Source organism: Pseudomonas sp. LP_7_YM, assembly GCF_004364435.1.
GTDB lineage: Bacteria > Pseudomonadota > Gammaproteobacteria > Pseudomonadales > Pseudomonadaceae > Aquipseudomonas.
Genome location: NZ_SOCT01000013.1, coordinates 57,672 through 113,633, shown reverse-complemented (window position 1 = coordinate 113,633; position 55,962 = coordinate 57,672). Strand labels below are relative to the sequence as shown.

The 55,962-nt window shown below is 59.3% G+C and carries 60 protein-coding genes and 1 pseudogene (2 of these 61 running past the window's edge); 42 read left to right on the top strand and 19 right to left on the bottom strand.

The window, feature by feature from the left end; translation table 11 throughout:
* Positions 1-599, bottom strand: partial view of a hypothetical protein gene (locus EC915_RS21915; RefSeq protein WP_133752598.1) — the 5' portion only. It extends 106 nt beyond the left edge of the window; the window shows 599 of its 705 coding nt (coding positions 1-599); the start codon lies at positions 597-599; its stop codon lies off the left edge, out of view.
* A gap of 106 nt (positions 600-705) precedes the next feature.
* Here EC915_RS21915 and EC915_RS21910 point away from each other — a divergent pair, with 106 nt between their 5' ends.
* A complete protein-coding gene (locus tag EC915_RS21910; RefSeq protein WP_133752597.1) occupies positions 706-903 on the top strand; it encodes a hypothetical protein in 198 nt (65 codons plus the stop codon).
* A gap of 75 nt (positions 904-978) precedes the next feature.
* Here EC915_RS21910 and EC915_RS21905 read toward each other — a convergent pair whose 3' ends face one another.
* The 5 genes from EC915_RS21905 to EC915_RS21885 form a co-directional block, all read right to left on the bottom strand.
* The gene (locus EC915_RS21905; protein ID WP_133752596.1) at positions 979-1,203 is read right to left on the bottom strand and encodes a LexA family transcriptional regulator; all 225 of its coding nucleotides are present in this window, start codon (positions 1,201-1,203) and stop codon (positions 979-981) included.
* Complete coding sequence (locus EC915_RS21900) at positions 1,187-1,516, bottom strand: hypothetical protein (RefSeq protein ID WP_133752595.1); 330 nt, start codon at positions 1,514-1,516, stop codon at positions 1,187-1,189. Before EC915_RS21900 ends, EC915_RS21905 begins: the two co-directional genes overlap by 17 nt.
* An 84-nt stretch (positions 1,517-1,600) precedes the next feature.
* The gene (locus tag EC915_RS21895; protein ID WP_133752594.1) at positions 1,601-1,915 is read right to left on the bottom strand and encodes a hypothetical protein; all 315 of its coding nucleotides are present in this window, start codon (positions 1,913-1,915) and stop codon (positions 1,601-1,603) included.
* Positions 1,912-2,199, bottom strand: a complete 288-nt coding sequence (locus tag EC915_RS21890) for a hypothetical protein (protein WP_133752593.1) — start codon at positions 2,197-2,199, stop codon at positions 1,912-1,914. Before EC915_RS21890 ends, EC915_RS21895 begins: the two co-directional genes overlap by 4 nt.
* 764 nt (positions 2,200-2,963) lie before the next feature.
* Positions 2,964-3,389 (bottom strand): hypothetical protein, encoded by a 426-nt coding sequence (locus EC915_RS21885; protein WP_177413416.1) that lies wholly within the window; start codon positions 3,387-3,389, stop codon positions 2,964-2,966.
* Here EC915_RS21885 and EC915_RS21880 point away from each other — a divergent pair.
* From EC915_RS21880 to EC915_RS21765, 23 genes are all read left to right on the top strand, one after another.
* Complete coding sequence (locus EC915_RS21880; RefSeq protein ID WP_133752592.1) at positions 3,364-4,200, top strand: head maturation protease, ClpP-related; 837 nt, start codon at positions 3,364-3,366, stop codon at positions 4,198-4,200. The two genes, EC915_RS21885 and EC915_RS21880, sit on opposite strands and share 26 nt — an antisense overlap.
* Before the next feature lie 11 nt (positions 4,201-4,211).
* Entirely contained in the window at positions 4,212-5,591 is a 1,380-nt protein-coding gene (locus tag EC915_RS21875) for a phage major capsid protein (RefSeq protein WP_133752591.1), read from the top strand.
* Between the two features lie 41 nt (positions 5,592-5,632).
* Positions 5,633-5,989: a hypothetical protein gene (locus EC915_RS21870; RefSeq protein ID WP_256658805.1), complete on the top strand. Its 357-nt coding sequence runs from the start codon at positions 5,633-5,635 to the stop codon at positions 5,987-5,989.
* A gap of 3 nt (positions 5,990-5,992) precedes the next feature.
* The gene (locus EC915_RS21865; protein ID WP_133752590.1) at positions 5,993-6,478 is read left to right on the top strand and encodes a head-tail connector protein; all 486 of its coding nucleotides are present in this window, start codon (positions 5,993-5,995) and stop codon (positions 6,476-6,478) included.
* Positions 6,478-6,840 (top strand): head-tail adaptor protein, encoded by a 363-nt coding sequence (locus EC915_RS21860; RefSeq protein WP_133752589.1) that lies wholly within the window; start codon positions 6,478-6,480, stop codon positions 6,838-6,840. The genes EC915_RS21865 and EC915_RS21860 overlap by 1 nt, the downstream gene beginning before the upstream one ends.
* Positions 6,833-7,294 carry a hypothetical protein gene (locus tag EC915_RS21855; RefSeq protein WP_133752588.1) on the top strand — a complete coding sequence of 154 codons (462 nt, stop codon included), beginning with the start codon at positions 6,833-6,835 and terminating at the stop codon, positions 7,292-7,294. The genes EC915_RS21860 and EC915_RS21855 overlap by 8 nt, the downstream gene beginning before the upstream one ends.
* Positions 7,295-7,309: 15 nt before the next feature.
* Entirely contained in the window at positions 7,310-7,897 is a 588-nt protein-coding gene (locus EC915_RS21850) for a hypothetical protein (RefSeq protein WP_133752587.1), read from the top strand.
* Positions 7,894-8,070: a DUF2635 domain-containing protein gene (locus EC915_RS21845; RefSeq protein ID WP_133752586.1), complete on the top strand. Its 177-nt coding sequence runs from the start codon at positions 7,894-7,896 to the stop codon at positions 8,068-8,070. Before EC915_RS21850 ends, EC915_RS21845 begins: the two co-directional genes overlap by 4 nt.
* Positions 8,067-9,566 carry a phage tail sheath subtilisin-like domain-containing protein gene (locus EC915_RS21840; RefSeq protein ID WP_133752585.1) on the top strand — a complete coding sequence of 500 codons (1,500 nt, stop codon included), beginning with the start codon at positions 8,067-8,069 and terminating at the stop codon, positions 9,564-9,566. The genes EC915_RS21845 and EC915_RS21840 overlap by 4 nt, the downstream gene beginning before the upstream one ends.
* 57 nt (positions 9,567-9,623) lie before the next feature.
* Complete coding sequence (locus tag EC915_RS21835; protein ID WP_133752584.1) at positions 9,624-9,971, top strand: phage tail tube protein; 348 nt, start codon at positions 9,624-9,626, stop codon at positions 9,969-9,971.
* Positions 9,968-10,264, top strand: coding sequence for a phage tail assembly protein (locus EC915_RS21830; RefSeq protein WP_133752583.1), 297 nt, complete (start codon positions 9,968-9,970; stop codon positions 10,262-10,264). Before EC915_RS21835 ends, EC915_RS21830 begins: the two co-directional genes overlap by 4 nt.
* A 130-nt stretch (positions 10,265-10,394) precedes the next feature.
* Positions 10,395-12,617: a phage tail tape measure protein gene (locus tag EC915_RS21820; protein ID WP_133752581.1), complete on the top strand. Its 2,223-nt coding sequence runs from the start codon at positions 10,395-10,397 to the stop codon at positions 12,615-12,617.
* Positions 12,618-13,967 carry a DNA circularization protein gene (locus tag EC915_RS21815; protein ID WP_133752580.1) on the top strand — a complete coding sequence of 450 codons (1,350 nt, stop codon included), beginning with the start codon at positions 12,618-12,620 and terminating at the stop codon, positions 13,965-13,967. It abuts the gene before it with no gap.
* 6 nt (positions 13,968-13,973) lie between these two features.
* Positions 13,974-15,077: a phage baseplate assembly protein gene (locus tag EC915_RS21810; protein ID WP_133752579.1), complete on the top strand. Its 1,104-nt coding sequence runs from the start codon at positions 13,974-13,976 to the stop codon at positions 15,075-15,077.
* A complete protein-coding gene (locus EC915_RS21805) occupies positions 15,074-15,589 on the top strand; it encodes a phage baseplate assembly protein V (RefSeq protein ID WP_133752578.1) in 516 nt (171 codons plus the stop codon). The genes EC915_RS21810 and EC915_RS21805 overlap by 4 nt, the downstream gene beginning before the upstream one ends.
* Positions 15,586-15,990, top strand: coding sequence for a phage GP46 family protein (locus EC915_RS21800; RefSeq protein WP_133752577.1), 405 nt, complete (start codon positions 15,586-15,588; stop codon positions 15,988-15,990). The genes EC915_RS21805 and EC915_RS21800 overlap by 4 nt, the downstream gene beginning before the upstream one ends.
* Complete coding sequence (locus tag EC915_RS21795) at positions 15,980-17,017, top strand: baseplate J/gp47 family protein (protein WP_133752576.1); 1,038 nt, start codon at positions 15,980-15,982, stop codon at positions 17,015-17,017. Before EC915_RS21800 ends, EC915_RS21795 begins: the two co-directional genes overlap by 11 nt.
* Positions 17,008-17,604 (top strand): YmfQ family protein, encoded by a 597-nt coding sequence (locus tag EC915_RS21790; RefSeq protein WP_133752575.1) that lies wholly within the window; start codon positions 17,008-17,010, stop codon positions 17,602-17,604. The genes EC915_RS21795 and EC915_RS21790 overlap by 10 nt, the downstream gene beginning before the upstream one ends.
* A gap of 9 nt (positions 17,605-17,613) precedes the next feature.
* Positions 17,614-18,480 carry a glycine-rich domain-containing protein gene (locus EC915_RS25735; protein ID WP_133752574.1) on the top strand — a complete coding sequence of 289 codons (867 nt, stop codon included), beginning with the start codon at positions 17,614-17,616 and terminating at the stop codon, positions 18,478-18,480.
* Between the two features lie 6 nt (positions 18,481-18,486).
* A complete protein-coding gene (locus EC915_RS21780; protein WP_133752573.1) occupies positions 18,487-18,900 on the top strand; it encodes a tail fiber assembly protein in 414 nt (137 codons plus the stop codon).
* A 44-nt stretch (positions 18,901-18,944) separates the two neighbouring features.
* Positions 18,945-19,370, top strand: coding sequence for a cell wall hydrolase (locus EC915_RS21775; RefSeq protein ID WP_133752572.1), 426 nt, complete (start codon positions 18,945-18,947; stop codon positions 19,368-19,370).
* A 45-nt stretch (positions 19,371-19,415) separates the two neighbouring features.
* A complete protein-coding gene (locus EC915_RS21770; protein WP_372237941.1) occupies positions 19,416-19,634 on the top strand; it encodes a hypothetical protein in 219 nt (72 codons plus the stop codon).
* Complete coding sequence (locus EC915_RS21765) at positions 19,631-20,875, top strand: SGNH/GDSL hydrolase family protein (RefSeq protein WP_133752571.1); 1,245 nt, start codon at positions 19,631-19,633, stop codon at positions 20,873-20,875. The genes EC915_RS21770 and EC915_RS21765 overlap by 4 nt, the downstream gene beginning before the upstream one ends.
* Positions 20,876-21,150: 275 nt before the next feature.
* On the opposite strand, the gene EC915_RS21760 is transcribed toward EC915_RS21765, so the two are convergent.
* Together EC915_RS21760 and EC915_RS21755 are read right to left on the bottom strand one after the other, a co-directional pair.
* Positions 21,151-21,729 (bottom strand): hypothetical protein, encoded by a 579-nt coding sequence (locus EC915_RS21760; protein WP_133752570.1) that lies wholly within the window; start codon positions 21,727-21,729, stop codon positions 21,151-21,153.
* A gap of 275 nt (positions 21,730-22,004) precedes the next feature.
* Positions 22,005-22,361, bottom strand: coding sequence for a hypothetical protein (locus tag EC915_RS21755; RefSeq protein WP_133752569.1), 357 nt, complete (start codon positions 22,359-22,361; stop codon positions 22,005-22,007).
* Between the two features lie 731 nt (positions 22,362-23,092).
* On the opposite strand from EC915_RS21755, the gene EC915_RS21750 reads away from it, so the two are divergent.
* The 3 genes and pseudogenes from EC915_RS21750 (at position 23,093) to EC915_RS25365 (ending at position 25,715) form a co-directional block, all read left to right on the top strand.
* Positions 23,093-24,151 carry a ParA family protein gene (locus EC915_RS21750; protein WP_133752568.1) on the top strand — a complete coding sequence of 353 codons (1,059 nt, stop codon included), beginning with the start codon at positions 23,093-23,095 and terminating at the stop codon, positions 24,149-24,151.
* A gap of 828 nt (positions 24,152-24,979) precedes the next feature.
* Complete coding sequence (gene tnpB, locus EC915_RS24915; protein ID WP_256658804.1) at positions 24,980-25,222, top strand: IS66 family insertion sequence element accessory protein TnpB; 243 nt, start codon at positions 24,980-24,982, stop codon at positions 25,220-25,222.
* A gap of 132 nt (positions 25,223-25,354) precedes the next feature.
* Positions 25,355-25,715, top strand: a pseudogene (locus tag EC915_RS25365) (hypothetical protein).
* A 145-nt stretch (positions 25,716-25,860) separates the two neighbouring features.
* On the opposite strand, the gene EC915_RS21730 reads toward EC915_RS25365, so the two are convergent.
* Entirely contained in the window at positions 25,861-27,330 is a 1,470-nt protein-coding gene (locus tag EC915_RS21730; protein ID WP_133752567.1) for an aldehyde dehydrogenase family protein, read from the bottom strand.
* 101 nt (positions 27,331-27,431) lie between these two features.
* On the opposite strand from EC915_RS21730, the gene EC915_RS21725 reads away from it, so the two are divergent.
* A complete protein-coding gene (locus EC915_RS21725) occupies positions 27,432-28,289 on the top strand; it encodes a LysR substrate-binding domain-containing protein (protein WP_133752566.1) in 858 nt (285 codons plus the stop codon).
* An 87-nt stretch (positions 28,290-28,376) separates the two neighbouring features.
* Here EC915_RS21725 and EC915_RS21720 read toward each other — a convergent pair whose 3' ends face one another.
* Positions 28,377-28,865, bottom strand: a complete 489-nt coding sequence (locus tag EC915_RS21720) for a hypothetical protein (protein WP_133752565.1) — start codon at positions 28,863-28,865, stop codon at positions 28,377-28,379.
* 554 nt (positions 28,866-29,419) lie between these two features.
* On the opposite strand from EC915_RS21720, the gene EC915_RS21715 reads away from it, so the two are divergent.
* Positions 29,420-32,422 carry an autotransporter serine protease gene (locus tag EC915_RS21715; RefSeq protein ID WP_133752564.1) on the top strand — a complete coding sequence of 1,001 codons (3,003 nt, stop codon included), beginning with the start codon at positions 29,420-29,422 and terminating at the stop codon, positions 32,420-32,422.
* A gap of 86 nt (positions 32,423-32,508) precedes the next feature.
* Entirely contained in the window at positions 32,509-35,628 is a 3,120-nt protein-coding gene (locus EC915_RS21710; RefSeq protein ID WP_133752563.1) for an autotransporter domain-containing protein, read from the top strand.
* A gap of 153 nt (positions 35,629-35,781) precedes the next feature.
* Here EC915_RS21710 and EC915_RS21705 read toward each other — a convergent pair whose 3' ends face one another.
* Both EC915_RS21705 and EC915_RS21700 read right to left on the bottom strand, forming a co-directional pair.
* On the bottom strand, positions 35,782-37,020 hold the full coding sequence (locus tag EC915_RS21705; protein WP_133752562.1) for a saccharopine dehydrogenase family protein: 1,239 nt from the start codon (positions 37,018-37,020) through the stop codon (positions 35,782-35,784).
* Positions 37,021-37,046: 26 nt separating this feature from the next.
* Positions 37,047-38,144, bottom strand: coding sequence for a carboxynorspermidine decarboxylase (locus EC915_RS21700; protein ID WP_133752561.1), 1,098 nt, complete (start codon positions 38,142-38,144; stop codon positions 37,047-37,049).
* A gap of 395 nt (positions 38,145-38,539) precedes the next feature.
* On the opposite strand from EC915_RS21700, the gene EC915_RS21695 reads away from it, so the two are divergent.
* From EC915_RS21695 to EC915_RS21665, 7 genes are all read left to right on the top strand, one after another.
* Entirely contained in the window at positions 38,540-40,228 is a 1,689-nt protein-coding gene (locus EC915_RS21695; protein WP_133752560.1) for an NAD-dependent malic enzyme, read from the top strand.
* 114 nt (positions 40,229-40,342) lie between these two features.
* Positions 40,343-42,013, top strand: a complete 1,671-nt coding sequence (locus EC915_RS21690; RefSeq protein WP_133752559.1) for a GMC family oxidoreductase — start codon at positions 40,343-40,345, stop codon at positions 42,011-42,013.
* Between the two features lie 323 nt (positions 42,014-42,336).
* Complete coding sequence (locus EC915_RS21685; RefSeq protein ID WP_133752558.1) at positions 42,337-43,986, top strand: phosphoethanolamine transferase; 1,650 nt, start codon at positions 42,337-42,339, stop codon at positions 43,984-43,986.
* On the top strand, positions 43,979-44,641 hold the full coding sequence (locus tag EC915_RS21680; RefSeq protein ID WP_133752557.1) for a class I SAM-dependent methyltransferase: 663 nt from the start codon (positions 43,979-43,981) through the stop codon (positions 44,639-44,641). The genes EC915_RS21685 and EC915_RS21680 overlap by 8 nt, the downstream gene beginning before the upstream one ends.
* 137 nt (positions 44,642-44,778) lie before the next feature.
* Entirely contained in the window at positions 44,779-45,912 is a 1,134-nt protein-coding gene (gene rnd, locus EC915_RS21675; RefSeq protein ID WP_133752556.1) for a ribonuclease D, read from the top strand.
* Positions 45,909-46,202, top strand: a complete 294-nt coding sequence (locus tag EC915_RS21670; protein WP_133752555.1) for a YcgL domain-containing protein — start codon at positions 45,909-45,911, stop codon at positions 46,200-46,202. The genes rnd and EC915_RS21670 overlap by 4 nt, the downstream gene beginning before the upstream one ends.
* A gap of 134 nt (positions 46,203-46,336) precedes the next feature.
* Positions 46,337-47,269 carry a D-2-hydroxyacid dehydrogenase gene (locus EC915_RS21665; protein ID WP_133752554.1) on the top strand — a complete coding sequence of 311 codons (933 nt, stop codon included), beginning with the start codon at positions 46,337-46,339 and terminating at the stop codon, positions 47,267-47,269.
* Positions 47,270-47,422: 153 nt separating this feature from the next.
* On the opposite strand, the gene EC915_RS21660 is transcribed toward EC915_RS21665, so the two are convergent.
* Positions 47,423-48,016, bottom strand: coding sequence for a nitroreductase family protein (locus EC915_RS21660; protein WP_133752553.1), 594 nt, complete (start codon positions 48,014-48,016; stop codon positions 47,423-47,425).
* A gap of 276 nt (positions 48,017-48,292) precedes the next feature.
* On the opposite strand from EC915_RS21660, the gene EC915_RS21655 reads away from it, so the two are divergent.
* Complete coding sequence (locus EC915_RS21655) at positions 48,293-48,742, top strand: YcgN family cysteine cluster protein (RefSeq protein WP_133752552.1); 450 nt, start codon at positions 48,293-48,295, stop codon at positions 48,740-48,742.
* Positions 48,743-48,851: 109 nt separating this feature from the next.
* Here EC915_RS21655 and EC915_RS21650 read toward each other — a convergent pair whose 3' ends face one another.
* From EC915_RS21650 to EC915_RS21635, 4 genes are all read right to left on the bottom strand, one after another.
* The gene (locus EC915_RS21650; protein ID WP_133752551.1) at positions 48,852-49,223 is read right to left on the bottom strand and encodes a DUF2892 domain-containing protein; all 372 of its coding nucleotides are present in this window, start codon (positions 49,221-49,223) and stop codon (positions 48,852-48,854) included.
* A gap of 73 nt (positions 49,224-49,296) precedes the next feature.
* A complete protein-coding gene (locus tag EC915_RS21645) occupies positions 49,297-49,785 on the bottom strand; it encodes an RNA methyltransferase (RefSeq protein WP_133752550.1) in 489 nt (162 codons plus the stop codon).
* 151 nt (positions 49,786-49,936) lie between these two features.
* The gene (locus tag EC915_RS21640; protein ID WP_133752549.1) at positions 49,937-50,314 is read right to left on the bottom strand and encodes a YajD family HNH nuclease; all 378 of its coding nucleotides are present in this window, start codon (positions 50,312-50,314) and stop codon (positions 49,937-49,939) included.
* Positions 50,315-50,372: 58 nt separating this feature from the next.
* Positions 50,373-51,059 carry a spermidine synthase gene (locus tag EC915_RS21635; protein ID WP_133752548.1) on the bottom strand — a complete coding sequence of 229 codons (687 nt, stop codon included), beginning with the start codon at positions 51,057-51,059 and terminating at the stop codon, positions 50,373-50,375.
* 110 nt (positions 51,060-51,169) lie between these two features.
* Between EC915_RS21635 and EC915_RS21630 the strand changes: the two genes are divergently transcribed.
* Entirely contained in the window at positions 51,170-51,454 is a 285-nt protein-coding gene (locus EC915_RS21630) for a hypothetical protein (RefSeq protein ID WP_133752547.1), read from the top strand.
* Between the two features lie 41 nt (positions 51,455-51,495).
* Here the strand turns inward: EC915_RS21630 and EC915_RS21625 are convergent, their stop codons facing one another.
* Together EC915_RS21625 and EC915_RS21620 are read right to left on the bottom strand one after the other, a co-directional pair.
* The gene (locus EC915_RS21625; RefSeq protein ID WP_133752546.1) at positions 51,496-51,969 is read right to left on the bottom strand and encodes a cyclic nucleotide-binding domain-containing protein; all 474 of its coding nucleotides are present in this window, start codon (positions 51,967-51,969) and stop codon (positions 51,496-51,498) included.
* Positions 51,970-52,071: 102 nt separating this feature from the next.
* The gene (locus EC915_RS21620; protein WP_133752545.1) at positions 52,072-54,129 is read right to left on the bottom strand and encodes a S9 family peptidase; all 2,058 of its coding nucleotides are present in this window, start codon (positions 54,127-54,129) and stop codon (positions 52,072-52,074) included.
* 142 nt (positions 54,130-54,271) lie between these two features.
* On the opposite strand from EC915_RS21620, the gene EC915_RS21615 reads away from it, so the two are divergent.
* The 3 genes in view from EC915_RS21615 to EC915_RS21605 are tightly spaced (at most 48 nt apart) and all read left to right on the top strand, a layout consistent with a single transcriptional unit that may run on beyond the window.
* A complete protein-coding gene (locus EC915_RS21615) occupies positions 54,272-54,781 on the top strand; it encodes an MFS transporter (protein WP_256658803.1) in 510 nt (169 codons plus the stop codon).
* Positions 54,782-54,829: 48 nt separating this feature from the next.
* Complete coding sequence (locus tag EC915_RS21610; RefSeq protein WP_133752544.1) at positions 54,830-55,603, top strand: class II glutamine amidotransferase; 774 nt, start codon at positions 54,830-54,832, stop codon at positions 55,601-55,603.
* 13 nt (positions 55,604-55,616) lie between these two features.
* On the top strand, positions 55,617-55,962 hold the 5' portion of the coding sequence (locus EC915_RS21605) for a DUF2937 family protein (protein ID WP_133752543.1). It continues 179 nt past the right edge of the window; only the first 346 of its 525 coding nucleotides appear in the window; the start codon lies at positions 55,617-55,619; its stop codon lies off the right edge, out of view.

Sequence of the window (55,962 nt, the reverse complement as noted above, 5' to 3'; positions counted from 1 at the left end):
TCGTGACTGTTGAACCGCACAACCACAGAGCCTTTGTCTTCACCTGTTTCGAGGTGCATCCCGCCGCCCCCGAAATGCTTCTGACCAGAGAGCATCACGCCAATCTTATTGAAGACTTCCAGGTATTCACCGTTCAGGCACGGATACGATCCTTCAAATTGCTGGCGCTGCTTTGGTACAACGCGCCGCCAGTCGGGAAAAAGACCGTCCACCAGTTCCGTTTTCTCGGTGAGGTGAGAAAACTGGCCGAACAGTTCTGGCTCTTCAGTGGTGTCTGGACAACTGGTGACCAGCGAGAATTTTTCGGAAATCCAAAGCGCAGCTGGTGGCTCGCCGTCCGGCCCTTTCCGTGACGTGCACGCAGACAGCATCCGCTTCGAGACTGTGCCGATCAGCACAGACTTGTGGTCTGGATGAATCCAGCCCTCAGGGTCGTGGATCCCGCCCATAAAGTGCCCGTTGGTGGCGATGATCAGTACGCCACCGGAAGCATGAGGTTCTATGTGGACGGCATTAAGGTAGTAGCGAACATCACCCTTGGCGGCGCAATGGTGGATGGCGGCGAAGTACTTCGGGTTGACGCGGGCGAGGTATTTCATGGGTTTCTCCATTGCATGCGCCGTCCTCCGGTACGGGACGGTGGCGAATAGGTTGGTTGTGGGCTATACGTGGTGACCGGCATGGGGTCGGCTAAGGGAGGGCAAAGTGCTGCATTCCAGCTTTCAAGACCGCTATAAAGACGTTTCCTACAAAATCACTTTCTATAACCACCAGGGTGGCTGGACGACGGAACTGCATATCGAGGGGCTGCCTCGCATTAGAGATAGCGATCATTTCTGGACAAGCAAAGAGGACGCGCACGAAGCCGCTAGGAAGGTTGCCGAGGATATGATTGACGGCTAAATGTGCTGAGCCCGGAGAGCTTTGGCCTGACGCCATCGTGCTTTGTTACGTATGCATGGCAATTGTGGCTGGATGTTATGTAGACATAACTGGTCGAATGCTTCGCGCGATTCCGTCAGTCTTAGTTACGGCACCTTTCTTGATCAGTAGAGCGATGCGATCGCCTATCGCATTCACGTTTACCTGCTGAGCCTTGGCTATTTCTGCAACGGTCGGCGAGTAGCCGTGCTGGGCGATATACCCGGCGATGAATGCCAATGTCTCTGCCTGCACAGGGGTGAGTTCATTCTTCGTCTGCATCGGTGTCCACCTGGGCCATGCCGGCCGCTTTCAACTGGCGCGCTAGGCTTGGGCTAACTACAAAATCTGACGCGCTAGGTTTGCGTAACCGCCGCGCCTGCTCTTCGCGAGGTGCTGCAAGAAATGACAGCGCCAGATCCTGCCACAGCTCCTGGATCTGCTTGTAGCCGTGATCCTTCATCGCAAGCGTCATGCCCGACCGAGTGCCCACTGGAACATCGACCTCCAGAGTTTCGATCCCGAGCTTTTCCTTCTCCTCTTTCTGGCGCCGACGGTAGTCCGCCGAGTGCTTGGCTGCTGCTGTCTTTTCCATCTGGTGGATCTCCGATCTGGTGCGCTGGCATGCGTAGCCAGGTCTGCAGCCGGCGCTGGTTGGCGCACTTGAAGATGCGCCGCATCATTTGGCCGCGGTGAAGGTGATGCCATGCTCTCGGGCGGTGAGTGCGACGGTGCGGGTATCGATGGCGATCTTCATCCCGATCTGGCGGGCGTTCAGGCCGGCCTCTGCCAGTGCCCGAATCCGCGGCGCACGTTTGGCGCGCTTGGCCTTGAGCGTTTCCAGATGATTCGTTGTGCCCAGCAGCGGCGCGTTGGCGCTGACGCCTTGCTCGATGTGCTGGACCCTGTGGCCGGTGGCGAGGGAGTGATCGGTCTGTGCGGCCAGCTGTGCGATCGCCTGCTTGTGCTGGTCTGGCACACTTCCCCCAATCATTGCAGCACCGTCTGCTTGAGCGAGAGCTTCTCACCGTCAGCACGCGCCTCGAGGACCTTCGCGAAGTTGACTGCCTCTTTACAGCTGAAGCGAAAGCCGCGCACCTTGCCGGTTGCGATCTCGACGACGTGGTAAGCGCTGGCGCTCTTGGCGACGACTTGATAGCGAATCTTCTGCGCTGGTGGCTCTTTACCGATCATGGCGTAGAAATCCGCAGTGGCTGAGTGAGTGCGAACGCGCATGGCGTTGAGCCCATCCAGGCGTTGCTGAAGTTGTGGGTGCATGTCCTTTCCTCGATGGTGGCGTGTACTCGTCAGCACTCTGACCGCCTGCTGTCTGCCGGTGGGCTCAGGGGAGAGTGCTGACGGGTAAACGCTGGATGAAAAAAAGCCCTGTCGACGCAGGGCTTATTCTGTATCGCTGGTTCACAACGCCTCCGTACGTGAACCCTGCTTGCCGGCGCCGCCTGATGCGGAAGGCCGGTAGTTATTTGTTATTTCATGGTGGTCATCCTCCGTCGCTCGCTCACTGGGCAGGCAGTGGCCACCTATGGGATGGGTTGATGCAGATGGTAGGTCTGGCGAACCCTAACTGCTTCCCGGCGTTATCACCTCGTCGCGCTTTCAGCTCTGTGGCCGCGATCAGGTATCTGGGGACGAATGGGCAATTCCCGCTATTGCGGTTCATCTGCAGATGCAGGGGGCCGCTTTCGCGGTGTGGACTCGTCCGCATCGGAGAGTGATCGAAACACCAGGGCGCAACCCCTGCTTGTTTCCCGCCGCGTTTTTGGTATTGGCCGTCTCGCTTGTACCGGCTCAGGACATTCACGGGGCTTTGCGATCCTAGCGCTGCAGCCCGCTTGGGCACGCTTCGCTCACTCTCCGATGCGGCCTGGTCAGCGTCGAAGCGTTCCAGGACATCGGGCCCGGGCTTGCACCGGACTTCCACGTCACCATTACTTTTATATGGGGTTCATACGTGTAGTTCGCCCATTTCCGTAGGCTTTCGCCATCCCGCTGCGCACTCTGCGAATGCGCAGGAGGTTGGTTCAATCATCGAAGCCGTAGGAAAAATCGCTCTCTTCGCAGTCGATCAGAAGAATGGCATTGCCGAAGTACAGAGACGCGAGCATTCGTTCCCACTTGCTGTGAACTCTCTTCTTCAGCGAGATTTTTTTCTCGTCGAGCTGGGCGCTGTACACCTGGCCGAACTCAACTTTTGGCCGCCAGCGATCCTCGGTGTCCCGCTCACCCTCGATCATCACGTGGAGGTTGTGTTTCAGCGAATAGTCGCCACGCCTTTCTTGGCTGAAGCTGTATCGACCGCTGCCTTCAGGTGCAGGATCGAAGTAGATATGGACGAATTTCCGGTGATGGGAGTCGTCTTCTGTGATCCGAATTTCTGGCGCGCCCCATTGCTCTTGGGCAGCTTCTTCCTTGTGAGCATCGATGAACTCTTCCAGCAGCGCCTTCAACTGCGAGCTGAGTCCGCGTGCGCTCGACAGATGGAACCCCTCCATCAAGGCGGCCGTGGAGTCAACCAACGACACCATCACCATTTACGGTGTGATCGGCCAGGACTGGTACGGAGAAGGCGTGACCGTCTCGCGCATCGACGCGGCGTTGCGGTCCATCGGCGACAAGCCAGTCGACGTCTATATCAATTCGCCGGGCGGCGACATGTTCGAAGGCCTGGCCATCTATAACCGGCTGCGCGAACACAGCCAGGCGGTGACCACAAAGGTGCTGGGTCTGGCAGCCTCCGCTGCCTCGGTCATCTATATGGCGGGCGAAAAGCGCGAGGTCGCGAGTAGCGGCTTTCTGATGATTCACAACTGCTGGACCGTTGCCGTCGGCAACCGCCACGACCTGCGCAACACCGCGGACACCATGGAAGAGTTCGACGCGGCAATGGCCGACCTGTACGCGGAAGGCAGCGGCCAGGCAGTCGTCGACATCACCGAGATGCTGGATGACGAGACCTTCATCCGCGGCAAACGAGCTATGGAGCTCGGTTTCGCAACCGGACTGCTGTCATCCGACGAGATCACCGAGCAGAAAGACGAGCAAACCCAGCAAAGCAACGCGCTCAAAGCCATGGATGTGGCTCTCGCAAAGGCGGGGATGGCCCGCAGCGAGCGCCGCGAGCTCTTCGCCAATTTCAAGTCCAGCACGCCGCGCGCTGCTGGCGGGGGTACGCAACACGCTACCTCGTCCGACAAGCCTCGCGCTGTCGAGCTCGACCTTGCACCCCTGTCAAAACTCTCTTTCTCAATTCCTGCGTGAGGCTTCACACCATGATGAAATTTCGTCTGTCCCCGGCATTCTTGATGGCGGTGCTGGCCATCGCTTCCATGATTCCGCTGACCTTCGGCGTCACACCCCAAGCCATTGCCGGCGGTGTTTTTCTGGTCGGTTTCGCGACCACGCTCGTTAAGCGCGGCACCTCCCGCTACACCGGCTGGAATGCCCAGATGGGCAAGATCGGTGAGGACGACATCGAAACCCAGTACAAGCAGACTCAGGCCAACCTCAAGGACATCGGCGATCAGCTCAAGGCGCATGCCGAGACGGCGCAGAAGCACGTCGACCGCCACGAGGGTCTGAGCAAGGAAACGTCTGCCAAAGTCGACGAGTTGCTGATGAAGCAGGGCGAGCTCCAGGCCCGTGTGCTCGAAGCCGAGCAAAAGCTGGTAAACGCCAACCGCGATATCCAGCGCCACGAAGCGCCAAAGTCCGCTGGCGAGCTGTTTTGCGCTAGCGAGCAAATGGAAGGCGTCAACTCCTCGTTCCGCGGCTCTCGTCGCGTGTCCGTGCCGCGGGCCGCAATTACCACCACCTCCGCCGGCGGCCTGGCCGCTACAGAGCGCCTTGATACTGTTGTCCTGCCTGGTATGCGCCGTGCCACCGTTCGTGATCTGGTCGCGCCTGGTGAGACCGAAGCGGGTTCTCTCGAATACGTTCGCGAAACGGGCTTCGTCAACAGCGCTGCCCCAGTTGCCGAGGGCGCTGCCAAGCCTTACTCGGAAATCACCACCACTCTGGTGACCGCAAACGTCCGCACCATTGCTCACCTGTTCAAGGCCTCGCGCCAGATTCTGGATGATGCCAAGGCGTTGCAAAGCTATATCGACGCCCGAGCTCGTTACGGTTTGCTGCTGGCCGAAGAGTCTCAGCTGCTTTACGGCAGCGGTGCTGGTGCAAACCTGCAGGGTCTGGTTACGGTCGCAAGCCAATATGCGTCCCCGGCGGGCTGGACGGTCATCGGCGAACAGCGCATCGATCGGCTTCGCCTGGCCTTGTTGCAGGCTGAGCTTTCCGAATTCCCATCGGACGGCATTGTGCTGAATCCGATCGACTGGGCTCTGATTGAGTTGATCAAGGATGGTCAAGGCCGCTACATCATCGGTCAGCCGCAGGAGGGAACCGCAGCGCGCCTGTGGAACCGTCCGGTGGTTGCTACTCAAGCCATGAAGCAGAACGACTTCCTTACTGGCGCATTCAAGCTGGGAGCCCAGATCTTTGATCGCATGGAGGTCGAGGTTCTGATTTCCACCGAGAACGACAAGGACTTTGAGAACAACATGGCCACTCTGCGCGCCGAAGAGCGACTGGCGTTCGCCATCTACCGAACCGAAGCCTTTGTTACCGGCAAGCTCGCTGCAGCTGCGGCCTAACTCCTGCAAGGGCCGGTGATCCCGGTCCATCGAGGTCATACATGTCAGAGCTACTGATTAAGCCGCTGCGGGCTTACGAGGATCGCGGCATCATTCGTGATGTTGAGAATGAGCCCTATGCAGCACCTATTTGGCTCGCAAAGGAGCTCGAGCAACTGAAGCTGTGCAAGATCGTTGGCGAAGCAGTCGACGGTAAACAGGGTAAGGACCCAAGTGATGCGACGCTGACTCTGAAGGTTCAGAAAAAAGGCCAGCGGTGGATTATCGTCGACGGTCAAGGCACTCAGGTCGGTGACTTCATCGGTAAGCAGGAAGAGGCCGAAAGCGAGTTGGCAAAGCTATTGGCATCCACCCGCACGGCGGAGCCAAGCGATTCAGACGATCCGCCTCAGGAGTAAGTGATGCCCGTTATCAGCTTAGAGGTGGCCATTGAGTACTTACGGGCTGAGGATGACGATCGAGATTCTATCCAAGGTTTGCTGGAGGCGGCCGAGGGGGTTGCCCGCAGGTTTATGGGACGCACAATTTACAGCACACAGGAGGCTTTGAACTCAGCCCGAGTGCTTGTTCCTGGCTTGAGGGCGCAAGCGCATGCCGCTCATGCGACGGCCGTCGGTTCGACCCCTCTGATCAATGATTTCGAAGGCCGGGACTTGGTTCTTTCTGATGCTCAATACGTGCTCAGGGAGGCGATGGCTTTGGCTGACGCCATGGTGCGCGGGGTGGTGCTGGATAAAACCATTGAGGCGGCCTGTCTGCTGATACTGGGCCACCTCTACACAAACCGTGAAGACGTCGTTGCTGGTTCGGGCACGGTCAGTGCGATGGAGTTGCCCATGGGCTCCAAGTACCTGCTGGCACCGTACCGCGTTCAGATGGGGGTCTGATGGCGATCAATGAGCCGGGCACCGGCGAACTAAATCGGCGCATTATGTTGCGGCGCCGCGGCGATTTGCCGGCGGCTGATGGCGGGCTTTCCTCTCTCTTCTCGGATGAAAGAAAGCGTTGGGCTCGCATTGAACCAGTCGGTACGGCGATTTACAGCGGCAGCGTTCAGGCCGACAACAAAATCACCCACCGCATTACGCTCCGATATCTAGGAGTCGTGCCCACTGATTTTGAGGTGTTGCACACGGATGTTGTCTATCGGGTGAAACGCGCTACTGACCTCAACGGGCGGCATCGCTTCACAGTGCTTGAAGTGGAAGAACTGGGCCAGCAACAGGTCGGGGGAGGGTTGTATGGCTAGACCCGCTGCCTACTTGCATTTCGGCGAATTCGACAGTTACGGCAAGCTCGATTTCGACAAGAAGGAAATCCGCAAGGCGATGCGCCGGGCGGGCGTGGTTGTGCGCGCAGAGGGGCGCAAGCTTGTCAGCAAGCGAACGGTCTCCGAAAAAGGTCAGTACCCTGGGATGCGTAAGGGTCGCCTCCGCCGGTCGCTAACCTACCGCGTCAGCCGATCAGGGTTTCTGGTCAAGATCGAGCCGCAAAAAACAGCAGATATGAAAGCGTTCTATCCGGCGTTCCTGTGGTACGGGGTACGTCGCGGGGCCAAACGCGGCAAGTCTCATCGCAAGCAGGAGGCCACCGGCGCCTGGCGCATTGCGCCTCGCGAGAACTACATGGTGGACGCCCTGAACAATCGTACTAACGAGGTTCGTTTGATCCTCAAGCGTGCATTCGCCGAAGCCCTGCGCTGAAATCGAGAGACACCCATGAAAATTACCCCTGTGGTGCTGCAGTTGCGGCAGCGCTGCCCTGTGTTCGGTGGAAGGGTGGCGGGCGGCATCGACTTCGACGCGGTGAAGGCCAGTCAGCAAGTTGACCGCCCTGGTGCCTTCGTCATCGCGACCGGTGACGACGCGACCGACAACGACCTGCAGAACGGCATCCGGCAAGACATCACAGACGCTTTTGATGTGGTCGTCATCCTGGATGCCAAGGATCAACGCGGGCAACTGGCGGTGGACGTGCTGCACGACATCCGCTCCGAGCTGTGGCGGGCTTTGGTGGGCTGGAAGCCTGGCGTCCAGTACGAGCCCATCACCTACGACGGTGGCGACTTGGTGCAGATCGACCGCGCGCTGGTGATCTACCGCTATTCGTTCGTTACCGCCTTCCAGTTGGGGCGCAACGCTGAAACAGATCCTGCCGAAACTTGGCATGAGCTTGAACTCGACGGTCTGCCCAAGCTGGAGGGCATGGACATCAATGTGGACTGCATCGACCCGGCAGACCGCAACCTGAAGTACCCCGGCCCAGACGGGCGCATTGAAATTCAACTCAAAGAGGAACTGCCATGAACCGCATCACTGTGGTGCCGGCCAAGGGGCGCGCGGTGCCCGATCCAGAAACCGGGGAACTGCTCCTGCCTGACGGCCGCGAAGTGCCCGATGACGCTTACTGGCGCCGCCGTCTTGCTGATGGCGACGTTGTGATCCCTAACCCGCCCGCTAAAGAGGTCGCGACCAAATGAGCGTAGGATTTCAACAAATTCCCGCGGACATCCGCGTGCCGCTGTTCTATGCCGAGATGGATAATTCCATGGCAAACAGCGCATCCAGCGCTTTGCGCCGGCTGATTGTCGGGCAGGTCAACGACACGTCAACCGCCGATGAGATCGGCAAACTGGTGCTGGTGTCCAGTCTGGCACAGGCCAGGACCATCGGCGGTCAGGGCTCGATGCTCGCGGCGATGTACGACACATGGCGGCAGAATGATCCTGTCGGCGAGATCTGGTGTCTGCCGCTCAAATCGACTGCCGGTGCCGCTGCTACTGGCAAGGTCACGATCACCGGCAGCGCAACTGAATCCGGTCTGATCCATCTGTACGTGGGCGGTACGCGCATTCAGGCCACGGTCGCATCCGGTGCCGCTGCTGCTGTCGCGGCTTCGGCACTGGCGGCCAAGATCAACGCCAGCGCTGATTTGCCGGTCAGCGCTGTGGCCGCCGCTGGCGTCGTCACGTTGACCGCGAAGTGGCTGGGCGATTCCGGTAACGACATCGGGCTGGCACTCAATCGTCTGGGCAAGAGCAACGGCGAGTTCACACCCGGTGGGCTCACGGTGGTATCTACGGCCATGACAGGCGGCGCGGGTACGCCTGATGCCGCAGCGGCGCTTGCGGCGTTGGGCGATGCTTCATTCGAGTTTATCTGTGTGCCGTGGGCGGACACCACCACCCTTGACGCCTGGAAGGTCGCGATGGGGGATGCCAGCGGTCGCTGGTCGTGGGCCAAGCAGCTTTATGGCCATGTCTACGGCGCACTGCGCGGCACGCTGGGTTCTCTGGTCGCCGCCGGGCAGTTGCGCAACGATCAGCACGCCACCATCTTTGGCTTCGAAACCGGTGTCCCGCAGCCGTTCTGGCGCGTTGCCGCTGCTGCTGCCGCGCGGCAGGCGGTGTTCATTTCCGCCGATGCCAGCCGCCCAACGCAAACCGGCGCTCTGGTCGGGATTGACCCAGCAGCTGAAGGCACCCGCTTCACGCTGACCGAGTTCAACTCGCTGCTGCAATACGGCATTGCGACCTTGTTCTACGAAGGCGGCTACATGCGCATTCAGCGCGCGATCACCACCTACCAGAAGAATGCCTATGGTCAGGCTGACGATTCGTACCTGGACAGCGAAACGATGCATCAGAGCGCGTACATCGTCCGCCGCCTCAAAAGCATCATCACCAGCAAGTACGGACGGCACAAGCTGGCGAACGACGGCACCCAGTTCGGCGATGGCCAGCCCATTGTCACCCCGAACGTCATCAAGGGTGAGCTGATCAGCGAGTACGGCAACCTGGAGCGCGACGGCCATGTCGAGAACGCTGCGCTGTTCGCGCAGTACCTGATCGTCGAGCGCGACAGCAACAACCCGAGCCGGGTGAATGTGCTGTATCCGCCGGATTACGTGAACGGGCTGCGCATCTTCGCGCTCCTGAACCAGTTCCGGCAGCAGTACGCCGCTGACGCGACATAACGCTGTCCCATCATCCAGGCCCGCCACGTGCGGGCTTTTTCATTTGGAGGCCCACCCATGGGGCAGAAAGTTGCAGGTACGTGCTACGTCAAGATCGACGGCACGCAGTTGACCCTCAAAGGCGGCGTGGAAGCTCCGCTGATGGACAAGACCCGGGAGACGATCGTGCCCGGTTACTACAAAGAAGAAGACAAGGCCCCCTGGCTGAAGTTTTCTGCCGTGCACACGCCGAACTTCCCGCTCAAGGCATTGACCGAGGGCACGAACATGACCATTACCGCCGAGCTGAAGAACGGCAAGGTCTACACGCTCTCCGGCGCCTACCTGGTCGATCAGCCCAGCTCGAACGGCGAAGAGGGCACCATTGAAATGCAGTTCGACGGCATCAAAGGGGTATGGCTGTGAGCGAATCTTTCAAACTCAGTTTCCCTATTCAGGCGCACGGTGAAGAGCTGACAGCGTTGGATATGCGGCGCCCGACGTCACAGGAAGCTCGGGCGATCAAGGCGTTGCCTTACAAGATCGACGCCGACGAAGCGGTTTGCCTGGATCTCGACGTCGCAGCCAAGTACATCGCCGTATGCGCAGCTATCCCGCCGTCCGCGGTCAACCAGCTGGACCTGGCAGACCTCAATTCGCTGGCGTGGATGGTGGCGGGTTTTTTCATGAGCCCGGCGTCGAAAGCCTCGACAACCTGATCGCTCTGGTCTACGACCTGGCCTACTTCTGGAAGGTTGACCCCGAACAGATGATGGCCAGGCCGCTGGATATCTTTCTTGAATCGCTGGCGCAGGCTCAGCGCATCAACCGCACGCTGCAGGTGGACTGATGGCAGATCAATTTCAGCTCAAGGCGCTGATCACCGGCGTCGACAAGCTGTCGCCGACCTTGGCCGGGATCCGCAAGAACGTTGCCAATTTCCGCAAAGGCTTGCAGAACACGGGCCTCGGTAATCTCAGTTTCCGAGACGTGGTCACAGGCGGTGCGCTCGCGGCGCCCTTCGTCATGGGCACGCGCGCAGCGATTCAGTTCGAGTCGGCCATGGCGGACGTGCGCAAGGTCGTCAATTTCGACACGCCTGATCAATTCAAGGCAATGGGCGAAGACATCACCAAGATGTCGGAGCGCCTGCCAATGGCCGCCAATGACATCGCCAAAATTGTCGCCGCGGGTGGGCAGTCCGGCATCGGTCGCGGCGAGCTGCTGGGCTTCGCTCAGGATGCGGTCAAGATGGGCATCGCTTTCGATCAGACCGCCGAGGAAAGCGGCGACATGATGGCGAAGTGGCGAACCTCTTTCAAAATGACCCAGGCCGAAGTGGTGGGACTTGCCGACAAAATCAACTATCTGGGCAACACGGGCCCGGCCAATACCAAGCAGATTTCCGACATCGTTACCCGGGTGGGCCCTCTGGGTGAAGTCGCGGGCGTAGCGTCGGGCCAGATTGCGGCGCTGGGCGCGACTATGGCTGGCACGGGTGTTGAGCAGGAAGTGGCCGCCACCGGCATCAAGAACTTCATGCTGGCCCTGACCAAGGGCAGCGCCGCAACCAAGTCTCAATCAAGCGCGATGAAGTCGCTCAGGTTGAATTCAAAGGCCGTGGCAGCAGGAATGCAGAAGGATGCTCAAGGCACGATGCTCCAGGTGCTCAAACGCATTGCTGATGTTGATGCGGTCAAGCGGCCGGCCCTACTGACAAACCTGTTCGGCACTGAGTCCGTTGCAGCAATCTCGCCGCTTTTGACCAATCTGGGACTGCTCGAGAGCAATCTGAAAAAAACAGGTGATGCTTCGCAATACGCTGGCTCAATGGAGGCTGAGTACGCCTCGCGAGCGGCCACGACTGAAAACAACCTCACGCTCATGCGCAATGCGGTGAGCCGAGCCGGCATCGCGCTCGGTAACGCCTTTTTGCCTGTGCTCAATGCGGTGGTCGAAAAGCTTCGGCCATTTATCAGTCAGGTGGGCGACTTGATTCAAGCCAACCCGATGTTTGTCAGAGGCTTGGCTGCGGCGGGCGCAGCATTTACGGCAATCCGAGTTGGTGCTTTGGCCGCGATGGTTGCCACGCGTCTGCTGACGCTGGCATTCGCGGCCACACCCATCGGGATTGCTGCTGTGGCCATCGCCGCCGCCGTAGGCTTGATCGTCGCAAACTGGGACACCCTGGCTCCTTACTTCCAGCAGTTATGGGACAGCATCAAGGGCCCGGCCATGATCGTGTGGGGCTGGATGAAAACCGCTTTTAGGTGGTCGCCGGTCGGGCAGATCATTGCCAACTGGCAACCGATCAGCATCTTTCTGGGCGCTCTATGGGACGTCGTCAAGGCAGCTGCCGGGTTGGTCATGGATTTCCTGAAGTCTGCTTTTAACTGGGCGCCCATGACTGTCGTGGCCCGCAATTGGCAACCGCTCTCCGAGTTCTTCAGTGCGTTATGGGATGTGATCCGCGCGGTGACAGCAGCGGCCTGGACTGGAATCAAAGACACGATGTCGGCGGCGTGGGGTTGGATCAAGGAGCAGATCGGATTCGACCCGGTGCAGATCGTCACCGCCGCATGGGATCCGCTGGTGGCCTACTTCAAGGGCTTGTTCGAGAAGATCCGGCCCTTTATCCAGCCGTTGATGGACGCCGGAAACTGGGCTGGCGATAAAGCGGGTGCCGCTTCCGACTGGGTCAAAGGCAAGGCGGGTGAAGTCAGCAACTTCTTCTCGAAAAGTGATCCGACTTCCTTGGGGGCCGACGTGATTAACGACGGCACCCAGGGGCTTCGACGGCTGGCGGTCGGTTTCAACAGACAGGCTGAGCCTGCCCCCGCGATTGGTGGCCCGATACTGAGCACGCCGACACCGCTTCTGCCCGGGGCCGTTCTACCGGCGCCGGGCAATCTGCTTACCGGCGCCTCAAACAAGTCGCAACTCAACGGCGAGCTGGTCATCCGGCTGGAGGGCGACACACGCGGCGTTCGTCCTCAGCCGGCCAAAACCGATCAGCCGGGCTTGAAGGTCAGCACCAATGTCGGTTATCGATCCCTATCAGGAGCGCAGTAGATGGCTGACACCTGGCGCGAGCAGTTACTGCCGGCCTCTTTCCGGGATGTGACCTTCCTCATCGAGGACACTTCGACGCCGGTGGGCCGCAAGGTCCAGTTGCACGAATACCCCAAGCGCGACGAGGCCTACACCGAGCAAATGGGCAAGGTGGCCCGGGTTCATCGGGTCAAGGCCTATGTCATCGGGCCTGACTGCTTCGAGCGGCGCGACAAGCTGCTCAAGGCGCTGGAAACCGAAGGCGAGGGCACGTTAGTGCATCCTTGGCTCGGCCAGATGCTGGTGGTGCCTGGCGCGGCAGAAATGGCGCACAGCCGGCGAGAAGGGGGGATGGTCACTTTCGAATTGACGTTCTACCCCGGCAACGCGCAGGCGAATCCCTCGGTGCGGAGCAACACTGCACGGATGACGGCGCAGACGTCGGCCAGTTATTGGAGCAGTGCGCTTGATCGATACAAGTCGGCCATGGCCAAGGTCGACACTGCGCGAATCAATCTGATCGGCCTGCAGAATGGGCTGACCGGCGTGTTCGTCGTTCTGGCGGGACAGTTCTCGCCCTTGAGCGGTGCCATCGGTTCGGTGCGCTCCTTGGCCCAGATGCTGACCAACACGCCAAGCTCATTATCCAGCCTGTTCAGTGGGTACTTCAGTGATCTGGGGTTGTCGACATTCAAGGGCGCAAGCATCGCCTCGACAAGTGGCGGCGGCAATGCGGGCAGTTCGGCGAGCTCGGCCACGGTGAGTATCGCGACCAGCCCGACCAGCGCCGGTGCCGCGACGTTCGACAGCTACAGCAACGCGGTGGCCACAGTTTCCAGTCACGCCGAAGACGCTGCTTCGATCGACGCCGTGCCGGTGTCCAGCGGTACCGATACCACGGCCGCCGCTCAGGCGCTGGCGAACCTGGTGCAGGATGCGGTGCTGGTTCAAGCCACAGCCACTGTGGCGCAGATGCCTGTTAACGCTGCAGCCGCGGCGCTGGAGAGCACGCCCTCCGTTGACCAACAGTTGATAGATCCGGTCGTTCGCGCCGAGGTACCCGTCGCGCAGGATGTGATCGCGGCTCGGGACTCTCTCGATCAGGCGTTCTGGCAGGCGTCACTCAAGGCGGACGCCACCTACTACCCGACAATCAATGCTGCTCGCCAGCAGGTGGTGCGTCACCTCACCGCCGTGGCCGCGTCAGGGGTCCAGCTGGTCAGCGTGACCCCGCTGGAAACCGTGCCCGCAGTGGTGCTGGCTTACCGCCGATTCGGCGACGCCACTCGCGAAGGCGAAATTGTCCAGCGCAACAAAATCAACCATCCCGGTTTCGTGCCGGCCGCACCTTTGCAAGTCGCCAGGGAGTAACAGCGCATGTCCGATCCGACGACGGCCGTGACCCTGACCGTCGACGGACTGGATTATTCCGGCTGGACCTCGGTCGAGATCAGCACCGGCCTTGAACGCCAGGCGCGCAGCTTCAGCATCGGCATCACCTGGAAGTGGCCGGGCCAGAACATCCTCCGGCCAGTCAAGCAAGGCGCGCGCTGTGAGGTTCACATCGGTGGCGACCTGGTGATCACTGGATGGGTGGACGCCACACCCATCAGCTACGACCACGAAAAGGTCACCACCTCCATCACTGGCCGGTCGCTCACCGCTGACCTCATCGACTGTGGCGCGATCAACCAGCCGGGCCAATGGAAGGTCCAGAGCGTGCAGAAGATCGTTCAGGCGATCGCGGGTGTGTACGGGCTGACCGTGAAAAGCGAAATAGCGGCCACCAGCGGCCTGACCGACCACACCATCGAGCCGGGCGAAACTGCCTTCGAGTCCATTGACCGCTTGCTGACCCTGTTCCGGGTGTTCAGTACCGACAACGCGCAGGGGCACGTGGTGCTGGCCGAGGTGGGGAGCGCGGGCCGCTGTTCTGAGTCGCTGCGGTTGGGTGGCAACGTGCTCAAAGCTGATGCGGCTCTGGATTTCACTCAGGTCTTTTCCGATTACCGGGTCATCGGACAGCGCTCCGGTACCGACGAGGATTTCGCCAAAACCGCCACGGAGGTAAATGCCTCGGTGAGCGATCCGCGAATGACCCGCAAGCGAGTCAAGGTGATTCATGAAAGCGGGCAGCTCACGGACAGGATGGCCGCTGACCGGGCGAACTGGGAGCGAGGGACCGCCCTGGGCAAGGCGCTGGAAACGACCTACGAAGTGCAGGGTTGGCGGCAGGCAAACGGCGCGCTCTGGTTACCCAACACCATCGTCAGGGTGATCGATCCGGTCATTGGATATGACCGCGACATGCTGATCGCGGAAGTGACATACCGCCTCGATGACCAGGGGACTATCTGCCAACTGCGTGTCGGGCCACCCGAAGGATATCTGCAGGAACCAGACGATCCACACAAGCACCGCAAGGTGAAAAAGGGCGACAGCGTCGAATACCTCCTACCAGCGGATTACCAAGATAAATGAGTCGACTAATAAACATGCTGACGCGTGGGGTGGTGGCGCTGGCCAAGTCCACCGGCAAGCTGCAAACCCTGCAGATGCGTCTGACCCACGGCGAAGTGAAGGACGGCATGGAACACCTGGAGCCGTACGGCTTCACCAGTTGCCCCCATGAGGGTGCCGAGGGCTTGGCAGCGTTCATGGGGGGTGACCGGTCGCACGGTGTCGTGGTGGTGGTTGCTGATCGCCGCTACCGGCTCCAGGCGCTGCAGGCGGGCGAAGTGGCGATCTACACCGACGAAGGCGACAAGATCCATTTCAAGCGCGGTCGCATCATCGATATTGAAACCCAGACCCTGAACATCCGCGCGAGCAAGGCGGTGAACTTCGACACGCCATTGATCAGCCAGACCGGACGAATCGTCAGTCAGGGCGACCAGGTCGCCGGGGGCGTCAGCCAGATTAACCATCCTCATACCGGCGTTAAACAAGGCAATGATCAGAGCGGCCCACCAGTCCTGGCAGGTGGCGCATGAGCGTAATCATCAGCGATGACGTTGAGGTCAGCCTGCGCCGAGCAGTCGAGATCAGCCTGTTTACCTGGCGCCGAGCCAACACCTCGGACCGCGCCGATGACGATGAGCGATTCGGCTGGTGGGGTGACAGCTACCCGCTCGTGGCAAACGACCGCATTGGCTCACGGCTCTGGCTGTTGCGCCGCCGCAAGCTCACCACCGAGACCATCGGTGCGGCGGTGATGTATGCCCAGGAGGCGCTGAAGTGGCTGATCGATGATGGCCACGTTGCAGACGTGCAGGTGCTGACGCAGAGAGCGGGGCACTCCCGCTTGAACATGGGGGTGGTCCTGACGCTGCCGAGCGGCGAACGCCTCGACATTTACCCACACGAAGATTGGCAGGTGCTCTATGCCGTTTGAAACCCCCAACTTGCCGACACTGATTGGCCGAACTGCGGCGGATCTGGCAAGCGAGGCTCTGAGAAAGTCGGATGCGCAAGTTTTGGCGCGGGCGTTGAGTGGCGCCGCTTATGGCTTGTACGGGTACATCGACTGGGTCGCCAAACAGATCCTTCCGGACACTGCCGAGGAATCAACGCTCGAGCGTCAGGCGTTGTTGAGGCTCGAAACTCCGCGCATTCCCGCAAAGGCTGCCACCGGTTCCGCGTCATTCCAAGCTGCTGCTGGCGCTGTGCTCGATGCCGACCAAGTACTCCAAGCAACTGACGGGCGTCAGTACCGAGTCGCCGCGGCTGTCACGACAACCGCCGGCAGCAATGTCGCAACGCTGGAAGCAGTTGAAGGGGGCGTGCTTGGGAATGCGGAACCAGGGCTGGTGCTGACTCTGGTGCAACCTGTGGTTGGCGTTGCTGAAACCTTCACTGTCTTGGCGCCGGGCGTCACCGGCGGCACCGACAGGGAGTCGATTGAGTCGCTCCGATCCCGGGTCATTCGTAGTTACAAGGTGATCCCTCACGGCGGCGATGCTGACGATTACGTTACCTGGGCGCTGGAGTGCGCAGGCGTCACGCGCGCATGGACGGTGAAGAATTACATGGGCCCCGGTACCGTCGGCGTTTTTTTTGTTCGCGATGGAGACTCGGTAATCATTCCGGACGCCAGCGAGATCGCCGTAGTTCAGGCGCACGTGCAGAGCAAGGCACCGGTAACGGCCGAGGTTTATGCCTTGGCGCCTGTGCTCAAGGCAGTCAACTACGTCATCCACCTCACACCAGATACGACGACAGTGCGGCAAGCCGTAGCGGCTGCGCTCACGGACTTGCACGCGCGCGAAGCAGGCTTGGGCAAAACGCTTCTGATCAGCCACATCCGTGAGGCGGTGAGTGGCGCGCAAGGGGAGCAAGACAACGTAGTAGTCGCTCCAACTGCCGACGTGACCGCCAATGCCAATCAGTTGCTCACGGTGGGGAATATCACATGGCAGTGAGAACCGCCGAACAGTACAGAATTCAGTTGCGGCAATTGCTCCCCTATGGGCCGGCATGGGACTTGGAGCGTTTGCCCGAGCTGGATCTGGTGCTGGCCGGCCTGTCTGTTGAGTTGGCGTGCGTGGATGCTCGGGTCGTGGCGTTGTACGCGGAGATGGATCCGGCATCAGTCACAGAGTTGGTACCGGATTGGGAGCTGGTGATGGACCTACCGGACTCCTGCCTCGGCGACTCGCCCAGCTTTGGCGATCGGCAATTGTCCGTCCGGCAGCGCCTCACCGCTATCGGTGCCCAGACGCCAGCCTATTTTGTGTCCATCGCCAAAGGGCAGGGCTATCCAGACGCCACCATTACCCAGCATCGAGCGCCGCGCTTTGGGCGCGCTCGGTTTGGCAAAGCCCATTTCGGAACCTGGCGAGTCCAATTCATGTGGACGCTCAATACTGGCGGGCGGCAGCGACTTGGCCGCCGCTTCGGTGTGAGCTACTGGGGGGAGCGGTTTGGGGTGAACCCCGGCAGCGCTATTGAATGCCTTATCCGCCGTTACGCGCCTGCACACACGGTTGTGCACATCAATTACAACTGAGGAAACAAAGTGGATTATCCCAAAAGTGTGCCCAACGTGGGCCTCGTGAACGGCAAGTTTGTGGATGAAAACACAGCGACGGGTGTCGTCGGATCACTTATTCCCTCGACCTGGGGCAACGCGGTTACTGACGAGCTGCTCGCTGTCATCAAGGCGGCTGGGCTTGCTCCGGATGAGGGCAACAATGGCCAGCTATTGGTAGCCATAAAGTCGTTTAAAGGTCGGCAGCGATGCACCTCAAGCGGCTCGTTTCCCGTGCCGGAAGGTGTGACCGAGATCTGGGTTAGCGGGTGTGCGGGCGGCGGCGGCGGCGGCGCCTCTCTTGCGACGAACTCATCCTCGTTTGTTACGGGCGGCTCTGGAGGCGGGGCGGGACTGTTTGTAATTCGAGTCCGTATTCCTGTAATGCCGGGGCAGGTAATACCTTACACAATTGGCGCCGGCGGCATTGGCGCCACCCCAGCCGCCAATAACGCTTCAGATGGCGGCGCGACAACGCTGGGCGTGGACGGATCGCTGCTCAACCTTTTGCCAGGCCAAAGGGGCTTGGTTGGTAGCGGGGGCACCATAGCACCTGGCAATTACCCGGGGCCTCAAGGGGGACTTGGCTACCCTACTGGCGGATATGCGTCGGACACCACAGTGTTCTCGGGTGGTCTCGCGTCCGGTGGCCCTGGTGGTCTTGGCGCAAGTACGCCATTCGGGAATGCCGGGGCACCCGGCCGCGGCGCGGCAGGTTCCAGCCCGCCAGCCTTCCCGGGCTACGGATATGGGGCAGGCGGGAGCGGCGCCGGCGGGGGGTATTCCTCAAGCGTTTCCGCACCGGGCGGCGCGGGTGCCGACGGGCTCCCCGGTTATCTTGAATTGGAATGGTGAGCATAAATGGCTAGATATGCGGTTGTTGAAAACAGCTTGGTTATTAACGTCATGCTCTGGGACGGTGATACCGAAAATTGGGCGCCGCCGGAGGGACAGACAGCGGCTTTGATACCGGAAGGATTGCCGGTGACCAATGGCACCCGGTATGTCGACAGCGAGTTCATTCTCGAAGTGATAGAGCCCGAGCCCCCTCTTGAACCGACTCCCCAAGATATTCTGAGGATCAATGCGGGAACGCGTGATGCTTTGCTGTTAGTGGCTACGACTGCCATCGCTCCGCTTCAGGATGCAGTTGATCTGGATGACGCCACCACTTCAGATGTCGCGCTGCTCAAGAAATGGAAGCAGTACCGGGTCGCCGTCAACCGGATCAATCTGACCCTAAAACCCCCTTCATGGCCCGATCGACCTAAATAACTTACCAGCCGCGTTCAGCGGTTTTTTTTCGTCTGGAGAAAGTGATGACCGTGACTGATAAAGATCGCGATGTACTGGCGCGCACCCTGTGGGGCGAAGCACGCGGCGAGGGATTGGTCGGAATGGTGGCCGTGGCCTGGACGATCCGCAACCGCGTGGACGATGGCAAGGATAAATCATGGTGGGGCGAAGGCTACGCCGGCGTCTGCCAGAAGCCGTACCAGTTCAGCTGCTGGAACCGCAACGACCCTAACTATCAGTTCCTGAGCGGTGCGCGGCAGATCCCATTCCGCGAGCTGGCGCAATGCCGAATCGCGGCTGACCAGGTGATCGACGGCAAGGTCCCAGACCCCACGGGCGGGGCGACCCACTATTACGCGACCACCATGGCGAAGGCGCCGAGTTGGGCGGCCAAGGCGAAGCGGACGCTGAAGCTCGGCAACCATGTCTTCTTCCGCGACGTGCCCTGATCCCATAGATAAACATTGGAAGGGGAGACCCTGACGGAGAGTGCTGTGCAGACGACGACAAAAGAAGAGGCCTTCTCGCGGGCAATGCGCGTGACGCTGGGCGTGAAGGCTAATGGCGGCTCAGTAGCTGTTCAGATCAAAATGGGGGATGCCTGGGTGACGACTGACACGTTCTGGAATGATGGCGCTTACCAACTCAACATTCCACTGGCCACGGTGCGATTCGTACCGGCGGGCGGTGCTGCCTTCGAGGTGTTCGCATGAGCCTCCTTGCCGATGCTCAGCCGACCCGCCGCCGCATCCGTCGCGGTCTGGGCCTATTGGGCGACAGCTTCAGCGCGAACTGCCACACGGTTGACCCTAAGGCATTCGCCACTGAGGCCTATGGATACGCGGGAGCGATCGCGGCGAAGACCGGCCTGTTCCCGAGCTACCTCGACAATCAGGGGAAGGTAGGCGACCACTCCGGACAGTTCATGGCACGGATCCCGTCGTGCCTGACCTCGCTCACCGCCGATCTGTGGATGCTGCTCTCGCGCACCAACGACAGCACCACGGCTGGCATGACGCTGGCCGACAGCAAAGCGAACGTTATGAAGGCGATCACCGCTTTCCAGAGCACGCCGGGCAAGTACCTGATCGTGGGTACTGGCACGCCCCGGTTCGGTACCAAAGCCCTGACGGGCACCGCGCTGGCCGAGGCAATCGCGTACAAGGACTGGGTGCTGAGCTACGTCAGCCAGTTCGTACCGGTGGTCAATATCTGGGATGGCTTTACCGAAGCAATGACCGTGGAAGGCCTGCATCCCAACATTCTCGGCGCTGACTTCATTCAGTCCCGATGCGTGCCGGTCATCACGGCGAACTTCGACTTCCCCGGCATTCCGCTTCCGACCGACTCTGCCGACCTGTACTCGGCGATTCGCCCGTTCGGCTGCCTAAACCTGAACCCACTGATGACTGGCAATACCGGCGTCATCAACGCATCGGCCAACCCGGTCGCGGGATCGGTGCTGGCGGACAGCTACAAGGCGTCTGGCTCTGGCCTGACCGGAATCACGTCGCGCTGGTACAAGGAGGCATCTGCATTCGGCGAGGCGCAGTGCATCGAGCTGGCCGGCACCATGGCGGCGGCTGGCGGCTACATCTATCTGCAGCCCGCCGCAAACGTCACGCTGAGCAATCTTGTCGCGGGTGACATCATTGAGATGGTTTCGGCGCCGGAGATTATTGGCAACAGTCGCGGCATTCTCGGCTGGGAAGCGGAGCTGATCATCACCAAGCCCGTGTCGGGCACGTCCACCACCATCTATTACCGCTCGATGGACAAATATCAGGAACCGTTCACGCTTCCGGCGAATTGGAAAGGGGCGCTGGAGACGCAGCGGTATTCGTGCGACATCACGGAAACGGTCGTCAGCGCGAGGATGGGGCTGTACATCGCCACCGGCATCGCCCAAGATTCCAGGGTGAAGGTCGTTCAATTCGGAATTAGGAAGAACTGATCGATTAACAGGTGGCCAGGGTGTGTTCCAGCAGTGGCACATGCGTTGCTATCCGCCGGACCCTGTCTCACTCCTCCAGCGGATCGATCAGATGACGCCCTTGATTTCCAACATGAATTCACAGTTATTTTTCGTCACATCCATTGCTCTATAAACAGCGAAGCCCGTACTGGTCATGCTTCTCTAGCTTTTCATGTGGTGCGCTTGAGAGGGATTTGAACCCGCGTCTTGCCCCAGAGGACGTCGCTTCCAGCTTGAAGGCTGGCATAAAGCTGTCATTTCTTCAGTTCCGCTACTTTGGTCTCCAGCGATTCAGTCTGGGTAGTCAGTCTGTCGTGCTCCGCTTGCAGGCTGTTGCGAGCCTCTAGGAGGCTATTACGCTCTGCAAGGATCTTGATAATGGATGACTGCGAGTCAGTGGCCTGCCTGAGACCGATGCTATACCGCTTGTACATGTTTTTTAGTTTTTTATTGGTTGCACGCAATGACGCAAGGTTGCCTGGTTTGGTCTGCGAGTACAGTAACGCGTGCATAGCGTTGCTTTCTGTAAACATACACTCTGCATCTCGTAGTTGCTGATCCAGAAATTCTTCAAATTGGATTAGGTCTAAGGTGCGCTCCTGATAGAGGCCAACTTGGGATTTCACTTTCTGAATCGAGCCCATGGTTTGCAAAAGGAGGTCGACATTGTCTGCAGCTAGACTCACATTGGTGTCATAAAGGTTATGTCTCAGCAAATTATTTTCCTTTGCGTTTTTGATCCAAAATATTGCGGTCGCCACCCCGGCGCCGATTAATGCAGCGAGGCTTTTATCGGAAAAAAAGCCAGCCATTAATGCATTTACTAGTTCCATTGAGTCTCCGTCGCCTTAAAGCTATTGTCACCGGCCCATGATAGCTCTGCAGGACCGACTGCATTATTATCCACTGCCGGCATCTACCTGCAGACACGCACGATCCGGCCTTTATTCGTAGGGAGTCGAGGTTCGATCAACCATGTTGATGCAGCAATCGTAGATATGGTCGATCAATGCGCTCAGTTTTTTGGAGCTTCACCACCAGGCTTGATCAGCTCTGGATTGTGAAATCGAAATAGAAAAGGGCCCGTCGTTTACAAGCCATTTTCCTCTCAAGAACGCCCCAAGGTTGACCGCTGTTTTTTCATAGCCTCAATGCGCAGAGCTTCATGGAGGTCCTCAAGCTGTTGGCGGGAGTTTTCCAGTCCACCTATGCGGTTGCCCATAGAAGCGTTTTCCCGAAGGCAGTCAGATAGCCTCGCCTCAGTCTCTTTGAGAGCAATGCGTAGCTTATCCCGCTCGAGCGTGACCTCGTTATGCATGTCGATCAGCTTTGCCTGGTTCTGGCGGTAGCGGCTCAGGTCCTTCTGCAGCATGTGGCATTCCTGAATTAGCAGGCGCGACTGCTGCTCAAGCATTTCTTCGCGGGTGAATTCGTCGGGCCATTCGACGTGTTCTGTGGAGAGCATGGGGCACCACTCAAATACTGTTTTAATATACAGTAATCGAGCTTAGACAAGGAACGCCAGCTTGGCTGACGAACTGCAGGGGGGGGGATGGTGATAAGGTCGACAGAACGCCGGGTGGGAAGGGGCAGAGCGCCTCGGATGGGTGTCTAATACTTTCTCGGCCTATCTCAGTTTTAAAGGCGTCCAGCCCACCTAAATCGACTTTTCATTTTAGACGCTGAATCGCTGGACGCTTTGCCCGGCGTGATTTGCGAGCCGTCTTTTCTACTACTGCTGCATCAGTGGGGTGTAGCTATCGCCAGGGCCCGCTGTGCCCGAGTCGCATGGCGTCTTTCCGTGCGAAAGAAACGTGGGGGAATTTTGGGGGAATGAATCCCCCGAATCGTGTGGAACCATGCTGTGTCATGCTTAGCTGAAAGCGCTGTTTCTAAAGGGATTTATGGATTTTGCCCAATATTAAATGCGGTCGAAAACGGATTCGAAATCCGTTGTACTGGCGACAGTACCTAGGGTTCAAATCCCTATCTCTCCGCCATTATAAATAAAGCCCCGCAGGCAAGCGTCTGCGGGGCTTTTTCGTTTCTGGATTGTACGTATCTTCAGGGGCGGTATTTCGGTAGACGCGGCGATGGCGCTTTGATAGCGTGGCTAGGCTGATCTCCATTAGATCTCGACATTTCGACGAGCATCGTGGAGGTCCAATCTTCCAAGCACGCAAGGAGCGACATTCATTGGCTATTCAAATCTCCCTGTTCAACCACAAAGGCGGGGTAAGTAAGACAACTACCGCATTCAATCTGGGCTGGATGCTAGCTCAGAAGGGTAAGAAGGTCTTGCTCGCTGACTGTGATCCGCAGTGCAATCTAACTGGAATGGTTCTAGGTTTTAAAGGGGGCGATGATTTTGCGGAGATATACACTTCCGATGAAGTGAGGAATATTCGTGATGGTCTAGCGCCAGCTTTTGAATCTCGCCCTGCTCCAATTACTCCTGTTAAGTGCGAGGCAATTGTAGGTCAACCTAATTTGCATCTAATTCCTGGTCATATAGGGCTTGCAGAGTATGAAGTCACCTTGGGTATTGCTCAGGAACTATCCGGCTCGTTAGTGACGCTTCAGAATCTCCCCGGATCCTTTCATCATCTTTTTCAGTTGACCGCTAAGCAATACGACTGCGACTACATTATCGTAGATATGAGTCCAAGTCTTGGCCCTATCAATCAGAATCTTTTGATGACTAGCGATTTTTTCCTAGTCCCCATGAGTCCTGACTACTTCTCTGTAATGGCCACAGACTCATTGTCTAACGTGCTTCCGAAGTGGAAGGCGTGGGCAAATCAAGCTCACTCAACTAACGTTCTGCAAAAAGCTACTTACCCATTTCCGATAATCGAGTCGAAATTTCTCGGGACAGTGATTCAGAAGTACAGGGTCAGGGAGGGAGTTACTGCCTCCGCTGCTTTCCAAAAATGGATCGACGAGATCGAGACGGGTGTTAAGACTAAGCTCGTGCCGGCGCTTGATGCTTGTGGGATGCTGATGGACGCAGAAGCTTACACCTCCATAGGCGTGCAGCCGGGAGAGCCACTACTCCAAATGTCCGATTTCAATGGCCTTATCGCGCTATCCCAGAAGCATAAGGTGCCGGTTTACGCGTTAAGCGATGAGCAGTTAGAGCAGACGGGCATTGTGCTTGAGCGGACAAAGAAATCTATGTTGAAGTTTGGTACTCTTTTTTCGGAGGCAGCTGATAAAATTATCTCGCTGACTGAATATGCAGAAAGCCCTTGAGGCCGCCCGCGAGAGTTTGGTACGAGTAGAGCACCTAGGTGGGCTTTATAGTGCTCTACAATCGCTAACGACGTCAGCAATAGATTCGAGTGACTTACTGAGAGCTCAGGTGGTACTTGCTGTAAGTGCACTGGACTTTTACATCCATGAGCTTACCGTCGCGGGCATGATAGAAGTCATCAAAGCCATCGCCCTTCAACATCTGCCTTCGAAAAGTATCGCGTCTCAGTCGGGGCAATGCTTGGGGGTATTCAGTCAACGACATTTGATTGGTTTGAGGCTGACGTACGAGAGAGGCACAGTTTTCTCTCGTTTCAACAGCCGGACAAGATCGCTGATGCAATTAGGCTCTTTTCCGATATAAAACTATGGGAGGTTGTTGGGAATCAGATTGCAGATAGGGACGTTAAGGAGAGGCTTCGATTGATTGTGGATAGGCGCAATAAGATTGCTCATGAAGCTGATATGTCGCCAACCTATCCGGGTCAAAGATGGCCGATCACGCAATCAGATGTTGCTGACATTCGCCTATTCATCGGACGTGTCGTGGAGGGAATCCACGATAACGTTGTACTGTCTGTACCGTAAGTAAGCAACAGTGAGGTGTTGGGATGCACACTCAGGACGCAGAATGTCCGAAAATGTCGGCCCACTCCTTTCCAAAATCGAGACTTTCCAGTCTTGGTCCCCGGAGTTGAGCTTGCGAGCGGAATATCCAGAGCGGTCTGTGGAGATTCGCTGAAACGTATCCGCTTCACGAACCCCACATTCCAAGGCAATAGCTAATGTCTGATGCTGTGCTCCCGATTTCCATCTGGAGCCAGCACCATGATGCGACCTGACGCCAAAGTCGAAAAAGTTTACCTCTACCCAAAACCTGTGGATTTTCGAAAATCCATTGATGGCTTGGCCGCGCTGGTCGAGTTAAATATTAAAGTTGCCGTGTTCGATCCCGTGCTTTTTGTTTTTCTGAATCGCCACCGTAATCGAGTGCAAATCCTTTACTGGGAGCGCAACGGCTTTTGTCTTTGGCTCAAGCGCCGCGAATCCGAGCGTTTCAACCTCACCTGATGAGGCCGACGAAGCCATTGTGCTGACCGTCGAAGAATTGAATTGGTTGCCTGATGGATTTGATCTCTGCAGAAACCGTCCGCACAAGGTTTTGACTCCAAGATTTGTGGTTTGACGGGTATAATCCAGGGCATGCGACCAGTGCCCGAAAACCTCCCCGACGACCCCTACTTCTCAAACAAATGTTGCTTGAGAGCTATGGCGCGTGCACGGGAGCAGGAAGTTAAAGGCGCTTACGTCACTCACATCGTTGATCTCAAAGAGCAGATCAAGCCAATCACCGGCTACACAACCTTTGACTTGATGGGTACACAGGGCGTCGGCTTCGGTTCGCTCAGTCTGGGGATTCAAAACCTGCTGCACAAGCAGTACAGCACGGTGTGGGGGTAGCGGGCGGCGCTTTTCTATTTCACCGACCTATGGCCCGGAGTACCTGTATGACTATCAGGGGCGTGGGCGTACCTACGCCGTTACCTGGTCAGTGGCTTACTAATCATCGCTCAGGATGCTGCGTCTTCCTTGCCCGCATAGGCTCGAAACAGGCGCAGATCCCTCGCACTTCGCCAGAAGGCGCAGGCGCCCGACGATACGTTCGCCAGCCTGATACGCAAGGTATCAGGCTGCCTCGGGCCAACCACTTACTGGTTGTAGTCCAGATAGGTCACTTTGGTTCGCACATAGGTGCGATAGCCTTGCTCACCATCATCGCCGCCCAGTCCGGAGCGTTTCCAGCCGGCATGGAAACCGTTGATTTCCTCCGGGCCAATGCGATTGACGTAGACCTCACCACTTTCCAATGCGTCCACCAGGCGCATGCTCGTGCCCAGGTCCTGAGTGTAGACATAGGCGCTTAAACCATAGTGGCTGGCATTGGCCCAATCGATGACTTGCTGCTCGTTATCGAACGCAACGATTGGCAGGATGGGTCCGAATACCTCGTCACAGAGAATGTCGGCGTCCGCGCTCACGCCCGTCAGCACGGTCGGGGCCACCCAATAACCTTTGTTCAAAGCGGCGGGCAAGGTCTGCGGACCCCCGGCGGCAATCTGTGCGCCTTGTTCCAGGGCGCGTTTGAGGTGGGTGTTCACGCTGTCGCGCTCGGCCGCGCTGACCTTGGGGCCGATGTCGGTGCTCTCGTCGTGCGGATCGCCCAGTTTCAACTGATTGACCTCACGCACCACCGCTTCGACAAAGCGATCATGAATCGACGCATGCACGTAAGTGCGTTCGTTGGCGATGCATACTTGACCGCAGTTGGTCATGCGCGATGCCACCGCGTCCTTGGCCGCACGCTCGATATCGGCATCGGCCATGACGATGAAAGGCGCTTTGCCGCCCAACTCCAGCGACACCGGCACAATGCTGTCGGCGGCGGCATGGAGGATCTGGGTACCTGCGCGGGTCGAGCCGGTCATGGTCACCAGGTGAGTACCAGGGTGGCGCACCAGTGCATCGCCCAGGGATTTACCCGGCCCGGTTACCACGTTCACGACACCGGCGGGGATGCCCGCTCGCTGACATAGCGTGGCCATGGCCAGTGACGAAAACGGCGTGTTTTCGCTGGGTTTGACCACGATGCAGTTGCCGGCAACGATGGCGGGCGCGACCTTGCGCAGGAACATCGCCAACGGGAAATTCCAGGGAATGATTGCGGCCACAACACCGTAGGGTTCTTCACGGATGCTGATGGTGCGCCCCGGAGTGCCGGAGGCCATGACCTGGCCGGTCTGACGAAAGCCCAGGCCCGCATGGTAGCGCAGCATGGTCAGTGCCATGCCTACTTCGGCTCGGGCCTCTTTGATGGGTTTACCCTGTTCGGTGACCAGCAGGCGAGCCAGCGCTTCGCTGTTTTCCTGTACCTGCTCGAACAGCCGCTGCAAGTGTTCAGCCCGTGCCGCAAGACCCAGCCGGGCCCAGGCTTTTTGCGCCTTTGTGGCATGCTCGATGGCGTGTTCGGCAGTGTGTTCATCGCCATCGGCGACGACTCCAATGGACGCCTCCGTGGCAGGGTTGAACACCTCGCGGGTTTCGCGGCCGGTTTGCCATTGCCCGCCGATGAATTGGGCCGGTTCGCGTGGCAGCAGGGCCTGAATCAGATCGTTGTACATGAATGTCTTCCTCGGTATCAGTGAGCACCACCCTAAGGTTTTGTAGCCGTTGTTGAAATTGAAATATATTGAGTCACCTTTTTCGAAAAAGAGAACAAGTCATGCAGCTTGCTCAACTGCGCGCGTTTTGCGCCGTGGCCCGAACCGGTTCCGTTACGGCAGCGGCCAAGGAATTGCACCGGGTGCCGTCCGGCGTGACCTTGCGCATCCAGCAACTGGAGGAAGACCTGGACTGCAAGCTGTTCGTGCGCGAAAAGCAGCGCCTGACCCTCTCTCCATTCGGGCGTGCGTTATTGGCGCGGGCGCAGCAAATTATCGAACTGAGCGACGGCGCCAAGGCGCTGATCCGCGAGGAACAGGTGGGAGGTCATTTGACGCTGGGCGCGCTGGACGTAGGCCTGGTGGCGTTCATGCCGCAGCTCGTGGGGCGCTTTCGCCAGCGCCACCCACAAGTGAGCATGGATATTCGCAGCGACGTCTCGGAGGTATTGATGGGGCAGGTTGCTGAGGGGTTGCTGGATATCGCCCTGACCGACGGCCCGGTGCAGTCTCCGGCCCTGGACAGCCGTTATGCCTTCTCCGACCATCTGGTGTTGATCACCGAGCAGGCCCATGGGCCGGTGCACGCTGCCAGTGACCTGCGCTGTCGGGAGATTTATGGCTTTCGCCAGAACTGCTCGTTCCGGCTGCGTCTGGATCGTTGGTTGCAGGCGTCCGGAGGGGAGCACTTGCAGATGATCGAGATGGAGTCCTACCACACCATGCTTGCGTGCGTGACCGCAGGCGCGGGAGCTGCCTGGGTGCCGCGAGCGATGCTGCAGACACTGCCAGGTCGGGCGGCGGTGCGGGTGCATTCGCTTGGAGCCGCGGGACGTTCGGACCTGTATTTCGTTTGGCGTGCTGGACATCTGACGGGCAATGCCCAGCGGTTGCTCGGCCTGCAGGATATTGAGGTGTAGGAGAAGGTGGTTGAGGCGTAAGCGGAATCTGCCCGTCCATCGCTCGACTCAGTTACACCAAGCGAGGGCAGGGCGACTGCAGCTGATTCAGACCATACCGGCCAATGCTTTCGCCGCTTCTGGCGTCTGCTCATTCTTCTGATAGTTTTCTGCAAGTGCGTTTTTCGCCATCAGTGCCGGGTTCACTTCGCCCTGCATGACACCTTTAGCGATGCCTTTGACACTGTTTTCAGCGGTTTCAAGACTGCCTGAAACGGCCCCGCTCAACATGCCGCCAATGCTGCCATCAGAGTTCCCGGCGCCCTTGAGCGCATTGCTCAAACCGGGAATCAATGCCGTTGCGTCGCCTAGCTTGGAGGCGATACCCGCCAGACCACCTTTTTTCTCGCCCGAGCCTTCTTCGGTCGATTTTTTACCCAGCAAAGAGGACAGATCGGTACCCGGCTGGCCGCCGAAATTGACCAGGCTGCTGGCGATGCCCGATGGCAAGGCAGTTGGTTTTTTGTGAGCGATTTCGCTGTCCGCGTGGCCTGCGCCGCCCGTGATGCCTGCGCCTGAGATGCCTGGAAGTTTCATGATTGCTCATCCTGTAAGGAATTCGTCTGAGTGGCGCAGTCGATCGTTAACCCATGTACCGACCCCGGCCTGTTTCCTGCCTCCCCCTTTTCGGGAAGTTTCAGTGTGTGGTCGCTGAGGCGCCGCGGGTTCCCGAATCAGGCGAACCGTTTTTGCGGACCGCACTTCAAACAGACCGAAGTTTGGCTTTGGCTAAACCTTGTCCAGTTGCAATAAGTAACGATGATTACCGGGTATTTCGCGTTTGCGATTTTGGCGCTTCAGGGGAAGCAGCGAGCTAGCGGGCCAATGTTTCATATTGCTGACATTGGCATGGCTTAGTGCCACTTTATGCAATTAAATAGCCACTACTTTCGGATGTGTAAATCTTCCATGAATGAAGCTAAATTGAATAATTTCAATGAGTTAATAAAGTTACGATGAATCGAATAAGGGTGGCGCCGATTTTTTGTGTTTGTAACAAGGTTGAAACAAATCAGTTGCCAAGTATGTAACTGCGAATTATGTTCTGGCATCGCTCAATCAAGAGCTAATCATTTGCCAGGTGTGCAGGGATGCAAAAGTCGAAGACTGTGGGTGCTGCGCGTTACTTTTTTAAACCGGCTGCAACGAGCGTACTTTATGCGCTGTCGTTCACGGTTGGGTGTTCCGCTTATGCCGACTACATCGAGCAGGGCAAGTTGGGTGACGCTGCCAGTTGGCGGTCTTCAGAATTCCAAAGCGACTGGGGGCTGGGCCGTATCCAGGCTGATCAGGCCTATGCAGCGGGCATCACAGGCGCCGGTATCAAAATCGGTGCGCTGGACTCCGGTTTCGACCCTTCCCACCCGGAGGCCAGCCCGTCCCGCTATCACGCGGTGACCGCCAGCGGCACCTATGTAGACGGCTCGCCCTTCAGCGTCACCGGCGTGATCAACCCAAACAACGACACTCACGGCACCCACGTCACCGGCACCATGGGCGCGGCACGGGATGGCGTTGGCATGCACGGTGTGGCGTATAACGCGCAGATCTACGTCGCCAACACCAACCAGAGCGACAGCTTTCTGTTCGGACCCAATCCTGACCCGCGTTATTTCAAAGCGGCGTATACGGCACTGGCCGATGCCGGAGTGCGGGCCATCAATAACAGTTGGGGCAGCCAGCCGCCCGACGTGACCTACGCCACGGTCGATGGCGTGTACGCCGCTTACGCTCAGCACTACAACCGTGGCACCTGGCTGGACGAAGCGGCGAATGTTTCGCGTACGGGCGTGATTAACGTGTTCAGCGCCGGCAATAGCGGTTACGCCAACGCCAGCGTGCGCGCTTCGCTGCCTTATTTCGAACCCGATCTGGAAGGTCACTGGCTGGCCGTTTCGGGGCTCGACAGTGCCAACGGTCAACGCTACAACCAGTGTGGGCTCTCCAAGTACTGGTGCATCACCATGCCGGGGCGGTTGATCGACAGCACCGTGCCAGGGGGCGGCTACGCGCTCAAGTCCGGCACCTCGATGTCTGCGCCCCATGCCACAGGAGCCCTGGCGCTGGTGATGGAACGCTACCCGTACATGAACAATGAGCAGGCGCTGCAAGTGCTGCTGACCACGGCGACCCAGCTTGACGGCTCTATCACCCAGGCGCCTAACACCAGCGTGGGCTGGGGCGTGGCGAATCTGGAGCGGGCAATGCACGGTCCGGGTCAGTTGCTCGGCACCTTCAACGCCAACCTGGGCGCTGGCCAGAGCGACGTGTGGAGCAATGGCATCTCCGATCAGGCGCTGATCCAGCGTCAGGCGGAGGATCAGGCCGAGCAGGCCCAATGGCAACAAACGCTGGTGAGCAAAGGCTGGCAGAGCGGCATTGCCAGCACGGCGAGTCAACAGGATCAGACCGACTATGCGGTAGGCACAGCCCGCGCCGCTGCGGCAGCACAGCGGCAGTATCAGGGCAGCCTGATCAAGTCCGGCGCCGGACGATTGATTCTCGAAGGCGCCAATACTTACCGTGGTGACACGCTGGTCGATGGTGGCTTGCTGTCGGTCAATGGCTCACTGGTCTCGGCCGTGCAGGTCAACGCCGAGGGCACGCTGGGCGGCTCGGGTCAGATCGGCGGGTTGACTGCGCACGACGGCGGTATCGTTGCGCCGGGCAATTCCATCGGCACCTTGCAGGTCAACGGCGATGTCAGCTTTGAGCCGGGCTCCACGTATGCAGTGGAGCTTTCTCCCGTAGCCAGTGATCGTATCGTGGCCACCGGCAAGGCCATCGTTTCGGGCGCGAACATGACGCTGGCGCTGGACCAGACGCCGATAGCATTGAACGCCGCCCCGAGCCAGAGCGTTCTGGGTCAGCAGTACAACGTGTTGCAGGCGGCCAACGGCATCAATGGCCAGTTTGGCGAGGTGACGTCCGGCTATGCCTTTCTGAGTGGTCGGCTTGATTACGCGGCCAATGCTGTGGCGTTGAACATCGTGCGCAGTGCGGCATTCAGCAGCGTGGCACAGACGCCGAATCAGGCCGCCGTGGCAACCGCTGCCGAGCAGTTGGGCGCGGGCAATGCGGTGTACGAGAACCTGTTGCTGGCCCAGAGCGCGGCCTCGGCGCGCGACAGCTTCCAGCAGTTGTCGGGGGAGATACACCCGGCGATCGGCACAGTACTGATCAACGACAGCCGCCAGGTGCGGGATGCCGTCGGCGAGCGCTTGGGGGCCAGCGTGTTTGGCACCGGCGACGAGGTGTCTGGACAAAGCAACGTTTGGCTGAAGGCGCTGGGCGCCTGGGGCAAGACCGATTCGCGGCACGACACTGCCGCTTACTCCAGCTCCATTGGCGGCCTGCTTGCAGGCGTTGATGGCAAGGTGGCGGACGACACCCGGCTGGGCGTACTGGCCGGCTACAGCGACAGTTCGTTGAGCATGGGTTCTGGCACCCATTCGCGGTCCTCGGTGGACAGTTACCACCTGGGCGCTTATCTGGGCCATGAAATCGGCGCGCTGCGTGTGACTCTCGGTGGTGCTTATGCCTGGCACCGGATTGATACCCAACGTGATGTGCAGGTCAACGGCGCAAGCGGCCGGGAAAAAACCAAACACGACGCGCAGAGCGGCCAGCTGTTTACCGAGGCTGCCTGGCGCATCCAGTTGCAGCCAGCGACCGTCGAGCCATTCGCCAATCTCGCTTATGTCCACCTGGACACCGACAGTTTTACCGAGAAGGGCGACGCTGCGGCCCTGTCTTCCGGTAGCGACACCCGTGATGCGGTGCTGAGCACTCTGGGCGTGCGAGCGCTGAAGACCATTGCGATCACCGAACGGCAAAAAATCGACCTGTCCGGCAGCCTCGGCTGGCAGCACAACCTGAGCAACACCGACTCCGAACAGCATCTGGCTTTTGCCTCCGGGGGCAGCAACTTCGCCATCGAAAGTTCGCCGCTGGTGCGCGACGCTGCGCTGGTAGGCGCCCATGCCAGCCTGGCGTTGAGCAAGGAAGCCAGGATCAACCTCGACTACAGCGGCCAGCTGGCCAGTCGCGAAAAAAGCCACGGTGTCGGCCTGAGCCTTAACTGGCAGTTCTAGGCACGCCCGCCTGACTCAAGAGAACAACGCGCATGCAAATGCATGCGCGCGCAGATTCGTGTGCGTTAACTAAGGACGGTAGTTTCATGAAAGACGTGTTTAACAGCCGACATGGCTCGGTCATCTCTCTACGTTCGGTCATCCGGGCGATCAATCGCGCTTCTTGCGGCGCACTGGCTTGCTACCTGACCAGCATGGGCGTGGCCCATGCCGCTCCCTATGTGGAAGCAGGGCAGGCGGGCAATGCCGCCAGTTGGCGCAGTGCCGAGTTCAATGCCAACTGGGGGCTGGGCGCAATCAATGCCGATCAGGCCTACGCCGCCGGCTACACCGGCAAGGGCGTCAAACTCGGTATTTTCGATCAGCCGGTGTATGCCCCGCACCCGGAATTCGACAGCCCCGACAAAGTGGTCAATCTGGTCACCAGCGGCATCCGTCAATACACCGACCCGTATATCCCGGTGAAAGCGGGCGATCCCTTTCGCTACGACGGCGCGCCGAGTCTGGATTCCAACGGCAAGCTCGGTAACCACGGCACCCACGTGGGCGGTATCGCCGGGGGTAATCGAGATGGCGGGCCGATGCACGGGGTTGCCTTCAATGCGCAGATCATCAGCGCCGACAATGGCGACCCCGGGCCGGAAGACGGCATCGTGCTGGGCAACGACGGTGCGGTGTATCAAGCGGGTTGGAACGCGCTGGTCGACAGTGGCGCGCGGGTGATCAACAACAGTTGGGGCATCGGCATCACTGACCGGTTCGCCAAGGGCGGCCGCGATCCGGCGTTCCCGCACTTCACCGTTGAGGATGCCCAACTGCAGTTCAATCAGATCCGCCAAATCCTCGGCACTGCACCGGGCGGGGCGTATCAGGGCGCAATCGATGCGGCGCGCAGCGGAGTGGTCACTATTTTCGCTGCGGGTAACGACTACAACCTCAATAACCCCGACGCCATGGCCGGACTTGGCTATTTCGTGCCGGAAATTGCGCCTAACTGGCTGACCGTGGCCGCCCTACAGCAGAACCCGGATGCCGCCGCAGCGGCCACCACGCCTTATACGCTCAGCACGTTCTCTTCGCGCTGCGGTTACACCGCCAGTTTCTGCGTAGCGGCACCGGGAACGCGCATCTACAGTTCGGTGCTTAACGGCACCAGCCTCGAAGACCTGACCGTCGGCTGGGCCAACAAGAACGGCACTTCCATGGCAGCGCCGCACGTGGCGGGCAGCCTGGCGGTGCTGATGGAACGCTTCCCGTACATGACCGGTGCGCAGGTAGCCGAAGTCCTGAAGACCACGGCCACCGACCTTGGCGCGCCGGGCATCGACGCGCTGTATGGCTGGGGCATGATCAATCTGGGCAAGGCAGTCAACGGCCCGGCCATGTTCGTCACCGAGGCGGACATTCCCAGCGAATTCAGGATCAGCGGTGCTTATGGCGACAGCCAGTTCGTTGCAGATTTGCCTGGCGTCGGCGCTGTGGTCGATGCGGGCAAGCCGACCCAGCGCACTTGCAGCGGCCCGCAATGCGGGCTGGATGTCTGGAGCAACGACATTTCCGGACATGGCGGGCTGACCAAGCAGGGCATCGGCACTTTGGTGCTGACCGGCAACAACAGCTATAGCGGCCCGACGCTGGTCAATCAGGGCCGTCTGGCGGTGAACGGTTCACTGGCCTCGGCAGTGACCGTCAATGACAGCGGCATACTGGGCGGCAACGGCAGCGTCGGTTCCCTTACCGCCAACCGTGGCGGTACGGTCGCGCCTGGCAACTCCATCGGCACGCTGCAGGTTGCTGGCGATCTCACGCTGGCCCCAGGTTCGATCTACGCGGTCGAGCTGTCCCCCACCGGCAGTGATCGCATCATCGCGGGCGGCACCGCGACAGTGAGCGGTGCCAACATGACCCTTGCTCTGGACAGCAACGCCTCGTTGCTCAGCAGTGGCCAGACCGCCAGCGTTCTCGGTCGGCAATTCAACGTGCTCCAAGCGACAGGCGGTGTGGAAGGCCAGTTTGGCTCGGTGGCGCAGGACTACACCTTCCTCAGCGGTAATCTGGCGTACACCGGTACTGGCGTAACCCTGGCTGTCGAACGTAACGACGACAGTTTCGCCAGTACCGCGCAAACCACCAACCAGCGCAATGTGGCGCAAGCGGCCGAGCAACTGGGTGCGGGCAATCCGGTGTATGAGAGTGTGATCCTGAGCCAGGACACCGCCACTGCACGTCGCGCGTTTACCCAGTTGTCGGGTGAAGTGCACCCTGCCATCGCCACGCAACTGATCAATGACAGCCGCCAGCTGCGTGATGCCGTAGGGGACCGCCTGCGCGTCGCAGGGCTTTACGAGCCGCCGGCGCCGGGCAGTGAAGACAACTCGGTGTGGGTCAAGGCTCTGGGCGCATGGGGCAAAAACTCGGGGAGCAGTGACAGCGCCAGCTCGGTTTCGTCTCTGGGCGGCTTGCTCGCCGGTGTCGACGGCCTGATCAGCGATCACACGCGTCTGGGTGTGATGGCGGGCTACAGCGACACCTCCCTGAGTCTGGGCGACGACACCCATTCCCGCGCCTCGGCGGACAGCTACCATCTGGGCGCCTACATTGGCCACGAAGAGGGGGCGTTGCGTTTGACTGCCGGTGCCTCCCACAGCTGGCATCGCATCGACGTCAAGCGTGACCTGCAATACGGCGAGTTTTCCGATCGGCAAAAGGTCAAGCGTGATGCCCAGGCGACTCAGGTCTTCACCGAAGCCGCTTACCGCCTGAACCTGCAACCGCTGGCACTGGAACCGTTCGCCAATCTGGCTTATGTGCACCTGGACAGCGATGGCTTCACTGAAAAAGGTGGCGCCACCGCGCTCAAAGGCCATGACGACAACCGCGATACCGTGCTCTCCACACTGGGTGCGCGCGCCAGCAATCGACTCAACCTTAACGACAGTCAGAAACTGGACCTGTCCGCGACCCTCGGCTGGCAACACAACCTGAGCGACATTAACAGCGAACAGCACCTGGCATTTGCCAATGCCAACGCCGGCAACAGCTTCACGGTGCAAGGTGTTTCGATGGATCGCGACGCTGCGGTGGTCGGCGCTCGCGCCAGCCTGATGCTGAGCAGGGAAGCTCGTATCAACTTTGACTACAGCGGCTTGCTCGGCGCCCGCGACAAAACCCACGGCGTGGGGCTGTCTCTGGATTGGCAGTTCTGACAGCAGGCGTCTGCGGGGTTAGCGCCCTGCAGACGCAACCGCGTGGAAGTTGGTGGGGTGGTGTCCGGCCAATGACACGGATATTTGTGTCATTGGCCGGTGCAAGGAAAGCACTTAAGGTGCGCTCGCAACGAGCGCACCTTTCATCAGGCCTTACTCGTCCCAGGGACGATCGCCGTGCTCATCGTTGATACGCGTCGGCAAACCCATCACATCAAGTGCTTTGAGGAACGCCTGGGCAGGCAACTCCTCGACGTTGACCATGCGCTTTACGTCCCACTCGCCACGGGCAACCAGCAGGGCTGCGGCCACTGGCGGCACGCCTGCGGTATAGGAAATACCCTGACTGTCGGTCTCGGCGAAGGCTTCTTCGTGATCGGCGACGTTGTAGATGAACACTTCGCGAGGCTTGCCGTCCTTGGTGCCTTTGACCAGATCACCGATGCAGGTCTTGCCGACATAACCCGGCGCCAGCGAGGCGGGATCAGGCAGCACAGCCTTGACCACTTTCAGCGGCACGATCTCGACGCCTTCGGCGGTTTTGACCGGTTGTTCGGACAGCAGGCCGAGATTCTTCAGGACGGTGAACACATTGATGTAATGGGCACCGAAGCTCATCCAGAATCGCACGTTGGGCACGTCGAGGTTTTTCGACAGCGAGTGCACTTCATCGTGGCCAGTGAGGTAGAGGTCCTGCGAGCCTACGACCGGCAAATCGTCGGTGCGCTTGACTTCGAACATGCTGTTGCTGGTCCACTGGCTGTTCTGCCAGCTCCAGACCTGTCCGGTGAATTCGCGGAAGTTGATTTCCGGATCGAAATTGGTGGCGAAATATTTGCCATGGGAGCCAGCATTGACGTCGAGAATGTCGATCGAATCAATGCGGTCGAAATACTGTTGTTGCGCCAGCGCTGCATAAGCGTTGACCACACCCGGGTCGAAGCCGATGCCGAGGATGGCAGTGACGTTTTTCTGTTGGCATTCCTCGAGGTGTTTCCACTCGTAGTTGCCGTACCAGGGCGGTGTTTCGCAGACCTTGCCCGGCTCTTCGTGGATAGCGGTATCCAGATAAGCCACGCCGGTATCGATACAGGCCCGCAGCACCGACATGTTGAGGAACGAGGAGCCGACGTTGATGACGATTTGCGATTCGGTTTCCAGAATCAACGCTTTGGTCGCTTCGATATCCAGCGCGTTCAGGGCGTAAGCCTTGATTGCCGCGGGCTGCTTGAGACTGCCCTTGGCGTTGACGCTGTCGATGATGGCCTGGCACTTGGAGATGTTGCGCGACGCGATGGCAATACGACCGAGTTCGTCGTTATGCTGCGCGCACTTGTGGGCCACCACCTTGGCGACACCTCCTGCACCAATGATAAGAACGTTCTTCTTCAATTTATTTCTCTCTCCTTTCTGCCAGCTTACGAGAGGCTGGACAGGTAATCGTCGAAACCAAACTCACGAACCACTTCGACGGTGCCGTCGAGTTGTTTCACTGCAATGGACGGCATTTTCAGGCCGTTGAACCAGTTCTTCTTGACCATGGTGTAGCCCGCTGCGTCCACGAACGACAGCCGATCGCCGATAGCCAGCGGACGATCGAATGGGTATTCCCCGAAGATATCTCCGGCCAGGCAGGATTTACCGCACACCATGTAGGTGTGATCGCCTGCGCTGGGGGCCAGCTTGGCGTCCAGGCGGTAGATCAGCAGGTCGAGCATGTGCGCTTCGATGGAGCTGTCGACCACGGCCAGGTGCTTGCCATTGAACAGGGTGTCGAGCACGGTCACTTCCAGCGAGGCGCTTTGAGTGATAGCCGCTTCACCCGGCTCGAGATAAACCTGCACACCGTATTTCTGCGAGAAGGCCTTGAGGCGCGCGCAGAACGCGTCCAGCGGATAGCCTTCGCCCGTGAAGTGAATGCCGCCACCGAGGCTGACCCACTCAACCTTGTGCAGCAGAGGGCCAAAGCGTTCTTCGATGGTCGACAGCATCTGGTCGAACAGACTGAAATCGCCGTTTTCGCAGTTGTTGTGAAACATGAAACCGGAGATCTGCTCGATGACTTTTTCGATCTTCTCAGGGTCCCACTCGCCCAAGCGGCTGAAGGGACGCGCCGGGTCCGCCAGCAGATAATCGGAACTGCTGACCTGTGGGTTGACGCGCAGGCCGCGCACTTTGTCCGTGCAGGCAGGGGCGTGGCGCTCCAGCTGGCTGATGGAGTTGAAGATGATCTTGTCGCAGTTTTCGAGCATCTCTTCGATCTCGTCATCTGCCCAGGCCACGCTGTACGCATGCGTCTCGCCCTCGAACTTCTGGCGACCCAGTTTCAACTCATAGAGCGACGAGGACGTGGTGCCGTCCATGTACTGCTGCATCAGGTCGAACACCGACCAGGTGGCGAAGCACTTGAGCGCCAGCAAGGCCTTTGCACCGGATTGCTCGCGCATGTACGCGATCTTTTCCATGTTGCGCAGCAGTTTTTCTTTATCGATGAGGTAGTACGGCGTTTTGATCATTTCGTGGCCTCCCGCAATGCCAGCCGAAAAAGGACGGCGATTGTGCCTTCACTTGATGGGGATCGAAAGAGTGAAAAGGACTTTTTGCTGCCAAATGCGACGTTCGTTGCCTGATGCGGTGGCTGATGAAACATTTCGTACTCAGGTCGGGCGCGGGTGCGGCATCCTTGCTTGACAACTCCAGCACTGTTTAGCGGCTTTCCTATAGCCATCATTTAGCAATCTAATCAGTGACAAAATGTCGCATTCGCTTCGAGGCGAGTAAGATAGGCACCCTGATTTCCCATCTCCCCTATTTTTTTCGGACGGATCCTGCGTCGAGTGTCGTAAAGCGACCTCCGGGGCACTGTTTCGATGACGTATTGATAGAGCAAATAGAGAAAAGGCGATTACTGATGACCAAGACCGCGCGACCTTTATATATTTCCTACGCTGGCCCTTCACTGCTGGAGATGCCGCTGCTGAACAAAGGCAGCGCCTTCACGCCGCAGGAGCGGGTAGATTTCAATCTGGTCGGCCTGCTGCCGCAGAACGTTGAAACCATCGAAGAGCAGCAAACCCGCGTCTATAGCCAGTACAGGCAGTGCGCGAGCGATCTGGACAAGCATATTTATCTGCGTTCGATTCAGGACAACAACGAAACACTGTTCTTCCGCCTGCTGGACTCGCATCTGGAAGAGATGTTGCCGATCATCTACACCCCGACCGTGGGTCAGGCGTGCCAGGAGTTTTCCAAGATCTACCGCACCCACCGCGGCCTGTTCATTTCTTACCCCGAGCGTGATCGCATTGATGACATCCTGCGCAGCGCCACCAAGGACCGCATCAAAATCATCGTCGTGACTGACAGTGAACGCATTTTGGGTCTGGGCGACCAGGGCATCGGCGGCATGGGTATCCCCATCGGCAAGCTGTCGCTCTACACCGCGTGTGGCGGGATCAGTCCGGCTTACACGTTGCCTATCGTGCTGGACGTCGGCACCAACAACAAAGAACTGCTGGACGACCCCATGTACATGGGCTGGCGCCACGAGCGTGTCACCGGTAAGGAATACGAAGACTTCATCGCGCTGTTCATTGAAGCGGTTCAGCGTCGCTGGCCGGACGTGCTGCTGCAGTTCGAAGATTTCGCCCAGACCAACGCCATGCCGTTGCTGGAGAAGTACCGCGACGAGCTGTGCTGCTTCAACGACGACATTCAGGGCACTGCCTCGGTGGCAGTGGGCACGCTGCTTGCGGCCTGCAAGGCCAAGAATGAAACCCTGGGCCAGCAGCGCGTGGTGTTCCTGGGCGCAGGTTCCGCCGGTTGCGGTATCGCCGAGCACATCATCGCCGCGATGGTCATCGAAGGCCTGAGCGAAGCCGAAGCCCGCAAACGGGTGATGATGGTTGATCGGTTCGGCCTGCTGACCGACAGCATGACCAACCTGCTGGACTTCCAGAAGAACCTGGCGCAGAAGGCCGCGGACGTGGCGGGCTGGTCGAGCGGCGAGGGTTACCCTGAGCTGCTGGACGTGGTCACTCACGGCAAACCGACCGTGCTGATTGGCGTATCGGGGCAGCGTGGCCTGTTCACCGAGCAGGTCATCCGCGAAATGCACAAGCACTGCGCCAAGCCGCTGGTAATGCCGCTGTCCAACCCGACCTCCAAAGTCGAAGTCACGCCGCAGGAGGTACTGACCTGGACCAATGGTGATGCGCTGGTCGCGACGGGCAGTCCATTCGCACCCGTGACGGTAGGCGAGCGCACGTTCCACATCGCGCAGTGCAACAACTCCTACATCTTCCCGGGCATCGGACTGGGTGTGATCGCGGCAAAAGCGACGCGTATCACCGACAAGATGCTGATGGCCGCTTCCAACGCGCTCGCCGAATGCTCGCCGATGGTCACCGGCAAAGGCGATGCGGTACTGCCGCCGTTGAAGGAAATCCAGACTGTGAGCAAGAAGATTGCACTGGCGGTGGCCAAGCAGGCCCAGGCTGAAAACGTCGCGCTGGAAACCACCGAAGAAATGCTGGTGCAAGCCATCGAGCGTAACTTCTGGATGCCGAACTACCGCAGTTATCGTCGCAGCGCGGTTTAAACCCGCTCGGCTAGATAAGGACCGCCCGATGGCAACATGCGGCGGTCTTTTGTTTTGTCGCAAAAGACATCAGGATGGCCCCTCGATAAAAACAAAAACATCGACGAGGGATGCATGCAAACGGACAGTGTGCTCTATGACTATGTGATCGTCGGCGCGGGCCCGGCCGGCTGCCTGCTGGCCAACCGACTGTCACGTAACCCTGCTCATCGTGTGCTGCTGCTCGAAGCGGGCGGGCAGGACAATTACGCCTGGATCCACGTCCCGGTGGGCTACCTCTACTGCATCGGCAACCCTCGCACCGACTGGTGCTTCAAGACCGAGGCCGAGCCTGGCCTGAGCGGACGCGCGCTGAGCTATCCGCGCGGTAAAGTGCTCGGCGGTTGTTCGTCGATCAACGGCATGATCTACATGCGCGGGCAGGCCCGCGACTATGATGGCTGGGCGGCTGAGGGCAATAAGGGCTGGAGCTGGCAGGAGGTGCTGCCGATCTTCAAACGCTCGGAAAGCCATTTCGGCGGAGACGCCGACATGCATGGTGCGCAAGGCGAGTGGCGGGTCGAGCAGCAGCGCCTGTCGTGGACCTTGCTCGATGCCTTTCGCGAGGCTGCGGCGCAGACCGGCATCACCTCGATTGCCGATTTCAACGGCGGCGACAACGAAGGCTGCAGCTACTTTCAGGTTAACCAGCGGCGCGGCGTGCGCTGGAATGCGTCCAAAGCGTTCCTGCGTCCAGTCCTGCAGCGACCAAACCTTTCGGTGATGACCAACGCCGAAGTGTCGCGACTCGAATTCGAAAACGGGCGAGCGAGTGCGGTGCTGGCGAAGGTGGGCGATCAACTACAGAAGCTGCGCGCCAGGCGAGAAATCATTCTGTGTTGCGGATCGATCGGTTCCCCCATGGTCTTGCAGCGCTCAGGGATTGGCCCGCGTGCCTTGCTGGAAAGGCTTGGCATCGGTGTGCGCCATGAATTGCCGGGTGTTGGCGGCAACTTGCAGGACCACTTGCAACTGAGGCTGATCTACAAGGTCAGCAACGGCCATACCCTGAACCAGATGGCGGGCAGCCTGTGGGGCAAGATGCATATGGGGCTGCGTTATGCCTTCAATCGCAGTGGTCCGCTGGCGATGGCGCCGAGTCAGTTGGGCGCGTTCGCTCGTTCCGGGCCGGAGCAGACCTCGGCGAATCTGCAGTATCACGTGCAGCCATTGTCCCTGGAGCGCTTTGGCGAGCCCTTGCACGGCTTCCCCGCATTCACGGCATCGGTGTGCGACCTGCGTCCGCAAAGCCGCGGTACTGTGCAAATCCGCTCGCCACTGGCAGACGCCGTGCCCGTGATTCGCCCGAACTACCTCAGCCACGAAACCGACCTGAAAGTCGCCGCCGACGCAATCCGCCTGACCTGCCGCATCGCCGCCGCGCCTGCTCTGGCAAGTTACCACCCTGTCGAGTATCTGCCTGGGGCCACACTGCAAACCGAGGAAGCGTTGCGCCAGGCCGCCAGTCTCATTGGCACCACCATTTTTCACCCGGTCGGCACGTGCAGGATGGGGCAGGGGCCTGACGCGGTGGTGGACGAGCGTCTGCGGGTTCACGGGGTGGCGGGACTTCGCGTGGTCGACGCCTCGATCATGCCCACCATCACTTCCGGAAACACCTGCTCGCCCACGGTGATGATTGCCGAGAAGGCAGCACAGATGATTATCGAGGATGCCGTGGCGAGCGAGGCTCGTAGCCATAAATCGCGTCACGCCGAAGAAGCGCGTGCGCCGCTGAGCCTGTGAGAGCTGCTGGAGCCGTGCGACAGTGGCGAAAGCTGTGTGTCAGGCGACGTTGCGCTGACTGACCCACCGCTTTCGCTGCCGTCATAACCTCCGCGCTTCCTACAGGAACTGCGACGTGCCTGGGTCGGGTGCCTGCATGCAAACGATCGGTGTAGAAGCCGTCTTGGCAACAGAAAATCCTGCTGCAATAAAACAACCTGAACCCCACCTTCCGTTCTCATCCTTTTCACGAAAAATTTATAGCCGGTTGCCTAAAGTCGGCCGTGTCGAAAGAGTGTCTATCCTCTTGATCGACTATTCTTTCCAGGCACAAAGACCTCTTCATGTTGAACGTAAAAGCAGTTCGTCCCGAGCTTGTGACCGTGCTCGCCAGTATTTTTTTGTTGGCCGGGTTCAACCTCACCCTCTGGCAGCATGTGTTCGCCATTACCGCTTCCGACGGTAGGGGGCTTTTGTTGCGCAGTGCTTTTGCGGTGATGGTTTTTTGTGCGTTCAATATTTTTCTGACGCTCTTTGCTTTCAGGCACATATTAAAACCCGTGTTGATTGCTCTTTTCATGATCAGTGCCGGTGTTGCTTATTTCATGAGCGAGTATGGCGTCATGGTCGACGCGGGCATGTTTCGCAATTTCGCGGAAACCAATGCCACAGAGGTGCTCGATCTGTTGTCCTTCAAACTTGCGGTTTATCTGCTGGTATTGGGGGGCGTGCCGTCACTGATTGTCTGGACGTTACCGGTCACGTACCGTCGCTGGCCGCAAGAGGTGTTGAGCAAAGTGCTTGTCACTGCCGTCTGCGCCTGCGTGATGGGCGGCGTAGCACTGATGAATTATCAGGGTTTGTCGTCGCTGTTTCGCAACCACCACGAATTGCGCCTGATGGTCGTGCCGAGCAATTACATCGGTGCGTCGGCCACCTATTTGAGTGAGCAAGTGAAGTCGGCGCAGCAACCATTCGTCAGCATCGGTCAGGATGCCAAGCTGGCTAACGACTGGCAGCAGCACAAGCGCAAGTCGCTGACAGTATTGGTAATCGGCGAAAGTGCGCGGGCCGAGAACTTCGGCATTCTTGGCTATAACCGCGATACCACCCCGCAATTGAAGAAAGAACCCGGCGTGCTGACCTTTACTGATGTGCATTCCTGCGGCACCGAAACCGCCGTATCGGTGCCGTGCATGTTCTCCAATCTAGGGCGCAAGGATTACGACGCAAGTACGGCGAAAAACAAGGAGGGCATGCTCGACGTTCTCAAGCGCGCCGGTCTGGACGTCATCTGGCGGGATAATCAGTCTGGGTGCAAGGGAACGTGCGACCGCGTGACGCTGCAGGACCTCAGTAACCTCAAGGATCCTGTGCTGTGCGCCAACAACGAATGTCGCGACGAAATCCTGCTACAGGGCCTGCAGCACTTCATTGATAACCTGGACAAAGATACCGTGCTGGTACTTCACCAAATGGGCAGTCATGGCCCTGAGTACTTCAAGCGTTATCCGAAAGCGTTCGAAAAGTTCACGCCGGTCTGTGAAAGCAACGCGCTGAACAACTGTTCGCGGGAAAGTATTATTAATGGTTACGACAATACCCTGCTATATACCGACCATGTACTCGCGTCATTGATTGATATTTTGCGCAGCAATCAGAACAAGGTCGATACCGCAATGTTGTACGTGTCCGACCATGGCGAGTCTCTTGGCGAATACAACCTGTTCTTGCATGGCACGCCTTATATGCTGGCGCCGGACCAACAGAAACACGTGCCGATGATTGCCTGGTTCTCCGACAACTATCAAAAGGCGTTTGCCGTGGACACTCATTGCCTGCAAAAAGAACGCGATGCGCCCTTGAGCCAGGACAACCTGTTTCATTCCATGCTGGGCCTGCTGCAGGTTCGCACCAGCGTCTATAACCCGGCGCTGGATATATTTGTTGGCTGCCGGGGAGTCTACACGGACGGAGTGCTGGCTAATGAATGAGCCCGCGACCGGCGGCGACCAGGGGCGGCCCAACGCAGGGCGCCGGGAGCAGGGGCTGGCCCGACGCTTTAGCCTGTGGCGCGATACTCAGCTGGCGCGCCAGGCCTTGCGTGATGCGGGCGAGCCTGGGCTGGTGCTGGATCTGCCATCGGGATCGGGGCGTTTCTGGCCGGTGCTGGCGGAGCACGCAAACCGGGTGATTCTGGCTGCCAGCCCGTCCACGCAGATGCTCGACATCGCCGAGGCTCAGGCATCAGCAGAGGTACGTACCCGCATTCGCACGTTTCAAAGCTCGGCGTTTTCCATCGAGTTGTCCGCCAACTCGGTGGATTGCATCTTCTGCATGCGGCTGTTCCATCACGTTGCCGACAGTGAGAAACGCGGAGCGATTCTGGAGGAGTTTCACCGAGTCACCCGCGACACCGTAATCATCGCGTTGTGGGTCGACGGCAACGTCACGGCCTGGCGACGCAAGCGGCATGAAGGCCAGAGACGCTCGGTCAGCGGGACACCCGCGCAGCGAACCCGCTTCGTCGCATGCCGTGCTGAGGCGCAGGCCGAGTTTGCCGCAGCCGGTTTCCGGATTGTCGGCCATCATGATTTCCTGCCGGGCTATGCCATGTGGCGCGTTTACATACTGCGCAAGAATGGCTGACCGATCCGATGGGCGGTCGCACTTTTGTGCCTGATCGACAAACCACAAAGATGAAGTTGTTCAAGACTTGCAGGACGGATGCGCGGTAAACGCCTGTGGCGATATATACTGCGCGCCATTCTTCAAGGGAGAGCCGTGTGGCCATCGATATTCACTGGATTCGCGACGACGACAGCCTCGCCCGACATTGCGCGCAGTGGCAGACATTGCCCTATGTCGCGCTCGACACCGAGTTCATGCGTGTCGACACTTTCTATCCCATCGCTGCGCTGCTTCAGATCGGTGATGGTTCGCGTGCCTATCTGATCGATCCATTGCTGATCAGCGAGTGGAAACCTCTGGCCGCGCTGCTGGAAAACCCCGACGTCATCAAGGTGGTTCATGCCTGCAGTGAAGACCTCGAAGTTCTGCTGCGTCTGACTGGCAGTCTGCCCGCACCTTTGTTCGACACCCAACTGGCCGCTGCTTACCTGAACCTCGGTTTCTCGATGGGCTATTCACGGCTGGTACAGGAAGTGCTGAACATCGAGTTGCCCAAGGGCGAAACCCGTTCGGACTGGCTGCAGCGTCCACTGTCGGAAACGCAGATCAGTTACGCCGCCGAAGACGCCGTGCACCTGGCGGAAGTCTACAGCCTGCTGCGTCCGCGCCTGTCCGACGACAAATATGCCTGGGTACTGGAAGACGGCGCAGAACTGGTCGCCAATTTGCGCCGTGAGACCGACCCGTATGAGGTCTACCGTGAAGCCAAGCTGGCCTGGAAGCTCTCCCGCGCGCAGTTGAACGTGCTGCGTGAATTGTGCGCCTGGCGCGAGCAACAAGCCCGCCTGCGTAATCAGCCGCGCAACCGGATATTGCGCGAGCAATCGTTGTGGCCGCTGGCCAAAAGTCAGCCGGACAACCTCGCCGCGCTGGCTAAGATCGAGGACATGCACCCAAAGACCGTGCGCCAGGACGGTGAGTTTCTGCTGGAGTTGATCAAGAAGGCTGGCAGCGTGTCTGCTGATCTGTGGCCGCCGGCAGTGCCCGAGCCGCTGCCGATCGAAGCCTCGAATGTTTTGAAAAGCCTGCGTGCCCTGGGCCAGCAGCAAGCAGAACGCCTCGACATGGCGCCGGAACTGATGCTGCGCAAGAAAACCCTCGAAGCCCTGCTCAAGACCGGTTTCCCTGACGGTCCCTATAAACTGCCCGATTCGCTGCGTGGCTGGCGCCGCGAGTTGATGGGTCAGATGCTGCTCGACAGCCTGGCCAACCCCGGAGAACAGCCTTGAAACGTATCTGCTCCATTTATCGCAGCCCCCGCAGAAACGGTATGTACCTGTATGTGCTCAAGAGCGACGCGCTCGAGCGCGTGCCGGACGAACTGCTTGGCGCATTTGGCAAGCCACAGCATGCGTTCGACCTTGTCCTGACGCCGGAGCGCACCTTGGCCCGCGAGGATATCCACGCGGTTCTGGCCAACCTGGAAAAGCAGGGCTACCACTTGCAGATGCCGCCGGCCGAAGACGAGTACATCGAGCATCTGCCTGAAGAGCTGCTGCGCCGCAACGACCCAATCTGACCGATTTTCCAACCCTGCAATTCAGCGCAGGGGTTCACCGGACCGCTGTGCGTTCCCGGGCTGCCTCGTTTTCAATAAAGCGTGGGCGCCGAAGTCCAGCGGTCGCATGTCCTGTTTCTTTGAGTTTTGAATCCATGCGCGTTCTGATTGCCGAACACGATTACCTTGTTTACACCGAATTACTGCGCAAGGCTGCTCCCCATATCGAAGTGCTCAGCAGCGGCGACTCCGCCGAACTGGCGAAAATGGCTGGCGATGCGCCGGTCTGGCTGGGCCAGCCTGATCTGTTGGCAAACCTGTTGCGTCAGGGTCACAAACCTCGATGGCTGCAATCGACCTGGGCTGGCATCACGCCACTGCTGGCCGAAGGTCTTAACCGTGACTATCGGCTGACCCGTGCGGTAGGGATCTTTGGTCAGGTCATGGCCGAATTCGTGCTGACCTACATGTTGGTGCACGAGCGTGAGGTACTGGCGCGGCTGGTGAGTCAGGTCGAGCGCAAATGGGATGACCGGATGGGCCAGAGCCTGGCCGGACGTAAGGCGCTGGTCGTCGGCACCGGAGATATCGGTGTCAACGTGGCGCAGTTTCTGGTGCCCTTTGGCGTCGAGCTGTACGGCATTGCCTCGACGCCCCGCACGTTGGCGCCTTTCGTTGAAGTCGGCGCGCTCGATGATTTGCCACGGCTGGCGAGCGAGGTCGATTTCGTCATCAACCTGTTGCCCAATACACCGCAGACCCACGATATCTACGACGCGAAGCTGTTCGCCCAATTCAAGCCGTCGGCGTTATTTATAAACGTCGGACGTGGCGTGGCGGTGGTGGATGCCGATCTGGTCAATGCGTTGAAGGAAGGCCATCTGGCGGGCGCAGTGATCGACGTTTGCCGTCAGGAGCCCTTGCCGCAGCGCCATCCATTCTGGACAGCCTGGGGCCTGCTGTTGACGGGCCACAGCTCGGGGCCGAGTTCGCCGCGGGCGATGACCGGGCTGTTCGCTGATAACCTCAAGGCGTTCACTGCGGGTGAGGCGTTGCGTGGGGAAGTGGATTTCGCGAAGGGATATTGAGGCCCGTTGCCTGGAGGCCCTGCGGTAGCGAACTCATTTGCGAAAAAGGAGGCCGACGCTGAATCTGCGTCGCTGTACCCCTGACCGCAAATGAATCCGTTTCCACACTTCGGCTGCACAGATCGCTATACGCCTGCAGATCATCGCGCCGGGTTACAGATTGAAGTCTCCTTCAGCCGCCAGTTCCGCTACCGGACGGCGAGGGCCCGGAGCTTCGCGGGCTTGCAGGTAGTCGGCCAAGCCCGCCTTGTCACCCAGTTTGCCGATCGCGAGCGCGGCATGCAGTGCGTAATTTTCCGGGATTTTCAGTTCGGTGCGGGTCAGCTCCTGATCGAAACCGGCCATGCCGTGGGTGTGCCAGCCGCTAAGGCTGGCTTGCAGTGCCAGATAGCCCCAGGCTGTACCGGTGTCGAAGGTGTGCCAGAGCGCAGGCGTCTCTTCGCTGGCGCCGGGCGCGGTAAAGGTGGTTTTGGAGAGGATGATCACCAGCGCCGATGCATGCTGCGCCCAGCCGCGGTTGAATTCATTGAGCAGACCCAGAAAGCGCTGCCAATCTGGGGTGTCGCGGCGGGCGTAGAGAAAGCGCCAAGGCTGCGAGTTGTATGCCGACGGCGCCCAGCGCGCCGCTTCGAAGAAGCTCAGCAGTGTGTCTTGAGGGATGTTTTCAGCGTTGAAGGCCCGTGGCGACCAGCGCTCGATGAACTGAGGGTGAATGGGGTATTCGGCAACGCGAGAGTTGGCGCTCATGAAATTTCTGATCCTGAAAGGTAGAGGTGGCCGCTCGCCGCAAAGGCGAGGATTGGAATCAATCAGATGGGCCGTGGACGGCAGGCATCGTCGGTACAGGAGGTGGTGCGTTAACGCGAAGGTGCTTTGGCTTGCACTCGCGGGGGCCTAAAACTACTGCGCTGGCTGTCTTCTGACAAGTCTGTGCTTACCGACAGTCGCCAGCGCTTGGCCCCGCTGCGATGTACCTCTAGACTGGCGGCCCTTCCATCACCCGATGCTGATTCCCGCCAAATCATGACCGCCAAAGTCGAACCGTTCTGGATGCATAAAACCCTCACGCAACTCGATCCGGTCGAGTGGGAGTCCCTGTGCGACGGTTGCGGTCTGTGTTGTCTGCACAAGCTTGAGGACGAGGACGACGGCGGCGTCTATTACACCCGCATCGCCTGCAAATTGCTGGACCTGAAAACCTGCCAGTGCAGCGATTATCCGAATCGTCGCGCACTGGTGCCCGACTGCATTCAACTCACCCCGGGCCAGGCTGACGAGTTCAAGTGGTTGCCCCCCACCTGTGGCTATCGGCTGGTCAGCGAGGGTAAGGATTTGCCGCTTTGGCACCCTCTGGTGTGTGGCGACCGGAATCAGGTCCACAAGCAGCGCATTTCTCGATCCGGTCGTATGCTCAGCGAAAAGAGCGTGGCGCAAGACGATTGGGAGGATTACCTGATATTTCGCGCGGGTTGATGCTGCAAGCTGTCAGTTCGGGGCCTGAGCGCACTGACCTGGGGTGGCGGGCCTGCCGAGAGGTCCACCGGGATCGCGGAAAGTGCGCTTCCTGAAACGCGGATCGGGCTTATACGCCCTGCGGGCCGTTGACCGAATCGATGCTCTTCACCACAGCTTCTTCTGCAGCGACTTCTGCCTTGGTCTTGAGCTTGCTCAGCTCGGCGCCCGCTTCTTCAATGCGTGCACGTGCCACGTCCATCTCGCTACGGCTTTTTTCCAGCAAAGACTTGGCCGAGCAGTGGCCAGTGATGCCACGGGCCAGCACTGCACCCCCAATGGCCAGTTGCACCAGGCCGAAAATACCGCCACGGCGCAGACCTTTGCCCATCATCAGCACGCCACCGGCCAGCGAGCCGATACGCTCCCAACCCTGGACGTTTTGCTCTGGTTCATCGCGCAGCGGGCGTTCGACGCGTTTAAGGATCGGGGTATCGCTCATGATGCGGTCTCCATGAAAAGTAAGGTTCCTAAAGCTGACTGCCGCCAGCGCAAACTGTTCAATGCGTTTTCGATCAGGTCCGATCCGTGGCGCGGCCAAACTGTGGCCCGGAACGGGTGTTGTTGCCCTTGGCCATCCGATCGTAAAGCACGACATTGACGGTCGCTGCCAAATTCATGCAGCCGGTGGTAGGGATGTACACCACGTCTTCGCACCAGTCTCGAATCTCTTTATCGAGCGAGCCGTCTTCCGGGCCGAAGATATAGATCGCCCGATCCGGATGGGTGTATTCGGGCAGTGAGCGCGCGCCTTCCACCAACTCGACGGCGACGGGAATGCAGCCCAGGGGGATGATTTTTTTCAAGTCATCGATGCCGATCAGCGGAATGTCCTGATGGATTTTCTTGGTGTCGGTCACGAAATCCCGCGCCCGCTCGTAGCGCTTGCCGGTATAGAACACCGATGCTACGCCGTAGCAGCCTGCCGCACGCATCACCGAACCGACGTTTTCCGGGGATTTGGGGTTGTACAAACCGATACAGGCATAGCGTTTGTTGGCCACGGGGAGGGTGCTCTTCAGAGAAAGCGCAGGATTATACGGCACAAAAGCAGCGCCGAGTTTCGAGCGTCAAGCCGCCAGTTAAAAGCGCAATGCGAGAGAACTACTCACAGGTGCTGCCTTGGCTTGCGGCTTGTAGCTCAAAGCCTGCGGCTTAAGTCTCGTCGCTGTTTTTCATCAGGCCTGCAAGTGCGGCGAAGGGATTGTGGGTGGCCTTGGGGGTTTTCGGGCTGCTGGTCGAGCTGTCGGAGAAGTACTGCTGATCGGTGTAGCGCGAATGTTCATTATCGTGGCAGTAAAGACACAGCAACTCCCAGTTGGAGCCATCCTGTGGATTGTTGTCGTGGTTGTGATCGCGGTGATGCACGGTCAGCTCGCTCAGGCGCTTGCCGGAAAACTCGCGGGCACAGCGGCCGCAGACATGCGGATACATGCGCAGAGCCTTGTCGCGATAACCCATCTCGCGATCACGCTGGGCGTCGGCGAGGATGCGGTCGAGCTTGGAAGTGTTGGTCGGCGTTCCCGAACTCATGTGTCACCTGTTTCGTGTTCTATTGGCAATGGAGCAAGTCTAGCGCTTTGCGCTGCGCTCAGCCCTTGAGTTTTTCTGCGATCCAGATCGTGTGCCGCGTGCCTTTGTTGCCGTGGGCGTAGACCTTGACCTCTTCGGCCTTGAAGCCGGCCTTGCGCAGTTTTTCACTGAAGGCGGCGTCGGCGCTGGCAGACCACACCGCCAATATACCTTTGGAGCGCAAGGCGCTTGCGCAGGCGGCCAGACCACCGGAGGAATACAGCCAGCTGTTGGACCTCTGCGTCAGGCCTTCGGGGCCGTTGTCGACGTCGAGCATGATCGCGTCGAAGCCCTGAGGCTCGCTCTTCAACACCTGGGCCACGTCCTGGATGACCACTTTAGTGCGCGGATCCTGCAGCGGATTGCCGGATTTCTCGCCCAGCGGCCCGCGGTTCCACTCAACCACGCCCGGCACCAGCTCAGCCACTACCGCTTCGCCGTTCTTGCCCAGGTGCTTGAGCGCCGAGGCGAGGGTGAAGCCCATGCCCAATCCGCCGATGAGCACGCGGGGTTGCAGACGTGAGGCAACTTTCTTGCAAGGGATCTCGGCCAGCGCATCCTCGGAGCCGTGCATGCGTGTGTTCATCAACTGGCCGCCGTCGCCGCCCTGAATCTTGATCACGAAATCCTCGCCGTACTCGAACAGGCACAGCGCGCCGCTGTTATCAGGGATCGGGGTGGTGTCGAGCAGAACAAAACGTTTCATGGAGAACTCGGTGGCAGCGTGGCCGGGCGCAGAGCAATTTGTCAGCGCGCAAAGCGCTGCGCAGGAGTAGCCTGAGCGTCCCAGCAAAAGATTGGCACTGGAGGCCAACGATGAAGCGGTCCATTCTAGCGGCGATTGCCTTGACGATGCTTGGCGTATCGCAGGTATTTGCCGAAACGTTGCAGCCTGTCCTCAATACCCCCGAGCCGATTGCCGCGACGTCCGGCTCGCCCGGCACGGCCACGCCGACGCCTTACCCGCAAGTGGCGCCGCCGAGTGTGCCGCGTGCGGGCGGGCAGGGTAATCCGCCGTTGTTGCCGAAAATTCCCCAGCCTGGACCACCGAAGGAGGATGAGCCGTTGCCGGGCATCTCGCCAGCCAAGCCGGGTCCGTAAGGATTGACCACAAAGGCAGGGCCACGACGCCGTGGGAGGTTCTACTCCTGGTGCGCCAACACCTTGCCATCCATCATCCGCAACCGCCTGGACATGGCCACGGCAATCGCGCGGATGATCTTCGCTGCCGCTTTTGGCGCTTCGTTGAGCATTTTTTCCAGCGAATCCTTGCCCAGATTCAGCAGGGTGCAGGAAGAGGCCGCGATACAACTGGCCGAGCGCCGTTCGCCATCCAGCACCGCCATTTCCCCGAACGCCCGACCGCCACGCAAAATGGCGGTTTCCACCTGTTTGCCGTCCGCATTGAGCTTCTGCACCGAGACCGTGCCCGAGTGGATGATGCACATGAAGGTGCCGGCGTCGCCTTCGTTGAAGATGGCGTCGCCTTTTTCGATGCCGCTGATGCTGAAATAGCCCGCTGCTGCAGCAGACTCCGCAGGCGTGAGGGCGAGGAACAGACCGCAGTCCATCAGCATCTCGCGGATTTCCGTGTTCAGTGATGAGGGTGTCGACATGGGAGGTTCTTGTTCTGTATTGAAAGATGACCAGCAAGACAGGCCCGGACCGTACAACGTCCGGATGCCGTCTGATATGACAAAGCGCCGGGAGGGAGTTCCTCAGGCCAGTTGCAATACCTTGAAGATAAAACCGTATTCGAGCGCCACGTCACGCAATCCCTGATAACGACCGCTCATTCCGCCGTGCCCGGCACCCAGTTCGGTCTTGAGCAGCAGCAGGTTGTCGTCGGTTTTGGTATCGCGCAATTTCGCTACCCACTTGGCCGCCTCCCAATACTGCACGCGGCTGTCGTTGTAGCCGGCAATCACCAGCATCGCCGGGTAGGCTTGAGCGATGACGTTCTCGTACGGTGCATAAGCCTTGATGCGAGCGTAGACCTCCGGTTCCTGCGGATTGCCCCATTCGTCGTATTCGGTGACGGTCAGTGGCAGCTCCGGGTCGAGCATGGTGTTGAGCACGTCGACGAACGGCACCTCGGCAATGGCCGCCTTGAACAGCTCAGGGCGCTGGTTAACGACGGCACCGATCAACAGCCCGCCGGCGCTGCCGCCGCTGATCACCAGTTTTTCAGCCGTGGTGAGTTTTTCCGCAATCAGATGTTCGGCGCAGGCAATGAAATCACTGAACGTGTTCTGTTTGTGCTCCTGCTTGCCACTGCGATACCAGGCTTCGCCCAACTCGCCGCCGCCGCGCACGTGAGCGATGGCAAAGGCGATTCCGCGATCAAGCAGACTGAGCCGTGCGTGGGAGAACCACGGGTCGAGACTTTCACCGTAGGCGCCATATCCGTAGAGGTACAACGGCACTGGCTGACCTGCCAGTTCACGCTTTACCACAAGGCTGATCGGTACCTGGGTGCCATCAGCGGCGGTCGCCCACAGGCGCTGACTGACATAGACTTCGGCGTCGAATACGCCCAGCACCGGGGTTTCCTTGAGCACCACTTGCTCTGCGGTCGCCAGGGTCAATTGACGCACCTGTGGCGGACGATTCAGCGATTGATAACGCAGGCGAATCTTGTCGCTGTCGAATTCAAGGGTGTCCTGCACATACAGGTTGTAGGCCGCATCCGGCAATTGCACACGATAAGCCGGCAAACCCTGAGGGTGTACCTCGACGATCGGCAGGCCGCCTTCACGCAAGCTCAAGGTCAGACCCTTGGCGTTAAGACTGAAGCCGTCGAGCATGACCGTATCGCTGTGCAGAATCAGTGTTTGCCAGTCCTTGCGCTCAGGCACACCGCCGGTTTGCTCGACAGCCTGGAACAGGGCGAAGTTGATACCGGCCTGGTTGCTGCGAATCAGCCAGCTCCAGCTACCGTCGATCAGGCCATGGTCCACCGAGTATTCGTGGCCTTCGCTGCGTGGCGCCATGCACACGAACGCTTGCTCGGGTTTACCGGCGTCCAGCACCCAGCTTTCGCTGGTGGTCTTGCTGTCCAGGGCCAGCACCAGTTGGCGCTCGGAGCTGGAGCGATAGCAATGCAGGAAGAACCGTCCGTCCGGCTCTTCGAAGACCAATTGCGCCGAGTCCTCGCCCAGGAGGTGTCGATAAAGCCTGTATGGGCGATGGGTGTCGTCCAGTTCGCCGAAGAACAGAGTCCGGCTGTCATTGGCCCAGGTCATGCTGCCATCGCAGTCTTCGAACGGCAACGTGGTGACGTCGCCTGTGCTCAGTTCCTTGACATGCAGCTGATAAACCTCTTCGCCGCTGGTGTCCAAGCTGTACGCCAGACGCTGATGGTCAGGGCTGATGCTGAAAGCGCCAAGTGAAAAGAAGCTACCATTGGCCAGCGCGTTTGGATCCAGGAGTAGCTCTTCGGCGCGCTCGTCGATCGTCTGCGAATCGTCGGCAGGGCGCGGGCAACGATAGTGGCGGGCGTATTCGTCGCCTTCGGTCGTGCGGGTGTAATACAGGTACGGCCCCCATGGCGAGGGCAGCGACAGGTCGGTTTCAAGGATGCGCCCCTTTATTTCCTGAAACAGGGTTTCGCGCAGGGCCTGTTGATCGTTGAGTTGACGCTCCTGATAGTCGTTTTCCGCCTTGAGGTAATCGAGCACCTCATCGGCGTCGCGATGCTGCAGCCAGGCATACGGATCGGCGCCGTCAGCCTTGCGGGCAAGCGGTGCGCGGGAATCAATGTCGGAAAAAGGCATGCTGGGCTCTCTCAAAAGTGAAGCGGGCCGCTCAGGTGACGCCTGCACGTGGCGTCGCGGACCGATAACTGAAGCCGGGGAAGCCGGGCTTGCGAAAAGTCGTTATCATAAGCGCCTCTCTACCTGCCTTACCACGGACGTCATGACCGACAACGACTATCTGATTGCCTGGGGCCTTTACGCATTTGCTGCGTTGGGCTGTCTGTTGGTGTGGTTCAAGCTGACCGGCTGGATGTGGCGCTACCTGCGCGAACCGCTGCGGGTCATCGGTGCGGTCCTGCTGTTCTGCCCGACCGTCATCGATCCGGTGAAAGAAAAATACGCCCCGGCCCTGGCCATCAGCGCCCTGGATCTCGGCCTCAAGGTCGGCAACAACGTCTGGCGCGCGGCGCTCGACCTGTCCACCTATGGCGCAGTCGCCTTGGGGCTGTACTTCATTTTTGCGCTGATCCGGCTGCCGTTTTTGCGCAAGAAAAAGGCTCGTCAGGCCCATGCCGAAGCCGCTGCCGCACACGCTGCCGCCGAGCAGAAGGAAGATGACCAACCCTTCGCGTCGCAAGATGCCGACCGCTACGCCAGCACGTCCGCCGAGCCCGCCAAGGGCATAAACTCAGCGCCAGGCGGTCGTTACCGGGTCGAGCCCAAGCTGTGACCGGCCTGCACCAGGCCAACATGCTGTTGAATCCATCGAGCGCCGAGCATGTGTGAACTTCTGGGCATGAGTGCCAACGTACCGACCGACATCGTCTTCAGCTTTACCGGGCTCATGCAGCGGGGCGGTCGAACCGGGCCTCACCGTGATGGTTGGGGCATCGGCTTTTACGAAGGACGCGGGTTGCGGCTGTTTCAGGACCCGGCCGCCAGCAGCGAGTCCGAGGTCGCGCAACTGGTACAGCGATACCCGATAAAGAGTGAAGTCGTCATCGGCCATATTCGTCAGGCCAACGTCGGCAGGGTGTGCCTGTCCAATACCCATCCTTTTGTCCGCGAGCTGTGGGGCCGTAACTGGTGCTTCGCGCATAACGGCCAACTGGCGGATTTTCACCCCAGCGTCACGTTCTATCGGCCGGTCGGCGATACGGACAGCGAGGCTGCATTCTGCGACCTGTTGAACCGGGTGCGCGAGGGGTTTCCCGAGCCTGTCGAGATCGAGCGGTTGCTACCGACGCTGGTTCAGGCCTGCAGCGAATATCGAAGCAAAGGCGTGTTCAACGGCCTGCTCAGCGATGGGGACTGGCTGTTCTGTTTCTGCTCCACCAAGTTGGTGCACATCACCCGGCGAGCGCCGTTCGGGCCGGCGCGGCTCAAGGATGTCGACATGATCGTCGACTTCCAGGCAGAGACGACGCCCAACGATGTGGTCACTGTCATCGCCACCGAGCCCTTGACCGAAGATGAAACCTGGAATCGCTACGAGCCGGGGCACTGGAGCCTCTGGCGTCGTGGCGAATGCGTGGCCGAAGGCCGAACCTGACAGAGAGGGATCTATGCTGCGAAGCTATGTGCGACTGGTGTTATTCACGGCAGGCCTGTTGATCGGCGTGCAGATTCCCGGCTTCATCAGCGATTACGGCAAGCGCGTCGAGGCGCATCTGATGGAAGCGCAGCAGAATCTGCGCGGCTACAGCGACACGGCCCAGCGCTTCTTCAATGGCGATGTGCAGGCGCTGATCCAGCATTACCGCAGCAGCGATGACCCGGTTTTTCGCACCGACGCCAACAACATCAGCAATCTGCTGAGCCGCACGCAAATGCTGGATCGTGAATGGCAGGCGCTGCAAGGTCCTTGGTATACGCGGGCCTGGCACGTGCTGACTGCTGCCGATCCAGACA

Bases quoted from the DNA above. Each gene is read 5' to 3' on its own strand.
- EC915_RS21760 (WP_133752570.1), bottom strand. From the start codon at position 21,729: ATGGAACTAGTAAATGCATTAATGGCTGGCTTTTTTTCCGATAAAAGC.
- EC915_RS21905 (WP_133752596.1), bottom strand. From the start codon at position 1,203: ATGCAGACGAAGAATGAACTCACCCCTGTGCAGGCAGAGACATTGGCA.
- EC915_RS21730 (WP_133752567.1), bottom strand. From the start codon at position 27,330: ATGTACAACGATCTGATTCAGGCCCTGCTGCCACGCGAACCGGCCCAA.
- EC915_RS21680 (WP_133752557.1), top strand. From the start codon at position 43,979: ATGAATGAGCCCGCGACCGGCGGCGACCAGGGGCGGCCCAACGCAGGG.
- EC915_RS21640 (WP_133752549.1), bottom strand. From the start codon at position 50,314: ATGAGTTCGGGAACGCCGACCAACACTTCCAAGCTCGACCGCATCCTC.
- EC915_RS21715 (WP_133752564.1), top strand. From the start codon at position 29,420: ATGCAAAAGTCGAAGACTGTGGGTGCTGCGCGTTACTTTTTTAAACCG.
- EC915_RS21895 (WP_133752594.1), bottom strand. From the start codon at position 1,915: ATGATTGGGGGAAGTGTGCCAGACCAGCACAAGCAGGCGATCGCACAG.
- EC915_RS21840 (WP_133752585.1), top strand. From the start codon at position 8,067: ATGAGCGTAGGATTTCAACAAATTCCCGCGGACATCCGCGTGCCGCTG.
- EC915_RS21790 (WP_133752575.1), top strand. From the start codon at position 17,008: ATGGCAGTGAGAACCGCCGAACAGTACAGAATTCAGTTGCGGCAATTG.
- EC915_RS21855 (WP_133752588.1), top strand. From the start codon at position 6,833: ATGGCTAGACCCGCTGCCTACTTGCATTTCGGCGAATTCGACAGTTAC.
- EC915_RS21710 (WP_133752563.1), top strand. From the start codon at position 32,509: ATGAAAGACGTGTTTAACAGCCGACATGGCTCGGTCATCTCTCTACGT.
- EC915_RS21845 (WP_133752586.1), top strand. From the start codon at position 7,894: ATGAACCGCATCACTGTGGTGCCGGCCAAGGGGCGCGCGGTGCCCGAT.
- EC915_RS21725 (WP_133752566.1), top strand. From the start codon at position 27,432: ATGCAGCTTGCTCAACTGCGCGCGTTTTGCGCCGTGGCCCGAACCGGT.
- EC915_RS21660 (WP_133752553.1), bottom strand. From the start codon at position 48,016: ATGAGCGCCAACTCTCGCGTTGCCGAATACCCCATTCACCCTCAGTTC.
- EC915_RS21865 (WP_133752590.1), top strand. From the start codon at position 5,993: ATGCCCGTTATCAGCTTAGAGGTGGCCATTGAGTACTTACGGGCTGAG.
- EC915_RS21650 (WP_133752551.1), bottom strand. From the start codon at position 49,223: ATGAGCGATACCCCGATCCTTAAACGCGTCGAACGCCCGCTGCGCGAT.
- EC915_RS21850 (WP_133752587.1), top strand. From the start codon at position 7,310: ATGAAAATTACCCCTGTGGTGCTGCAGTTGCGGCAGCGCTGCCCTGTG.
- EC915_RS21875 (WP_133752591.1), top strand. From the start codon at position 4,212: ATGATGAAATTTCGTCTGTCCCCGGCATTCTTGATGGCGGTGCTGGCC.
- EC915_RS21700 (WP_133752561.1), bottom strand. From the start codon at position 38,144: ATGATCAAAACGCCGTACTACCTCATCGATAAAGAAAAACTGCTGCGC.
- EC915_RS21805 (WP_133752578.1), top strand. From the start codon at position 15,074: ATGAGTCGACTAATAAACATGCTGACGCGTGGGGTGGTGGCGCTGGCC.
- EC915_RS21655 (WP_133752552.1), top strand. From the start codon at position 48,293: ATGACCGCCAAAGTCGAACCGTTCTGGATGCATAAAACCCTCACGCAA.
- EC915_RS21610 (WP_133752544.1), top strand. From the start codon at position 54,830: ATGTGTGAACTTCTGGGCATGAGTGCCAACGTACCGACCGACATCGTC.
- EC915_RS21755 (WP_133752569.1), bottom strand. From the start codon at position 22,361: ATGCTCTCCACAGAACACGTCGAATGGCCCGACGAATTCACCCGCGAA.
- EC915_RS21685 (WP_133752558.1), top strand. From the start codon at position 42,337: ATGTTGAACGTAAAAGCAGTTCGTCCCGAGCTTGTGACCGTGCTCGCC.
- EC915_RS21890 (WP_133752593.1), bottom strand. From the start codon at position 2,199: ATGCACCCACAACTTCAGCAACGCCTGGATGGGCTCAACGCCATGCGC.
- EC915_RS21860 (WP_133752589.1), top strand. From the start codon at position 6,478: ATGGCGATCAATGAGCCGGGCACCGGCGAACTAAATCGGCGCATTATG.
- EC915_RS21900 (WP_133752595.1), bottom strand. From the start codon at position 1,516: ATGGAAAAGACAGCAGCAGCCAAGCACTCGGCGGACTACCGTCGGCGC.
- EC915_RS21635 (WP_133752548.1), bottom strand. From the start codon at position 51,059: ATGAAACGTTTTGTTCTGCTCGACACCACCCCGATCCCTGATAACAGC.
- EC915_RS21780 (WP_133752573.1), top strand. From the start codon at position 18,487: ATGGCTAGATATGCGGTTGTTGAAAACAGCTTGGTTATTAACGTCATG.
- EC915_RS21615 (WP_256658803.1), top strand. From the start codon at position 54,272: ATGACCGACAACGACTATCTGATTGCCTGGGGCCTTTACGCATTTGCT.
- EC915_RS21625 (WP_133752546.1), bottom strand. From the start codon at position 51,969: ATGTCGACACCCTCATCACTGAACACGGAAATCCGCGAGATGCTGATG.
- EC915_RS21815 (WP_133752580.1), top strand. From the start codon at position 12,618: ATGGCTGACACCTGGCGCGAGCAGTTACTGCCGGCCTCTTTCCGGGAT.
- EC915_RS21870 (WP_256658805.1), top strand. From the start codon at position 5,633: ATGTCAGAGCTACTGATTAAGCCGCTGCGGGCTTACGAGGATCGCGGC.
- EC915_RS21620 (WP_133752545.1), bottom strand. From the start codon at position 54,129: ATGCCTTTTTCCGACATTGATTCCCGCGCACCGCTTGCCCGCAAGGCT.
- EC915_RS21695 (WP_133752560.1), top strand. From the start codon at position 38,540: ATGACCAAGACCGCGCGACCTTTATATATTTCCTACGCTGGCCCTTCA.
- EC915_RS21690 (WP_133752559.1), top strand. From the start codon at position 40,343: ATGCAAACGGACAGTGTGCTCTATGACTATGTGATCGTCGGCGCGGGC.
- EC915_RS21775 (WP_133752572.1), top strand. From the start codon at position 18,945: ATGACCGTGACTGATAAAGATCGCGATGTACTGGCGCGCACCCTGTGG.
- EC915_RS21765 (WP_133752571.1), top strand. From the start codon at position 19,631: ATGAGCCTCCTTGCCGATGCTCAGCCGACCCGCCGCCGCATCCGTCGC.
- EC915_RS21835 (WP_133752584.1), top strand. From the start codon at position 9,624: ATGGGGCAGAAAGTTGCAGGTACGTGCTACGTCAAGATCGACGGCACG.
- EC915_RS21795 (WP_133752576.1), top strand. From the start codon at position 15,980: ATGCCGTTTGAAACCCCCAACTTGCCGACACTGATTGGCCGAACTGCG.
- EC915_RS21665 (WP_133752554.1), top strand. From the start codon at position 46,337: ATGCGCGTTCTGATTGCCGAACACGATTACCTTGTTTACACCGAATTA.
- EC915_RS21800 (WP_133752577.1), top strand. From the start codon at position 15,586: ATGAGCGTAATCATCAGCGATGACGTTGAGGTCAGCCTGCGCCGAGCA.
- EC915_RS21630 (WP_133752547.1), top strand. From the start codon at position 51,170: ATGAAGCGGTCCATTCTAGCGGCGATTGCCTTGACGATGCTTGGCGTA.
- tnpB (WP_256658804.1), top strand. From the start codon at position 24,980: ATGATGCGACCTGACGCCAAAGTCGAAAAAGTTTACCTCTACCCAAAA.
- EC915_RS21720 (WP_133752565.1), bottom strand. From the start codon at position 28,865: ATGAAACTTCCAGGCATCTCAGGCGCAGGCATCACGGGCGGCGCAGGC.
- EC915_RS21820 (WP_133752581.1), top strand. From the start codon at position 10,395: ATGGCAGATCAATTTCAGCTCAAGGCGCTGATCACCGGCGTCGACAAG.
- EC915_RS21880 (WP_133752592.1), top strand. From the start codon at position 3,364: ATGAACTCTTCCAGCAGCGCCTTCAACTGCGAGCTGAGTCCGCGTGCG.
- EC915_RS21810 (WP_133752579.1), top strand. From the start codon at position 13,974: ATGTCCGATCCGACGACGGCCGTGACCCTGACCGTCGACGGACTGGAT.